At 31.6% G+C, this 57,671-nt stretch carries 47 protein-coding genes (2 of these 47 running past the window's edge); 30 read left to right on the top strand and 17 right to left on the bottom strand.

The features are described from left to right. The 7 genes from HW119_RS04945 to HW119_RS04915 form a co-directional block, all read left to right on the top strand. Positions 1 to 2,562: the 3' portion of a choice-of-anchor L domain-containing protein gene (locus tag HW119_RS04945; protein WP_177761741.1), read on the top strand. It extends 1,932 nt beyond the left edge of the window; 2,562 of the gene's 4,494 nt are visible here — the last part of the coding sequence; its start codon lies beyond the left edge, outside the window; its stop codon occupies positions 2,560 to 2,562. A 59-nt stretch (positions 2,563 to 2,621) separates the two neighbouring features. Next, positions 2,622 to 3,542, top strand: coding sequence for a type IX secretion system membrane protein PorP/SprF (locus HW119_RS04940; RefSeq protein ID WP_177761737.1), 921 nt, complete (start codon positions 2,622 to 2,624; stop codon positions 3,540 to 3,542). Between the two features lie 23 nt (positions 3,543 to 3,565). Next, positions 3,566 to 5,464, top strand: coding sequence for an OmpA family protein (locus HW119_RS04935; protein WP_177761735.1), 1,899 nt, complete (start codon positions 3,566 to 3,568; stop codon positions 5,462 to 5,464). 155 nt (positions 5,465 to 5,619) lie between these two features. Continuing rightward, entirely contained in the window at positions 5,620 to 10,701 is a 5,082-nt protein-coding gene (locus HW119_RS04930) for a fibronectin type III domain-containing protein (RefSeq protein WP_177761739.1), read from the top strand. A gap of 59 nt (positions 10,702 to 10,760) precedes the next feature. Beyond that, positions 10,761 to 11,681 (top strand): type IX secretion system membrane protein PorP/SprF, encoded by a 921-nt coding sequence (locus tag HW119_RS04925; RefSeq protein ID WP_177761737.1) that lies wholly within the window; start codon positions 10,761 to 10,763, stop codon positions 11,679 to 11,681. 23 nt (positions 11,682 to 11,704) lie between these two features. Next, entirely contained in the window at positions 11,705 to 13,603 is a 1,899-nt protein-coding gene (locus HW119_RS04920; protein WP_177761735.1) for an OmpA family protein, read from the top strand. 144 nt (positions 13,604 to 13,747) lie between these two features. Continuing rightward, on the top strand, positions 13,748 to 15,040 hold the full coding sequence (locus HW119_RS04915) for a hypothetical protein (protein WP_177761733.1): 1,293 nt from the start codon (positions 13,748 to 13,750) through the stop codon (positions 15,038 to 15,040). 50 nt (positions 15,041 to 15,090) lie between these two features. Here the strand turns inward: HW119_RS04915 and purD are convergent, their stop codons facing one another. From purD to HW119_RS04860, 11 genes are all read right to left on the bottom strand, one after another. Then, positions 15,091 to 16,365, bottom strand: a complete 1,275-nt coding sequence (gene purD, locus HW119_RS04910; protein ID WP_177761730.1) for a phosphoribosylamine--glycine ligase — start codon at positions 16,363 to 16,365, stop codon at positions 15,091 to 15,093. An 84-nt stretch (positions 16,366 to 16,449) separates the two neighbouring features. After that, positions 16,450 to 17,790 (bottom strand): exopolysaccharide biosynthesis polyprenyl glycosylphosphotransferase, encoded by a 1,341-nt coding sequence (locus HW119_RS04905; protein WP_177761728.1) that lies wholly within the window; start codon positions 17,788 to 17,790, stop codon positions 16,450 to 16,452. After that, on the bottom strand, positions 17,791 to 18,774 hold the full coding sequence (locus tag HW119_RS04900) for a UDP-glucuronic acid decarboxylase family protein (protein ID WP_177761726.1): 984 nt from the start codon (positions 18,772 to 18,774) through the stop codon (positions 17,791 to 17,793). A gap of 55 nt (positions 18,775 to 18,829) precedes the next feature. Beyond that, positions 18,830 to 19,927 carry a glycosyltransferase gene (locus HW119_RS04895; RefSeq protein WP_177761724.1) on the bottom strand — a complete coding sequence of 366 codons (1,098 nt, stop codon included), beginning with the start codon at positions 19,925 to 19,927 and terminating at the stop codon, positions 18,830 to 18,832. Positions 19,928 to 20,015: 88 nt separating this feature from the next. After that, positions 20,016 to 21,305: an O-antigen ligase family protein gene (locus tag HW119_RS04890; RefSeq protein WP_177761722.1), complete on the bottom strand. Its 1,290-nt coding sequence runs from the start codon at positions 21,303 to 21,305 to the stop codon at positions 20,016 to 20,018. Next, positions 21,277 to 22,323, bottom strand: a complete 1,047-nt coding sequence (locus tag HW119_RS04885) for a hypothetical protein (protein ID WP_177761719.1) — start codon at positions 22,321 to 22,323, stop codon at positions 21,277 to 21,279. Before HW119_RS04885 ends, HW119_RS04890 begins: the two co-directional genes overlap by 29 nt. A gap of 26 nt (positions 22,324 to 22,349) precedes the next feature. After that, positions 22,350 to 23,639, bottom strand: coding sequence for a polysaccharide biosynthesis C-terminal domain-containing protein (locus tag HW119_RS04880; RefSeq protein WP_177761717.1), 1,290 nt, complete (start codon positions 23,637 to 23,639; stop codon positions 22,350 to 22,352). Between the two features lie 17 nt (positions 23,640 to 23,656). Then, positions 23,657 to 24,580: a hypothetical protein gene (locus tag HW119_RS04875; protein WP_177761715.1), complete on the bottom strand. Its 924-nt coding sequence runs from the start codon at positions 24,578 to 24,580 to the stop codon at positions 23,657 to 23,659. 4 nt (positions 24,581 to 24,584) lie between these two features. Next, positions 24,585 to 26,273 carry a DUF6909 family protein gene (locus tag HW119_RS04870; protein ID WP_177761713.1) on the bottom strand — a complete coding sequence of 563 codons (1,689 nt, stop codon included), beginning with the start codon at positions 26,271 to 26,273 and terminating at the stop codon, positions 24,585 to 24,587. 17 nt (positions 26,274 to 26,290) lie between these two features. Then, on the bottom strand, positions 26,291 to 27,163 hold the full coding sequence (locus HW119_RS04865; protein ID WP_177761711.1) for a carboxypeptidase-like regulatory domain-containing protein: 873 nt from the start codon (positions 27,161 to 27,163) through the stop codon (positions 26,291 to 26,293). 9 nt (positions 27,164 to 27,172) lie between these two features. Continuing rightward, positions 27,173 to 28,651 carry a GH3 auxin-responsive promoter family protein gene (locus HW119_RS04860; protein ID WP_177761709.1) on the bottom strand — a complete coding sequence of 493 codons (1,479 nt, stop codon included), beginning with the start codon at positions 28,649 to 28,651 and terminating at the stop codon, positions 27,173 to 27,175. A gap of 246 nt (positions 28,652 to 28,897) precedes the next feature. Between HW119_RS04860 and HW119_RS04855 the strand changes: the two genes are divergently transcribed. Both HW119_RS04855 and tatA read left to right on the top strand, forming a co-directional pair. Further along, positions 28,898 to 29,104, top strand: coding sequence for a twin-arginine translocase TatA/TatE family subunit (locus tag HW119_RS04855; protein ID WP_177761707.1), 207 nt, complete (start codon positions 28,898 to 28,900; stop codon positions 29,102 to 29,104). A 12-nt stretch (positions 29,105 to 29,116) separates the two neighbouring features. Continuing rightward, on the top strand, positions 29,117 to 29,308 hold the full coding sequence (tatA, locus tag HW119_RS04850; RefSeq protein WP_177761705.1) for a twin-arginine translocase TatA/TatE family subunit: 192 nt from the start codon (positions 29,117 to 29,119) through the stop codon (positions 29,306 to 29,308). Positions 29,309 to 29,318: 10 nt separating this feature from the next. Here tatA and HW119_RS04845 read toward each other — a convergent pair whose 3' ends face one another. Continuing rightward, entirely contained in the window at positions 29,319 to 30,053 is a 735-nt protein-coding gene (locus HW119_RS04845) for a lysophospholipid acyltransferase family protein (RefSeq protein WP_177761703.1), read from the bottom strand. Positions 30,054 to 30,168: 115 nt separating this feature from the next. Between HW119_RS04845 and trpS the strand changes: the two genes are divergently transcribed. After that, on the top strand, positions 30,169 to 31,137 hold the full coding sequence (trpS, locus tag HW119_RS04840) for a tryptophan--tRNA ligase (RefSeq protein WP_177761701.1): 969 nt from the start codon (positions 30,169 to 30,171) through the stop codon (positions 31,135 to 31,137). 29 nt (positions 31,138 to 31,166) lie between these two features. Here the strand turns inward: trpS and dprA are convergent, their stop codons facing one another. Continuing rightward, positions 31,167 to 32,285, bottom strand: a complete 1,119-nt coding sequence (gene dprA / locus HW119_RS04835; protein WP_177761699.1) for a DNA-processing protein DprA — start codon at positions 32,283 to 32,285, stop codon at positions 31,167 to 31,169. 168 nt (positions 32,286 to 32,453) lie between these two features. Between dprA and HW119_RS04830 the strand changes: the two genes are divergently transcribed. From HW119_RS04830 to HW119_RS04820, 3 genes are all read left to right on the top strand, one after another. Next, positions 32,454 to 33,395 (top strand): SPOR domain-containing protein, encoded by a 942-nt coding sequence (locus HW119_RS04830; RefSeq protein WP_177761697.1) that lies wholly within the window; start codon positions 32,454 to 32,456, stop codon positions 33,393 to 33,395. Positions 33,396 to 33,464: 69 nt separating this feature from the next. Next, positions 33,465 to 33,974 carry an acyl-CoA thioesterase gene (locus tag HW119_RS04825; protein ID WP_177761695.1) on the top strand — a complete coding sequence of 170 codons (510 nt, stop codon included), beginning with the start codon at positions 33,465 to 33,467 and terminating at the stop codon, positions 33,972 to 33,974. 124 nt (positions 33,975 to 34,098) lie between these two features. Continuing rightward, positions 34,099 to 34,890, top strand: a complete 792-nt coding sequence (locus HW119_RS04820) for a S1/P1 nuclease (protein ID WP_177761693.1) — start codon at positions 34,099 to 34,101, stop codon at positions 34,888 to 34,890. A gap of 30 nt (positions 34,891 to 34,920) precedes the next feature. Here the strand turns inward: HW119_RS04820 and HW119_RS04815 are convergent, their stop codons facing one another. The 3 genes from HW119_RS04815 to HW119_RS04805 form a co-directional block, all read right to left on the bottom strand. Next, positions 34,921 to 37,734: a M16 family metallopeptidase gene (locus HW119_RS04815; protein ID WP_177761692.1), complete on the bottom strand. Its 2,814-nt coding sequence runs from the start codon at positions 37,732 to 37,734 to the stop codon at positions 34,921 to 34,923. Between the two features lie 138 nt (positions 37,735 to 37,872). Next, positions 37,873 to 38,295 carry a GNAT family N-acetyltransferase gene (locus HW119_RS04810; protein WP_177761689.1) on the bottom strand — a complete coding sequence of 141 codons (423 nt, stop codon included), beginning with the start codon at positions 38,293 to 38,295 and terminating at the stop codon, positions 37,873 to 37,875. Positions 38,296 to 38,344: 49 nt separating this feature from the next. Beyond that, on the bottom strand, positions 38,345 to 38,578 hold the full coding sequence (locus HW119_RS04805) for a DUF6341 family protein (protein WP_177761687.1): 234 nt from the start codon (positions 38,576 to 38,578) through the stop codon (positions 38,345 to 38,347). A gap of 109 nt (positions 38,579 to 38,687) precedes the next feature. Between HW119_RS04805 and HW119_RS04800 the strand changes: the two genes are divergently transcribed. Further along, a complete protein-coding gene (locus tag HW119_RS04800) occupies positions 38,688 to 39,617 on the top strand; it encodes a DUF6427 family protein (protein ID WP_177761685.1) in 930 nt (309 codons plus the stop codon). Here the strand turns inward: HW119_RS04800 and upp are convergent. Further along, positions 39,612 to 40,253, bottom strand: coding sequence for a uracil phosphoribosyltransferase (gene upp, locus HW119_RS04795; RefSeq protein ID WP_177761683.1), 642 nt, complete (start codon positions 40,251 to 40,253; stop codon positions 39,612 to 39,614). The two genes, HW119_RS04800 and upp, sit on opposite strands and share 6 nt — an antisense overlap. 71 nt (positions 40,254 to 40,324) lie before the next feature. Here upp and HW119_RS04790 point away from each other — a divergent pair, with 71 nt between their 5' ends. The 16 genes from HW119_RS04790 to HW119_RS04715 form a co-directional block, all read left to right on the top strand. Beyond that, positions 40,325 to 40,930 carry a DUF4254 domain-containing protein gene (locus HW119_RS04790; RefSeq protein ID WP_177761681.1) on the top strand — a complete coding sequence of 202 codons (606 nt, stop codon included), beginning with the start codon at positions 40,325 to 40,327 and terminating at the stop codon, positions 40,928 to 40,930. 39 nt (positions 40,931 to 40,969) lie between these two features. Further along, a complete protein-coding gene (locus HW119_RS04785) occupies positions 40,970 to 41,269 on the top strand; it encodes a hypothetical protein (RefSeq protein ID WP_177761679.1) in 300 nt (99 codons plus the stop codon). Beyond that, positions 41,269 to 42,297 (top strand): glycosyltransferase family 9 protein, encoded by a 1,029-nt coding sequence (locus HW119_RS04780; RefSeq protein WP_255498003.1) that lies wholly within the window; start codon positions 41,269 to 41,271, stop codon positions 42,295 to 42,297. The genes HW119_RS04785 and HW119_RS04780 overlap by 1 nt, the downstream gene beginning before the upstream one ends. Before the next feature lie 6 nt (positions 42,298 to 42,303). Beyond that, positions 42,304 to 42,816 carry an adenine phosphoribosyltransferase gene (locus tag HW119_RS04775; protein WP_177761677.1) on the top strand — a complete coding sequence of 171 codons (513 nt, stop codon included), beginning with the start codon at positions 42,304 to 42,306 and terminating at the stop codon, positions 42,814 to 42,816. Positions 42,817 to 42,928: 112 nt separating this feature from the next. After that, positions 42,929 to 43,393, top strand: coding sequence for a DUF4494 domain-containing protein (locus HW119_RS04770; protein ID WP_177761675.1), 465 nt, complete (start codon positions 42,929 to 42,931; stop codon positions 43,391 to 43,393). Positions 43,394 to 43,977: 584 nt separating this feature from the next. After that, a complete protein-coding gene (locus HW119_RS04765) occupies positions 43,978 to 44,661 on the top strand; it encodes a GNAT family N-acetyltransferase (RefSeq protein WP_177761673.1) in 684 nt (227 codons plus the stop codon). 18 nt (positions 44,662 to 44,679) lie between these two features. Then, positions 44,680 to 45,870 carry an argininosuccinate synthase gene (gene argG / locus HW119_RS04760; protein WP_177761671.1) on the top strand — a complete coding sequence of 397 codons (1,191 nt, stop codon included), beginning with the start codon at positions 44,680 to 44,682 and terminating at the stop codon, positions 45,868 to 45,870. Between the two features lie 64 nt (positions 45,871 to 45,934). Then, entirely contained in the window at positions 45,935 to 46,906 is a 972-nt protein-coding gene (gene argC, locus HW119_RS04755; protein ID WP_177761669.1) for an N-acetyl-gamma-glutamyl-phosphate reductase, read from the top strand. A gap of 191 nt (positions 46,907 to 47,097) precedes the next feature. Continuing rightward, on the top strand, positions 47,098 to 48,234 hold the full coding sequence (locus tag HW119_RS04750; RefSeq protein ID WP_177761667.1) for an aspartate aminotransferase family protein: 1,137 nt from the start codon (positions 47,098 to 47,100) through the stop codon (positions 48,232 to 48,234). Between the two features lie 158 nt (positions 48,235 to 48,392). Next, the gene (locus HW119_RS04745) at positions 48,393 to 49,391 is read left to right on the top strand and encodes an acetylornithine carbamoyltransferase (protein WP_177761665.1); all 999 of its coding nucleotides are present in this window, start codon (positions 48,393 to 48,395) and stop codon (positions 49,389 to 49,391) included. Between the two features lie 192 nt (positions 49,392 to 49,583). Further along, positions 49,584 to 50,363: an acetylglutamate kinase gene (gene argB, locus HW119_RS04740; RefSeq protein WP_177761663.1), complete on the top strand. Its 780-nt coding sequence runs from the start codon at positions 49,584 to 49,586 to the stop codon at positions 50,361 to 50,363. Between the two features lie 7 nt (positions 50,364 to 50,370). Then, complete coding sequence (locus tag HW119_RS04735; RefSeq protein WP_177761661.1) at positions 50,371 to 51,429, top strand: M20 family metallo-hydrolase; 1,059 nt, start codon at positions 50,371 to 50,373, stop codon at positions 51,427 to 51,429. Then, positions 51,426 to 52,760, top strand: coding sequence for an argininosuccinate lyase (gene argH, locus HW119_RS04730; protein WP_177761659.1), 1,335 nt, complete (start codon positions 51,426 to 51,428; stop codon positions 52,758 to 52,760). The genes HW119_RS04735 and argH overlap by 4 nt, the downstream gene beginning before the upstream one ends. A 56-nt stretch (positions 52,761 to 52,816) precedes the next feature. Continuing rightward, on the top strand, positions 52,817 to 53,161 hold the full coding sequence (locus HW119_RS04725) for a hypothetical protein (RefSeq protein ID WP_177761657.1): 345 nt from the start codon (positions 52,817 to 52,819) through the stop codon (positions 53,159 to 53,161). A gap of 119 nt (positions 53,162 to 53,280) precedes the next feature. Further along, positions 53,281 to 57,186, top strand: a complete 3,906-nt coding sequence (locus HW119_RS04720; protein WP_177761655.1) for a response regulator — start codon at positions 53,281 to 53,283, stop codon at positions 57,184 to 57,186. A gap of 19 nt (positions 57,187 to 57,205) precedes the next feature. Then, a protein-coding gene (locus HW119_RS04715; protein ID WP_177761653.1) for a response regulator transcription factor crosses the window boundary here: on the top strand, positions 57,206 to 57,671 show its 5' portion. Its footprint extends 191 nt past the window's final position; 466 of the gene's 657 nt are visible here — the first part of the coding sequence; it begins with the start codon at positions 57,206 to 57,208; its stop codon lies beyond the right edge, outside the window.

The following is a 57,671-nucleotide window of genomic DNA, read 5'->3' as shown; positions in this document are numbered from 1 at the left end:
GTAGGAACTGGTGCTATTTCTTGGCATGTTCAATCTAATGGAGTATCTAGAATTTTCATTGATGATGTTGTTGTTGAACCTGTACCATCTTGTCCAGAACCTTATGATGTTGTAAATACTTCATCTACGGCTACAAATATGGTTTTAGATTGGCAACAATTTGGAACTGTGGCTTCATGGGATGTAGTTTTAGTTCCAGCTGGTATACCATTTACTGGAAATACGACTGGATTAACGGTTTTTAATACAACTACAAAACCATTTACAACACCAACATTGCCTTCAGGAACTTTATATGATGTTTATGTTAGATCAAATTGTTCTGGTACCAATCAAAGTACTTGGTCAATTGCGGGGTCAGGTTTTACCAAAGCACCAAATGACGAATGTACAACAGCTGTCCAAGTACCTGTAAATCCAGATACTGATTGTGTGGTTAGTGTAGATGGTAGTTTGATTGGTGCAACAAATTCAAATTTAGGTACTGTATGTTCAGGTACTTCCAATAATGATGTGTGGTTCCAGTTTACAGCGACACAATCAGTACATATTTTAAGCTTAAGTAATATTGTTGGTAATGTAACAACTTTATATACTGTTTTGTATTCGGGACAATGCGGAGGTGGATTAAATCAAATGGAATGTAATACCTTTACCAATGCTAATTCTATTGTTACTTACAATAATTTAATGCCAGGAACAACTTATTATGTTAAGGTTTATTCTTTAACTGTTCCTGCGGTTACTACATACAGTGTTTGTGTTTTATCACCATTACCACCAATTAGAACAAGTAATACACAATATACTGTTCCGCAATTAGTAACAGATATTTTAATCAATAATCCTTGTGCTGAAGTCGATAATATTACTTGGAGTACAGGTTCAAATACAATGGGAATTGGATATTTTGAAAAGAATAACTCTTCTTTTACTTATGATGATGGAATTATACTTTCTTCTGGAAATGTTTTAAATGCTCCAGGTCCAAAATTAGCATTTGCTCAAGCTCAAGGAAATTCAGGTGGAGATGCTAGTTTGAATGCCTTTTTGCAATCTCAAGGATTGACAGGGACTTCTAATAATGCATCTGTGCTAGAGTTTGATTTTAAAGCGATTACAAATCAGATGAGTTTTAATTTCTTATTTGCTTCAGAAGAATATGGAGGTTTTCAATGTCAATTCTCAGATATATTTATATTTTTATTAACTGATTTAGCAACAGGTGTTACTACAAATATTGCTGTCGTACCAAATACCAATATTCCTATTTCTGTTTATACAGTGCGCGATGCGCAATATAATCCGCCAGGTGCACCGACAACTTGTACATCTTCTAATGTTCAATATTTTGATAGATATTTTGAAGGAGGAGATGATGCAGCTTCATTAGGGGCACCGATAAATTTCCATGGACAAACAGTTTCTATGGTTGCACAATCTGTAGTTGTGCCAGGAAATACATATCATATTAAGTTAGCAATTGCTGATTATAACGATGGAAGTCACGATTCTGCTGTATTTATTGAAGGAGGAAGTTTCCAATTTGGGACAATTGATTTAGGTACCGATTTAACAGTTGAAGAAAATAATGCTTTATGTGCTGCTCAAAGTTACGAATTAGATTCAGGTGTAGATTTAGATCAATATACCGTTCAGTGGCTAAAAGATGGTGATCCTATACCAGGAGCAACCAACCCAGTTTTAGTTGTTACAGAGTCTGGTGTTTATACAATTGAAGCTACTTATATAGGTTCAAGTTGCGCGGTTTCAGATAGTATTTTAGTTGAAATTTATCCAATATTTATAGATGATTTTGCAGAGCCAGAATTATTAAAAGTTTGTCATAATGGGAATAAAATAATTGACTTAACAGTTAACGAAGCCGTAATGTTGAATGGAATTCCTGCGTCAGATTTTTCATTTCAGTATTATCCTTCAGTTTCTGACTTAAATGACAATACAAATGTGATTACAAATCCTCAAACATTTAATGCTGATCGAGCTTATCAAATTTATATAAAAGTTAAAAATTTGATATCTGGATGCGAAGAAGTTATGAGTTTTCCTGTTGAATATATTACTGCAGATGAACCAATGTTTATTGAAGATGTTATTGTTTGTACCTCTTATCAATTACCAACTTTACCAGAAGGGCAAAAATATTTTACTGGTCCTAACGGAACTGGTGAAAACTTAAAAGAAAATTCTTATCTTGCTATCGGTGTTCATAAGATATATATATTAAGTCAAAAAGATATTTGTTTTGATGAAACTAGTTTTAATGTTGAGGTTTTAAATTGTTCTATACCAAAAGGTGTTTCACCAAATGGAGACGGTTTAAATGATAGATTTGATTTATCATTCTTTAATATAACAAAGCTGCAAATATTCAATCGTTATGGCGAAGAAGTTTATTCTCACGGTCCAGGCTATACAAATCAATGGCAAGGACAAAATAATAGTGGTAAACTACTGCCGAGCGGAACATATTTCTATACTATTATAACACCATTTGAATCCTTAACAGGTTGGGTTCAATTAGTACAAGAACAAAATTAAGAACTTAACTATTAGCCAACTGAAAGCGTGAGTTTTCAGTTGGTTTAATTATTAACTTTATGAAGAAAATATACATAAGTGCATTATTAGCTTTGTTAGGGCTTTCAGAATTATCAGCACAGCAAGATCCACATTATACACAATATATGTATAATCAAAGTGTGATAAATCCGGCATATGCAGGATCACGCGAAGGATTATCATTAGGACTTTTACACCGTGAACAATGGTCAGGATTAGAAGGTGCTCCAAAGACAACAACTTTCTTTGGAAACGGTCGTGTTGGAAAAAAAGTAGGATTGGGATTATCAGTAATTTCAGATAAAATTGGACCAGTTTCAGAGAACAATGTTTATGCTGATTTCTCATATACCTTAAAGCTACAACCAGGGCATAATTTGGCTTTAGGGTTAAAAGCGGGTATGACGATGCAACAATCCGATTTTTTCAGTGAAATCAACGGACATGTACCCGATGCTAATGACCCTGCGTTTGCAGAAAATACGAGCCAAAGTTTTTTTAACGTTGGAGCAGGAGCCTTTTACTATACAGATAAATACTATGTAGGGTTTAGTGTACCTAATTTTCTTCAAAACACTTATGTAGAAAAAAACAATCGTAAATTCGGAAGTGATGTTATGCATATGTTTTTAACAGGAGGGTATGTATTTGATTTGAATGAAAATTGGAAATTCAAACCATCAACGATGTTAAAGATGGCTGCAGGTGCACCACTATCTGTTGATGTTTCAGCGAATGCCTTGTATGCAAAGAAATTAGAGTTTGGTTTAACCTACCGTTTAGAAGATTCATTTGGAGCGATGATAAATTATGCCGTACTTCCAAATTTACGAATAGGATATTCATATGATTATGTAACCTCAGATTTGAAAACCGCTGCAAGCTCATCTCATGAAATTATATTATTATTTGATATTTATTTCAAAAAACGAGTATCAAGTTCACCACGATATTTCTAAAACCGACAACAAAACTAAATTTAATGAAAAAACTATACATAAGTTTATTATTACTAGGTAGTATCGGTCTTAGTTACGGACAAGATACACCAGAAGAACGTTTACAATTAGCTGACAAATTATTCAATAGATTCGAATTTTCGGACGCTGCTAACCATTATCATAAATTAACCAAAGGAGTAAAGACAGATAATTACATCAATTTGCAATTAGCAGAATGCTACTATAATATGTTTAATACAGTTGAAGCAGCTAAATGGTATGGAAAAGCAATCGAAGCAAATCCAAATTTAGATGCTGAAATTTATTACCGTTATGCTCAGATGCTAAAAGCGAGTGGTCGCTATGAAGCTTCGAATGATGTAATGAAGAAATATGCTGAGTTAAAACCAGATGATCAACGCTCAAAAGATTTCTTATCCGATCCAAATTATATACCACAATTACGTAGCCAAGAAGCTTTGTTTACATACGAAGACAGTGGAATGAATGATTTGAAATATTCAGATTTTGCAGGAATCTTAACCGAAGATAACACGTTTTATTTTACAAGTGCACGTACAGAGAGCAAAAAGAAATATGGCTGGAATGAACAACCTTATTTAGATATTTATTCGGCAAAATATGACCCAGAAGAAGGGAAGTTTAAAGATATCGCTCAAGTAACAGAATTGAATTCAAAATTACACGACGGTCCAGTGAGTATCACGGCAGATGGACAAACCATGTATTTTTCAAGTGAAAGTTTTCGTTCAAGAAAGTTTACGAAAAACGTAGCACAACGTTTAAAAGAAGGAAAAGTAAGCTTGTATCGCGCAAAATTTGATGGAAAGAAATGGAAGGATGTCCAACCTGTATCTTTCAATAGTGCCGAATATATGGTAAGTAATCCAAGTATAAGTGGAGACGGAAAGACATTGTATTTCGCTTCAGATATGCCAGGAGGATTTGGAGGAATGGATATTTGGAAAGTTTCGATAAATGAAGATGGTAGCTACGGAGAACCAGTGAATTTAGGTGAACGAGTAAATACCGAAGGAAGAGAATCTTTTCCATTTATAGATAGCATAAATAACAAACTATATTTTGCATCAGATTCAAGAAAAGGATTTGGAGGATTAGATGTTTATTCGTTAGATTTAGAAACACCAGGTTCAGAAGCTAGAAACTTAGGAGATCCGGTGAATACACCTAAAGATGATTTTGCAATGTCTTTTTATCCAAATAAAGGGATCGGATTTTTATCAACAAATCGTGTTGGACGTGATGATATTTACCGTGTAAAACCAATTTGTTTAACCGAAATAATAACGACCGTAAAAAACTCAAAAACAGGCGAATTATTAAAAGATGCACAAATAACGATATTTGATCACGACAACAATCCAATCGAAACACGATATACCGATAATTACGGAATCGTAAGATATGAAGTAGATTGTAATCGAAGCTATTCATTAAAAGTAACTAAAGCAGATTACGAAGGAAAAGATATAGAATTAGCTAAATGGAAAGGTGGAAAACAACCTGTAGAAGTTAATTTACGTCCGATAGAATTAATAGTTATTGTAGATAAAATTGTATTAGATGATATTTTCTTTGAATTTGATAAATCAAACATCACCCAACAAGGAGCCTTCGAGTTGAATAAATTAGTTCAGATTTTAGAAAGAAATCCAAACATGAAAATCAAAATCGAATCGCATACCGATAGCAAGGGAAGTGATGCATACAATTTGAAATTATCAGAACGTCGCGCAATGTCAACCTTACAATATGTGAAATCACAAGGCATAAGCGGAGATCGATTAGAAGCACAAGGATATGGCGAGAGTCAACCAAAAATAGATTGTGGCGAAAATTGTACGCCAGAAGAAGATGCAACTAACCGCAGATCAGAGTTTATTATCACACAGAAATAGCATAGATTTATATTTAATTTGGAGAAAGCTCAACATGTTTTTTTGTTGGGCTTTTTTTGTTTTTTAAAAAAAAATGAATTTCTGTGTTAAAATAAGATTATTGTTTGTTTAATTATGATATATTTGTAATAGTCTCATAATTTAATATTTTTTCTATGAAAAAAATTACTAGCTTAATATTACTAATGTTCTGTACATTGGTAGGTTATAGCCAAATTATCAGCACTGGTTTTGAAACTGGTGTTCCTGCAGGCTGGATTATTACACATAATGGAGTTGGAGTCAACAGCCCATGGTATGTTAATAATACTGCTGCTTTGGCTAACTCTGGTACATCGAGTTTAATGGTAGCTCCAGAAACTGCGACGGCATCGGCGCCAATACAAGATTGGGTTATAACTTCTGCAACCAACTTAACGGGCATTTTAAATCCTAAATTGTCTTTCTATGGAAAAGCATCTCCTGCTGGACCGACTAGAAATAGTAGATTAGAAGTTAGGGTTTCAACAACAAATACAAATTTAACGAGTTTTACAACTATTGCATCTTTTCAAGATTTTAATAGTGGCGCTACCAATCCGATTAGTTCTGTTGGAGGTGCTTATGGATTTCAAGAGTTAAGTTTGTTACCTTATGCTGGACAGAATATTTACATTGCTTTTGTTATGGTAAATCAAGGACAAGGAAAAACTTGGAATTTAGATGATATTCTTGTATTTGAAGATTGTCCAGATGCTACAAATTTAGGTGTAACCAATTTATCTGAAAATGGAGGGACAGCAACATGGTTAAACCCAGGTGGAGCTACAAATTTTCAAACAGAAGTTGTATTAGCAACAGCAACTCCAACTGGGGTTCCAACTTATACAAATTCAACTACAACTACAACTCAAATAATGACTGGGCTTTTGCCAAACACTACTTATAAGTATTATGTTCGTTCTACTTGTATAAACAATGTTTTTGGTGATTGGATAGGTCCATTTGAATTTGATACAAATCCACTTCCGGCTCCACTTCCTTATGTTGAAAACTTTGAAGCTTTCCATGGTTGGAGATTTACTAATGGAACACAACCAAATAAATGGTTTGTAGGTAGTGCAACACAGAACGGAGGAGCTAAATCTATGTATATTTCTAATAACGATGGAGCAGCAAATATATATACAATAGGTACAAATTCAACAACTCATACTTATAGAGATGTTATAATACCTCCAAATACAAATGAAATATTATTTACTTTCGATTATAGAGGTGAAGGTCAAACAACCTTAGATTTCATGAGTCTTTGGTCTGTGCCTACAACTTTTCTTCCTACTGCTGGAACTCAAATAGTAAATGCAAATGGAGTTCAAATTGGTGGAGTAATGAATTTAACTCCAAACTATACGAACCGTTCTTTCATTGTGAACGTTTCTGCATATGCTGGTACAACTCGTAGATTTGTTTTTGAATGGAGAAATAATAATAGTGCAGGAACTCAACCTCCAGCTTCGGTTGATAATATCAATATTAGTGTAATTCCTTGTACAGCACCTACAAATTTAGTTTTAGGAACTGTTGGGGCGCAATCAGCTCAAATTTCATGGACTGCTCCAGCTTTTCCACCTGCATCTTATGATTACTATGTTTCTCAAAATACAACACCACCTACTGATACAACTACACCAACAGGAACATCTACAACGAATTCTGCTAACGTTACTGGCTTAGCTCCAGGTAGCAGTAATTATATTTGGGTTAGAAGTAACTGTGGAACTAATGGGAAAAGTGTTTGGATTGGATTTGTAGTAGCTCATATAAATCAAGTGCCAGTTCAGTTACCTTATAGTCAAGGTTTTGAAAGTGGAAATCATGGTTTCCAATTTAGTTTAACGAACCAGCCGAATTATTGGATGGTTGGTAATGGAGTTGCTAATGCAGGAAATAATAGTTTGTATATTACAAATAATAATCAAAATAATGAATATACTATAACTCAAACTTCATCTACTTCTGCTTTTAGAGATTTTGCAATCCCTGCAGGAACAACTGAAATAAATTTACAGTTTGATTTTAAAGGTATGGGACAAGGAGTTTTAGATAGAATGCGAGTTTGGCTAGTTCCAACTACTTTTATTCCGACTCCAGGTGTGAATATAACTGCTGTAAATTCAGGTGGTACTCAAATTGGATTAACTAATTATAGCGAAGTTCCAAACTGGGTAACATATAATAATGTTATTAATGTTTCGGCATTTGCGGGAGCAAATAGAAGAATTGTTTTCGAATGGGTAAACAATAACAATACAGGTACACAACCTCCTGCTGCAGTTGATAATATTAATATTAATGTTATTACTTGTGTTGCACCTTCAAATATTGTTACTAATACAGTAAATCAGAATGATGCAACTTTAAGTTGGACAGCACCTACATCGACTAATATAGCTTCTTATGACTATTATTATTCTACCTCAAATGTTTATCCAACTGCTGCAACTGCACCATCTGGAAATACAACTGCTACTTCTGTTTTACTTCAAAATTTAAGTACAGCAACTCAGTATTATTTCTGGGTTAGAAGTAATTGTGGTTCTGGTGATGGAAATAGTTTCTGGGTAGGCCCACAAATATTTACAACAACTCAAATTCCTGCTACATTGCCTTACACTGAAAAATTTGATTCAAATAGTTTTGTGTTCGGATTAAGTAATGGAACTCAAGTTAATAAATGGATGGTTGGAACTTCAGTGTCGTTTTCTCCAACTAAATCTTTATATATTTCTAGTAACGAAAATGATTATAACTATAATATTACATCCGCTTCGGTTGTGCATGCTTATAGAGATTTAGCAATACCTGCAGGAGCTGCAACTTATAATTTAAATTTTGTTTATAAATATTTTGGGCAGGCTAATATTGATTTTATGAAAGTTTGGCTTGTACCTTCAACTTATAATTTAGTTCCAGGTGCTCAAATCATACAAAATCCTACAAACGGAGCTTATCCACTTGGTGCAGTAAATCCTACTGTAAGTTATCAAGCTAAAGATTTTGAGATAGCTATACCTGCTAATTTAACAGGTCAGACTGTGAAATTAGTATTCGAATGGGTAAATAATGATGTGACTGGTAATCAAGGTCCTGCTTCAGTCGATAATATTACATTTAAAGCTTTAACATGTAAAGCACCAACAGATATTGAAGGTGAAGTTTCTTGTGCTGATGCTTCAATAATTAATTTATCGTGGACACCTCGTGGAACGGAAACTATGTGGGAATATCTTGTACTTCCATTAGATGCTCCTACACCTTCTACAGGAAACGTGGTTACAATGCCTGAGGCAACTCATTCTGGTTTAACTCTAGGAACAGATTATACTATTTGGGTTCGTGCGATTTGTGGAGGAGAAAATGGAAATTCAGAATGGGTAAGTAATAATTTTTATGCAGGATCTAGTCCTGTTGCAAGTGCTAATCCTTTCTGTGCTGGACCTGAAGGTATTTTATTTGATAATGTTTACAATGCGCAAAATGTGCCGAATTTAACAAATGGAAATTTCCATTGTTTAGGAACAACTCCAAATCCTGTATGGTATTTTATGCAAGTTGATCAAGCAGGACCTTTAAATTTCCAAATTGTTCAGAATACATTGTTTAATGCTCAAGGTCAACCTGTTGGTACTACTTTAGATGTCGATTATATTGCTTTTGGACCATTTAATAGTTTAGCTCAGGCTTGTGAAGATATTATAATCGCGCCAGGTTCACCTAATCCTAATTCAAAAATTGTAGGATGTAGTTATTCTGCTGCTGCTGTAGAAAATTTTAATATTCCTAACGCTCAGCCAGGTCAAGTATATGCAATTTTGATTACGAACTTTAATGGTGCTCAAGGTAAGATCAAATTTGTTCAAACAAACGCTACGGCTCCTGGCGCTGGTAACACAGATTGTAATTTCCTTTGTGAAGTTAAATTAGGACCAGATAGAGTTATTTGTGGAACTGAAACAACTTTGAATGCTCAAATTTCAACTGTTGGTACAGGAGATATAACTTCTATAAAATGGTATTTAGACGGTGATTTAATGGATCCTACTATATACAATACATTGAGTATAACTGTTAATCAGTCTGGTATTTATACTGTAGATATTGATAAAGATGGATGTACAACAGGAGAACCAATTGTAGATGATATCGAAATTACATTTGTTAGTCCATTCAATGGCGAAATACCAGAATCTTTAACATTATGTGATTTTAATAATGATAATGAAGAATTGTTCGATTTGCAAGAGTTTACAAATCAATTCTTAAATGGACAACAAGGCTATAATGTTACATATCATGATAATTTAATTGATGCTAATGCTGGGTTTGGTGTTTTACCATCACCATATTTAAGCTCTCCAAAAACAATTTTCGTTCGTGTAGCTAATGCCACAGGACCAGTTTGTGCTAGAGTTGAAGAATTAGAATTAATTTTAAAAACTACGATTTATCCTGTTGTTGATTTTGTTTACCCGACTCCTATTTGTGTAAACGGTCAAGATAGCATTAGTCCAGAGTTAGTACCTGGATTCACACTAGGTGGTACGTTTAGTTCTACTCCTGGATTAGTTATTGATTCTGCTACAGGTGAGATTGATTTAGAAGCTAGTAAAGCTGGATTATATGATATTAAATATGATTATCCAGTAAGTTCAGCAAATTGTGGTGATTCAGATTCTCATATTTTCCAAATAAGAGTTTTAGATCGTATAGGTTTCTTAATAGATGGATATTGTAGAAATGAAATATTCACTATTTCAGCAACTGATATATTAGGAACATTGAACTTTAGTACTGCAACATTTAAATGGTCAAATAATGTTATTTCATCAGATAAGTCAATTGCTACAGTAGATAAACCAGGTACTTATTCAGTAACTGTTACTACTGCTGATGGATGTGTTGAGACTGCAGAAATTGTTGTTACAGATATCTATTGTTTGATTCAAAAAGGTATTTCACCAAATGGAGATGGTTTAAATGATACTTTTGTATTGAAAAATTTAGTAGTTCAGAAGCTTCAAATATTCAATCGACATGGAAAAGAAGTTTATTCTCATGGTCCAGGCTATACAAATCAATGGCAAGGACAAAGCAATAATGGAGCTGAATTACCAAGTGGAACCTATTTCTATACTATAGTTACTCCTTATGAAAACTTTACAGGTTGGATTCAGGTTGTTAGAGAACAAAATTAAGAACTTAACTATTAGCCAACTGAAAGCGTTAGTTTTCAGTTGGTTTAATTATTAACTTTATGAAGAAAATATACATAAGTGCATTATTAGCTTTGTTAGGGCTTTCAGAATTATCAGCACAGCAAGATCCACATTATACACAATATATGTATAATCAAAGTGTGATAAATCCGGCATATGCAGGATCACGCGAAGGATTATCATTAGGACTTTTACACCGTGAACAATGGTCAGGATTAGAAGGTGCTCCAAAGACAACAACTTTCTTTGGAAACGGTCGTGTTGGAAAAAAAGTAGGATTGGGATTATCAGTAATTTCAGATAAAATTGGACCAGTTTCAGAGAACAATGTTTATGCTGATTTCTCATATACCTTAAAGCTACAACCAGGGCATAATTTGGCTTTAGGGTTAAAAGCGGGTATGACGATGCAACAATCCGATTTTTTCAGTGAAATCAACGGACATGTACCCGATGCTAATGACCCTGCGTTTGCAGAAAATACGAGCCAAAGTTTTTTTAACGTTGGAGCAGGAGCCTTTTACTATACAGATAAATACTATGTAGGGTTTAGTGTACCTAATTTTCTTCAAAACACTTATGTAGAAAAAAACAATCGTAAATTCGGAAGTGATGTTATGCATATGTTTTTAACAGGAGGGTATGTATTTGATTTGAATGAAAATTGGAAATTCAAACCATCAACGATGTTAAAGATGGCTGCAGGTGCACCACTATCTGTTGATGTTTCAGCGAATGCCTTGTATGCAAAGAAATTAGAGTTTGGTTTAACCTACCGTTTAGAAGATTCATTTGGAGCGATGATAAATTATGCCGTACTTCCAAATTTACGAATAGGATATTCATATGATTATGTAACCTCAGATTTGAAAACCGCTGCAAGCTCATCTCATGAAATTATATTATTATTTGATATTTATTTCAAAAAACGAGTATCAAGTTCACCACGATATTTCTAAAACCGACAACAAAACTAAATTTAATGAAAAAACTATACATAAGTTTATTATTACTAGGTAGTATCGGTCTTAGTTACGGACAAGATACACCAGAAGAACGTTTACAATTAGCTGACAAATTATTCAATAGATTCGAATTTTCGGACGCTGCTAACCATTATCATAAATTAACCAAAGGAGTAAAGACAGATAATTACATCAATTTGCAATTAGCAGAATGCTACTATAATATGTTTAATACAGTTGAAGCAGCTAAATGGTATGGAAAAGCAATCGAAGCAAATCCAAATTTAGATGCTGAAATTTATTACCGTTATGCTCAGATGCTAAAAGCGAGTGGTCGCTATGAAGCTTCGAATGATGTAATGAAGAAATATGCTGAGTTAAAACCAGATGATCAACGCTCAAAAGATTTCTTATCCGATCCAAATTATATACCACAATTACGTAGCCAAGAAGCTTTGTTTACATACGAAGACAGTGGAATGAATGATTTGAAATATTCAGATTTTGCAGGAATCTTAACCGAAGATAACACGTTTTATTTTACAAGTGCACGTACAGAGAGCAAAAAGAAATATGGCTGGAATGAACAACCTTATTTAGATATTTATTCGGCAAAATATGACCCAGAAGAAGGGAAGTTTAAAGATATCGCTCAAGTAACAGAATTGAATTCAAAATTACACGACGGTCCAGTGAGTATCACGGCAGATGGACAAACCATGTATTTTTCAAGTGAAAGTTTTCGTTCAAGAAAGTTTACGAAAAACGTAGCACAACGTTTAAAAGAAGGAAAAGTAAGCTTGTATCGCGCAAAATTTGATGGAAAGAAATGGAAGGATGTCCAACCTGTATCTTTCAATAGTGCCGAATATATGGTAAGTAATCCAAGTATAAGTGGAGACGGAAAGACATTGTATTTCGCTTCAGATATGCCAGGAGGATTTGGAGGAATGGATATTTGGAAAGTTTCGATAAATGAAGATGGTAGCTACGGAGAACCAGTGAATTTAGGTGAACGAGTAAATACCGAAGGAAGAGAATCTTTTCCATTTATAGATAGCATAAATAACAAACTATATTTTGCATCAGATTCAAGAAAAGGATTTGGAGGATTAGATGTTTATTCGTTAGATTTAGAAACACCAGGTTCAGAAGCTAGAAACTTAGGAGATCCGGTGAATACACCTAAAGATGATTTTGCAATGTCTTTTTATCCAAATAAAGGGATCGGATTTTTATCAACAAATCGTGTTGGACGTGATGATATTTACCGTGTAAAACCAATTTGTTTAACCGAAATAATAACGACCGTAAAAAACTCAAAAACAGGCGAATTATTAAAAGATGCACAAATAACGATATTTGATCACGACAACAATCCAATCGAAACACGATATACCGATAATTACGGAATCGTAAGATATGAAGTAGATTGTAATCGAAGCTATTCATTAAAAGTAACTAAAGCAGATTACGAAGGAAAAGATATAGAATTAGCTAAATGGAAAGGTGGAAAACAACCTGTAGAAGTTAATTTACGTCCGATAGAATTAATAGTTATTGTAGATAAAATTGTATTAGATGATATTTTCTTTGAATTTGATAAATCAAACATCACCCAACAAGGAGCCTTCGAGTTGAATAAATTAGTTCAGATTTTAGAAAGAAATCCAAACATGAAAATCAAAATCGAATCGCATACCGATAGCAAGGGAAGTGATGCATACAATTTGAAATTATCAGAACGTCGCGCAATGTCAACCTTACAATATGTGAAATCACAAGGCATAAGCGGAGATCGATTAGAAGCACAAGGATATGGCGAGAGTCAACCAAAAATAGATTGTGGCGAAAATTGTACGCCAGAAGAAGATGCAACTAACCGCAGATCAGAGTTTATTATCACACAGAAATAGCATAGATTTATATTTAATTTGGAGAAAGCTCAACATGTTTTTTTGTTGGGCTTTTTTTTTGTATATTAACAAACTAAGTTTGATTTGTGGCACGATACTTGAAATATAATAGTAAACAATAATAGATTAAAACAATATAAAGATATGAAAGCGTATAGATTAATACTGATGGTTTTTGCTTTGATGCTAGTGAACGTAGTATCTGCGCAAAAGAACACAAATGGAAATGTTGTAGCTAAAAGTCGCGATATTTCTGATAATTTAGATTTGCAAGCTGTTGCTTCTATATTTGGAGATTCTAAAGATTTGGAAGATTTTGAAAAAAAATTAAATGATCCATCAATGCAAATCTCTAATTTAGATTTAAATCAAGATGGATATGTTGATTATTTAAGAGTTCTTGAAGTTGCTGAAGGTGATGTTCGTGTGATAGTAATTCAAGCCGTTTTAGGTCAAGATCAGTTTCAGGATGTTGCTACAATTGAATTAGAAAGACAACGTGCAACAGCGTCTTCTTCTTCACCAAATGTTAATATTCAAATTGTAGGAAACCCTTATATATATGGTCCAAATTATATTTACGAACCATATTATTACAGAACTCCAGTCTTTTTTGATTTCTTTTGGATGCCAACTTATAGACCATATTATTCGCCATGGTATTGGGGATATTACCCAACTTATTATTCATACTGGGCTCCAGTTCCTTATTTTAGATACAATAGAAACTGTTATAATTATATAAACCAAAATAATAGATATGTTTATACCGATTCAAGACGTGTATCTAGAGCGGATAGAATGTATTCTAATGTAAGAGGAAATTCGTTGGAACGTCAAAATCCAGGAAGATCTTTTGAAGGAAGAAATGGAAGTGTAACAAATAGATATGCTTTTGATAAAGAACGTACTGCTACTAGAACTGCTTCTTTTAGTGGTGATAGAGGAACAATGACATCTGATAGATCAAATATTTCTACAGATAGAAATGCTACAACTGTTGGAAGAAATGGAGTGTCAGAAACTTCAAGAAAAGCAACGAATTCAAATAGAGTAGGCTCAAATTCTTCGGCTTCGGAAGTACGTTCAACAGGAACTAGAGTAAGAAGTGATTTTAATGCAACGAGAACAAATGTTAATTCTGGTGAAACTAGAGTGAGTATTCCTGCTGGAACAAACACTAGATCAAGTTCAACTATAAGATCGAATTCAGATTTTAATCAATCGAATAACAATAGAATAGAAAGATCAACTAGATTAAATACTAATAATAATTCAGGTTCGTTTAACAGAAGTTCGAATTCAGGTTCTTTTAATAGAAGTTCAAATTCTGGCTCTTTTAACCGTTCTTCAACTCCAGCACCTTCAAGAAGTATGAGTGCACCTTCTTCATCTAGAAGTGGTGGCGGTTCATCAAGTAGAAGTATTGGAAGATAATTTATAAATTCAATAAAAAAGAGCTTCGGAATTCCGAAGCTCTTTTGCTTTTATTTTAAATCGAAACCGATATCTTTTCTAAAATACATACCGTCAAATTTTACTTTTTCAATACTTGTGTATGATTTTTGCAAAGCTTCTTCAAAGCTATCTGCATATGAAGTAAAAGCTAAAACACGACCTCCGTTTGAAACTACTTGATCATCTTTTAAAGCTGTTCCTGCATGGAAAACAATTGAATCTGTAACTTGATCTAAACCAGAAATAACTTTATTTTTCTCATAATCTTCAGGATAGCCACCAGAAACAACCATAACTGTAGTTGCAGATCTTGAATCAATTTCAAACGAAACCTTATCTAATTTTTGAGCGCCAACTGCTTGAAACAGTTCAACTAAATCAGATTTTAAACGCGGTAAAACAACTTCAGTTTCAGGATCTCCCATTCGAACATTATATTCAATTACAAACGGATCATTTCCTACTTTAATTAAACCGATAAATACAAAACCTTTGTATTCGATATTATCTTTCTGAAGTCCGTTTATTGTAGGAATTACAATGCGCTCTTCAATCTTTTTCATCAATTCTGCGTCCGCAAACGGCACTGGAGAAACTGCTCCCATTCCACCGGTATTTAAACCTTGATCGCCTTCGCCAATACGTTTATAATCTTTTGCTGTTGGAAGTAATTTATACGATTTGCCATCAGTTAAAACAAAACAACTTAATTCAATTCCGTCTAAAAATTCTTCGATAACTACTTTTGAAGAAGCATCTCCGAATTTAGCATCTACCAACATATTACGTAATTCTTGTTTCGCTTCAGTTAAATCGTTTAAAATTAAAACACCTTTTCCGGCAGCTAAACCATCTGCTTTTAAAACGTAAGGTGCTTTTAATGTAGTTAAGAATTCACAACCTGCTTCAACTGTGTCTTTGGTAAAAGATTGGTAACGAGCAGTTGGAATATGATGTTTTACTAAAAATTCTTTTGCAAATTCTTTACTTCCTTCTAATTGAGCACCTAATTTAGATGGTCCGATTACAGGAATTTGTACTAAAGCAGTATCGTTTTTAAAGAAATCGTAGATGCCGTTCACTAAAGGATCTTCTGGACCAACCACAACCATTTCGATGTTGTTAGCTAAAGTAAATTCTTTTACTGCAAAAAAATCGTTTGGATTCATAGCAACATTCGTAGCAATTGAAGCTGTCCCTGCATTTCCAGGCGCAACAAAAAGTTTCGAACATTTATTGCTTTGTAACATTTTCCATGCGAAAGCGTGTTCTCTTCCACCTGAACCTAATAGTAAAATATTCATTGTGTTGTGTTGTTAAATAATTTAGGTCAAAAATACTTTATTATAATCAAAATTAAAAACAAAAAAAGAAGAACCTTGTTCTTCTTAATAAGCTTTCTTATCACCTAAAACGGCGTTTTTAACTGTAAGATAAATAATTTTAATATCGAGTAATAAAGACCAATTTTCAAGATAAAAAATATCATATTTTACACGATTGATAATATCTCTTTCGTTTTCAATTTCACCTCGACAACCATGAGTTTGCGCCATTCCGGTAATTCCAGGCTTTATGTAATGACGCAATCTAAATTTAGTAACCATTTGTTCGTATTGATTAGTCATCGAAATCATATGAGGACGCGGTCCACAAACAGACATATCACCAAGAAAAACGTTTAAAAATTGAGGCATTTCGTCCAAACTAGATTTCCTTAAAAACTTTCCGATTTTTGTAATTCTTGAATCGTTCTTTGTTGCTTGTAAAGTATGCGCCTGATTATTTACATGCATTGAACGGAATTTAAAACAATTGAATTCTTTGTAATACAATCCATTTCTGACTTGATTAAAAAAAATCGGTCCTTTGGATTCTAACTTAATAAGTAAACCAATTAAAGGAACCATCCAAGACAAAACGAAAACAATAACTAATATCGAAACTACTAAATCGAAGGTTCGTTTTACAAGCTTATTCAAAGGTTTTTGAAGCGGAAATCTACGAGAAGGAATAATTGGAATGAATCCATAATAATGTACTTCAGCCGAACTGGAAATCATTTCGGTTTTAGTAGGAATAAATTTTAATGTTTTAAAATTATTATCGGAATAATTGATGTATTTATTTAATTCTGTATTTGTAGCGCCATCTAAAGAAAAATAAATTTCATCAATATAATTTTCTGAACAAAAAGCAATAACATTTTGTACAAGCTCATCTTCTTTAAAATGTTTGATTAATGCATAACCGTAATCTTTTTCTTTATTGAAAAATTTAACTAATTGGTTAGACAGTACATCATTCCCAACAATAATGATTCTTCGTTGATTTCCGTTGTAATATTTTCTAAATAATTTAAGCGCGTTGAAAATAGCGTATTTAACAAAAACAATAATAAAAAAACAAGTCGCTAAGTATTTTATTAATTCAACATTTGAAAAACTTTTAGAAACAAAACCAACATATGCAAAAGAAAATATAGTAAAAAGTGCAATCTGTTTTAAACACTTATCAGCAATTTGAATCAATTTTGTAAATCGATAAACGTCGTAAAACGAGGTTATAATCGAACAAACAATCCAAATAAATGAAGCTGCCAAAAATTCTGAAAATGATAACATATCGCTATCAAAAAACACAAAAGCCAATACGTTTATTACACTAACATCAAAAAGTATGGTTAATGGACGAATATATTTTGAATATCTACCGATATATTTTTTCACTTATTTAATATATTTTGAAAAATCTTTGTGTTCTTCTTTCTTTAATTCTTCTGGAGAAAGTGTTTTAAAATAATTAAAGGTTATTTGCATTCCTTCAGATCTATCCACTTTTGGCTCCCATCCTAAAATTTCTTTAGCTTTTGAAATATCCGGTTGACGTTGTAAAGGATCGTTTATAGGTAACGGATGATAAACAATTTTATTATCAGTTGCTGTTAGTTTTAATATTTCTTGTGCAAATTCATTTATTGTTATTTCATCAGGATTTCCGATGTTGACAGGCAAATGATAATCTGAAAACAACAATCTGTAAATTCCTTCAACTTGATCATCGATAAAACAAAATGAACGTGTTTGATTTCCATTTCCAAAAATGGTTAAATCTTCGCCTCGAAGTGCTTGTCCCATAAATGCAGGAATTACACGACCGTCATTCAAACGCATTCTTGGTCCATAGGTATTAAAAATTCGAACAATACGTGTTTCCAAACCATGAAATGTATGATAAGCCATGGTTAAAGATTCCTGAAAACGTTTTGCTTCATCATAAACACCACGCGGACCAATTGCATTTACGTTTCCGTAATATTCTTCGGTTTGCGGATGAACCAACGGATCACCATAAACTTCGGATGTTGATGCGATTAAAATACGAGCGTTTTTTACACGAGCTAAACCTAAAAGATTGTGCGTTCCAAGAGAGCCAACTTTTAAAGTTTGAATGGGAATTTTTAAATAATCAATGGGACTTGCTGGCGAAGCAAAATGCAATATATAATCTAAATCTCCAGCAATATGAATAAAATTGGTAATGTCGTGATGATGGAATTCAAAGTTTTCTAAATGAAAAAGATGTTGGATATTTTTTAAATCTCCAGTAATCAGATTATCCATTCCGATTACATGAAATTCCTCGGCAATAAATCGGTCACATAAGTGCGAACCCAAGAAACCAGCCGCTCCAGTTATTAATATACGTTTCATCTCTTAAATTTATAATTGTAAAATTAAGGCTTTAAGTTCGTATATAAAAGTTTAATTACGTTTGAAAGAAAAATTCATTTTCACATTTAGAAACATAATCGTTTATTTCATCTGCAAATCTATCTTCAGAAAACAATTGTGCATGTTCGTGAATTTGAATTGGATCCCATTGTTTCATCTCAAAAGATTCGATTGCAGCAAGAAGAGCTTCTTCGGTTTGTTCATCGAAAAACAATCCCGTTTTACCATCCAGAACAGTTTCTAAAATACCTCCTGCTTTAAAAGCAATTACAGGAGTTCCACAGGATTGTGCTTCAATTGGAGCAATCCCAAAGTCTTCAACTCCGATATGTATAAATGCTTTTGCTTTAGAAATATATTTCTGAACGGTCGAAGAATCAACAAAACCAGTAAACTGAATATTTGAAGACGCCATGCTTTTTAAATTTTCTAACTCAGCTCCATCTCCCAAAACAATTAATTTTTTGTCAGAATTTTTAAATGCTTTGACAATTAAATCAAAACGTTTGTAAGCAACTATTCTTCCAACGGCAACATAATAATCGTCTTTATCACACTCAAGAGGAAAATCATTTAAGGCAACTGGCGGATAGATAACCACTGAATTACGTTTATATTTTTCTTTAACCCATTGTTGAACAAACTTAGAATTACTAATTATATAATCTGGTTTTTGCGCTTGTTTAAAATCAACTTTTTGAAGGTGATTAATCAAAGGTTTAACTAAGAATAGAAATTTACCAAAATACAAAGGAGCATCATCCCAAATATATTTGAAATTTCGAGCTTGAAAATAACTAATATGCAACTGTTTATCTTGAGATTTCGAAACTCCTTTAGCTACAGCATGCGATGAAGAAATAATAGTTTGTGCTGTTTTTTCAATTTTGATTTTAGTTATGAAATAATGAAACGTAAAAAAAAACGCACGAAAAAAAATTCCGAAAACTTGTAAAAATGTGGTTTCAATTCTGATTTTTTTACCGTTAGTAATTTTATTCAAATCGTTCGATTTCATAACGTTTGTCAAAGCGTAAATACTACCAAAACCAAATACTTTTTCTAATTTAGCAATTACGCGTTCAGCTCCACCAAACTTATCCAACCAATCAACAACTAAAACTCTTTTCAACAGATTTTCTTTTTAGATTATAAAAATAGCTTCCATTAATTTTTTTAAAAAATCTTTCTAGCTATTATGTAAATTATTTTAAACAATATTAACTCAAATTAATCGAGCTTTTGAGGCTTTTATTTTGAAGGTAATAAACGGTTCCTAGACTTATCCAAATTCCAAAAAAAACAATTCCATCAAAACGTATTAAAAAATCATCAAATAAATTTGAAATGAAAAATATCATCCCGAAACAAAACAGTATCACATTTTTACTTTTCAAACTGATAACAATCGGAAACAACATATAAGTAATTGCCATGACCACACCCAAAAAACCAAACTTGACGAAAAAATCTAAAATTTGATTGTGAACAGGAAATTCATATTTTGTTAAAAAATGTTGATTTGTTTTTTTAAAATAATTGACAACTTCTTTTTTTCCGTCACTAGAACCATAACCAATCCATGGTTTTTCTAGAGCTAATTCGTAAGAAGATTTCCAAATAGAAAGTCGTGTAACAAAAGCATTAAAAACAACAACCTCTGGATTTTCAATTTCATCTAATTTACCAATCTTATCCATGTACGCAAAAGTAACAGACGAATATTTTTCTTTCATATACGGATTTGATTTAAAACTTATAAATAAAATTCCAAAAATGATTGCCACAAAATAAACTGAAAGTTTGACAATTTTCCAAGTCTTTAATCGTTGGGTAAAATATTCAAAAAAGACAATAATTGAACCTATGATTGCAACTGCAAGAGCTATTCGTGTATTTAAAACCAATATTGAAACCAAGCTTATTAACAATAACAATACATTGATTGAAATCAATTTTAAAGATTTTTCACGTAAAAGAAAATAAACATTTGTCACTAACAAAAATGCAACGTGCATATTAATTGCTGGAGCATGATTACCGAAACTTTCAGCAAATTTATATCCCATTTCTGCCATATGAATTCCATGGATATATTTCTGCACCAAATGATGATCTACAATTACAAAACGTAGTAACAAAACTGCTAAAATGACAGAAAACAAATATCGATATTGATTAAGAATCTTGAAAAAAGATAGTTGTTTATAGTTTCCTAAAACAAAAATAGAGAATATCAATAATGATGTATATTTTTCTAATGATTTAAAACCGAGAGCTAAATTAGAATTATTCCCAAAGAAAAGAATTTCAAAAACCAAAGGTAAACTTAGAAAAAGTACATATTTCAAAAGGCTTTTTGGCCAATTTAAATATTTGAAATGCAGTAAATTATAAACTGTAAAAAGAATAATTAAAAGTGTACAAAACGAACGAAAAGCGATTGTACTTGCAATTAAAACAATAAAAGCAGTATTTATTTTATTGTAATTTTCTTTTGAATTCATCATAATAAAATAAGAAATAAATCAACGGCAATAAACCAATTTTGTGACGAACAGCCGAACCTAAATCTGGTTCAAAAATACCTTGAATTACTAAATAACTTAGAAAGAAAAGCATCAGCCAGAATTCTTTTTTTCTTACTTTGTAATCCTTCAGTAAATAACCAAATCTTACAACAATAATCCAAGTTAACAACAATTGCCAAACTATAAACGCAACCACTTGAGGTTTATATATAAATTTCAATGCGTTTATCGGAAAATTTACAGAAATAAAACCATAAACAGTAGCAAAAGCTTCTCCAAAAATATTGGTCGGAGCAATTGGAGAAACAAGCATTGTATCAGCATTTTCTTGATTCATACGTTCTAGATTGATTGTTTCTCTTGTCATTCCAGAAAAAAACTGACCTTTTACTAAACTATATGTAAATGATAAAAGCACAATTACAGCGATTCCTGAAACTATACCTAAAATCCATCGGTTTTTAAAACGTATTCTTGTAATTAAAAATATGCCAATTGATATGATAGGAATAAATGTAAAATAAGGTCTAAAAATAGCTCCAAAAGCAAAAAACATTAAAAAACTAATCAATAGACAAACGCCTAAAGAAAGTACTCTTTGTTGAAAAAGTAAAACTATTATTCCAATAAAAATAAAAGTAAAAAACTCTTTAGATGGTTGACCAATAAAAATAGCCATCATTAAAAAAGAAAGGTAAATAAGGGTGTTTTTTATCGTGAAAATTTGGAACCGTTCCGGAATTCCAATAAGCCGTAGAATAAAATATAAAAATGGTAATTGAATTAACGCAACTACACTAAAAGGTAATTTTCCTAACTTGGTAATATGATAAAACATCATTGAAAGTGGATAACTTCCCCACCATCCTTTTTCGTCATAAGGATCTTTAACAATCAGAATTGCATCTAAATAAAAACGCTCAGGTAAAATAAAAGGTAACACTAAGCTGATAACAACTGAGCCAATTACTAAAATATAAAATTGTAATTTATTCATCTAACGAAAGGTTACTCAATTGAAAACTATATAGTTTTTAAAATTTTAAATTTAACATAAAAATAAGCGCAAATATTCCAAAATACTAAACTAGCAACAAAACTAATAGACGCACCAATCATTCCAAATCTGGGAATCAAAATTAAATTTAGAACTAAGTTTAATAGCGTTGCAATAATTAAAATATTTTTATAAACGTGTTGTTTGTGAGCCATATTCAACAAAGCTGCATTTGAGCCAAAAAAAGATGTTGCCATTTGACCTAAAACAAGAATTATCATTGGATAATAGGCGTTAATATAATCTTTTCCAAAGAAACTTAAAATTTGAATACCAAAAATGATTAACACTAAACCAAAAAAAAGATTGGTATAAATTATTATTTTTTTACTTTTTTTCAGAATTTCATTCAAATTAAAAAAATCCTTATTGGTGTAAAACTCAGCTAATTTTGGCGAAACATTGGTATTTATAGCAACAATTACCATTGTAAGTACCGTTAATAATTTTACAGCTATTGCGTAATAAGCAACATGTTCGTTTGAAAAATATTTTTTCAACAAAAACACATCAATACTCAACATCAGGAAAAAGCAAGTCGCACTTATGGCCATTGGATATGAAACCTTCATGATTTCCTTTGAAGTTATGATACTTCTTTCGATTTTTATTGCGTTGAAGGATTTTAAGACCATAAATGAAGTCAGTAAACTTAAAATTACAAATCCATAAATATAAAAATCTACCAACCAATTTGGGTCACCTACAAAAAGCAATAAAAATGCTCCGACTAAAACAGGAAGATATTTTAAAATATTTCTAAAAATTTCAGCCCAATATATATAATCTAAAGCACGTAAAACTTCGGTATTAAACAAGGTCAAAATAAAAAAAAATAAAATAAAAAAACTTTTTTTGATATTTTGATATGCTATCAAATCATTATTTAGAAAAGAAAGAATCATTTCTTTTGGAATGATCAAATAAACAAGAGTGGATATAAAAACTGTTAAAACAAGTATTCGTAACATCTTAAAGTAAACTTGTTTCAGTCCACTAACATCTCCTGTTGCTTGATATTTACCAGCATAAAATAAAACAGATTGCTCCGTTCCCAACAAAGCAACACTACCAATTACAAGTAAAAAAACACGAACAGATTCATATTCTCCGACTATTGAAGCTGAATAAAAATTTGTAATAAAAACGGTAAATCCAAATAAAATTAAAACTCCAAATCCTCTCAATAAAATAGTAATTAAACTATGTTTAAGAAGAGAATTTGAATTTATTTTTTCAATTAAACCTTTAATCATATTGCAAAATCAAAAGTTTAGTTTTTTAACAGATAGGCTTTCTTTGTATTTTTAAACCATGAAATCATCCAAGACACCATAAAGAATATAAATAAAAACAGAAACGGCATTTTAATAATATATCCAAATAAACTTGCCGCAATGTTATTTTGAATAACTGTTGGGAAAACAGCTACATTTTGCTCAGCTAATTCTGTTTCTAATTTATTTAATTGTTTTAATAACAAAGATTTAGTTTGAGTTAATTCGTTCATTTGGTTATAAGTAGTTATATCTACAGAAGCCGACGATTTATCTTTTGTAATACTTTCAAAAACAGAATTTATATTTTGAATCGATTTTTTAAACTCTTCAATTTTATTTTTATTATTCTGATATTCAATTTTTTGCTTATTTACAAAATACGGATTATTATTAATCATGGATAAGTAATCGTTCACGACATTACCTTTTTCATCTTTACCATTTGTATATATTGTCAACAAATGATATCGATAAAGAAAAATATTACTTGTTCCTTTTTTATAATTTGCAATTTCTAAACCCGCATCACTTAAAAAAGTCAATGCTCTCAAATGATCTTGATTATCTGATATAAGTTGAAAAACATCGTAAACCGGAACAATCGTAACCTTTGTTATTTTAGAATCTTTTGCTTTCTTTTTATTTATAAAATTATATAGATATTCTGCTGAATCAAAATTCACTGCAACAATTGTTTCATGTTTATATTCTTCGGGTAAATTTTGATCCATAAAATATCCTAAAATACCACCTACAACAATTAAGGTAATGATATAAATAATTTTATTTAAACAAAATTGAATAAATCTAAATATTCCAAATCGTATAGATTGAAAGAAATCTTTAATTTTTCTAAATAAATAAACTAAATCAATTTCTTGATTATTTGTGTTTTCGTTTGGTGGTGTGTTGTTCATAATATTATTTAATATTAAAAATCTGTTCTAAAATTTTAATGGTAATTAAATATGTTGGTTTAACTCCGGTTGAACCTAATCCGCCAGATGCCAATGTACTTCCGGTTTCTAAAGGATTATCAGATGCATAATAAGCATAACGAACTTTTACATCTGGATTGATACTTTTACGAATTTTCGATGCCGACTGAATTGCTTTTTGATAATGAGAACCTTCCATTTCAAGACCGATTGCTTTCCAAGTGGAATCATGGAAAAACTGTAACAAATCTTTGTTTTGTAATGATGTTCCCAAAACAGAAATCATCGTTCCTGAGAAAACTGGAATTCCGTTTCCTTCAAACATTTCTGCGGTTAATTCGTTTTCAAAAGCATAATTATCTCCTGTTCCTTCATTCACGTGAGCAAACGGAATCATAATATCTCCTTTCCCTCCAGTTAAAATTCCGGCTTTACCCATTATCGAAACCGATTCAAAGTTCAAATATATATCTTTTTTGAATGGTTTTAACAATTCGTCAATAGTTTCATAAGCTTGCTCCCCAAAAGCATAATCCATTACAATAATTACAGGCTTTTCTGCATCATTTTTTGATAAATCAGCTGTTGGGAACAATGTGTTTTTAAAATCGATTTTAGCTGTATCAAAAATCTGAACATCAATGTTAGTACCCGATGTATCAGGCAAAAACAACATACCTTCTTTGGCAGCGCGGTCAGAAACCAAAGCACGCAAAGATCCGTTACCTGATTTACTTAATTCTTCATAAACCTGAATATCTTCTTTTGCTTTTAATTTGGTTTTTAAAACATTTGTAGCAAAAATAGAATTCATCACACTGTGCATATTCGCACTGATAATATGTAACGGACGCTCCAATAAACCTAAACGCTCTAACTCATTTTTGATATTATCTGCCCAAATTTCTCCATAAATATGGTGACCTAAGCGTTCGCGTAAAATAGGACTAAATGTAATGGTACGTTTTTCGTTTTTAATCGTTTCTTGAATCGCTAATTTTCCTAACCAATAAATTACATGGATAAAACGGTCTGGATTTTCAGTTGTTGCAAATTGCGAATAAATCGACTTAATTTCCGCAAAACTTCGTCCCAAAACATTTGATGCATGTGAAATAGCTAATTCTCTTTCTTCTAATGTTAACGGTTCATTTTTCTGAACAGCTTGTTCTAACTTAATCCAATCACGAGAAATAATTTCTTCTTCGTCTCCTAAAACACGGTCTTTAATTTTGTGCGATTCGATAAAGATGAACGTTAAATGCGTTAAAACATCATAAATATCTGAACGTCCACGTGTAATTTCGATATTCATTTGTTCATCGTCAATTCGGTAACAATTTCTTCTTCTTTTTGGAGGAACAATTGCAGAAAAATGCGATTGCGAATAACCTTCATCTGAAGTTAAATTGATGAAACGACATTCTTCTATACCGATTGGTAATCGTTCAATAACATATAAAAGTCCGTTTAATTCTACTTTTTCTTCTGCGATAGAACCATAAATTTCAGGACGTAATAATAATAAAGCTTCTCTTAAAGTTTCACCAGAAACACCCATTGGTTTATAAAACCCGCGATTAAATAAATGGCGCATGGTAATATACATTCTTTCAACAGCTGCTGAAGATTCTTGTGCTCTGGTTCTTGTAGTGTTTTTAATCTCTTTCATTCTCTTTTCGTTTAATATTAATTAGATAGAATTAAATTTATAGCCGGCTCAATAATAGGCTTTTTTTCATCTAATTCTGTTTTTTTTATAAATTCGTTATTCTTTTTCCATTCTCCAGCTACATATCGATATGCGTTACTTTCTTCAACCTGATTACATACCAAATCTGGAGCATATCTATAATCGGCAATTGCTTCTTCTCCTTTATAAAAGGCAGTTAGCTTTATTCGATTATTTTCGGTCAACAACCATTCAATTCCAACAAAAACACCTGTTTCGGGCATTTTAATTTTATATTCAAGTAAATTGATGGTGTTTTTTCTATTATCTCTTACCGGATGTACAACAAGTGGCTCGATAAGTAAATCTTCGCCTGGCGTACCGTCTAAATTCGCTTTAAAAAATCTCAATTTAAAAGTTGCGTTTGCAACATTACTTCGAATAAAAACTTCAACTTTATTTAAGTAACTGATACTTGTATCTGAACTATCATTCTTAAAATATTTCGCATAAATCCAAGGTAAGTTTCCTGGCGAAAAAAATAAATTTTGTCTTATCGATTTTCCGATGGTAAGCGTTTTTTTATTTTCTGGATTTTCAACAACCTGATTACTTTGCTTTTCCTTTTTTTTAAGTTTAATGATTTGGTCATCTTTTACTGATAGTTTTCTTGTTTCGTAACCCGCTAAACTTAAAACAAGCGTATCTTTTTCGGTAGCCTTTTCAACTAAAAACTTCCCTTCAATATTTGAAGTTGCACCAGCAGATAAATCTTTATTCCAAATATTTACATAAGAAAGCGGTTTATTATTTTCATCAACCACAACTCCATTAATCTGACTAAAAATCAGATTAGGTAAGATTAAAAATAATAAACACCATTTTTTCATAAGCAACTTTTACAATTTATCGGCAATTTTTCTATCGTTTGATAAACGAGGTAATTTATTTTGACCTCCTAATTTACCAATTGATTTCATATAATTTTGAAATCCGTTTACCGGAACTTGCGTAATTTTTAAAGATCGCAAAACATTTCCAACAATCAAATCGTCATAATACACATTTTGATTACGCATGGCATTATCAATTTTTAAAGCAAAAGCATCTAAATCTGATGGTACTTTTTCAAATTCAATAAACCATTCGTGGTAAGGCAAACCTTCTGTCGGATTGATTTGTGGCGCAACCGTAAATTCGTTTACGATAGCATCACTTGCTGATAAAGCTTCTTGCATGGCCGTTTCTACTTCTTTTCCAATCACGTGTTCACCAAAAGCAGAAATGTAATGTTTGATACGACCAGTTACCATAATTCGGTAAGGTTTCAAAGATGTAAACGCAACGGTATCTCCAATATTGTATCCCCAAAGTCCAGCGTTGGTAGAAAGAATTAAAACATAATTCGTATTTAATTCCACTTCGCCAATGGTATAACGTTTTGGATTTTCTGTAAAAAATTCATCAGCTTTAATAAATTCATAAAAAATTCCAGAATTTAAAAGCAACAACATGCCTTTTGCTTTTTGCGAATCTTGATAGGCGAAGAAACCTTCTGACGCTGGAAATAATTCAATCGAATCTACACGTCGTCCAATCATTTGTTCAAATTTCTGACGGTAAGGTTCATAATTTACACCTCCGTAAATAAACAAATTGAAATTCTTAAATAATTCACCAACAGGTTTATTTGATTTTTCAATCAATTTCTCAAAATACATTTGCACCCAAGACGGAATTCCAGAAATCACCGTCATGTTTTGTTTGTATGTTTCTTCGACAACCGCATCAACTTTAGTTTCCCAATCTTCTATACAATTGGTTTCCCAACTTGGCAAACGATTTTTTTGTAAGTATGAAGGAACATAATGCGCTGCAATTCCGGATAAACGACCTAGTTTAATTCCGTTTTTTTCTTCAAGAACTGGACTTCCTTGTAAGAAAATCATTTTACCATCAACAAAATCGGCATTACCTGTTTCATTTATATAATAAAGAATAGCATTTTTAGCACCTTCAATATGAAAAGGCATCGATTCTTTAGTAATCGGAATATATTTTGCACCTGAAGTTGTACCCGAAGTTTTAGCAAAATAAATTGGTTTACCTGGCCAAAGAATATTTTCTTCTCCCTGTACCACACGGTCGACATATTTGCGTAAACCTTCGTAATCATTAATCGGAACATTTTTTACAAAATCAGCATGATTACGAATTGAATTAAAATTATGGTCTTTACCAAAAGCTGTATTTTTAGCATTTAAAATCAAATCTTGAAATATTTTATTTTGTGTTTCAATCGGATTATTCACCCATTTTTGATTTTTTGAAACAATTGCTTTGGCATAAATTTTTGCAAAAAATGATTTAATTGACATAGTAAAGCTTTAATATTTATAAGTCGCGAAAACAAATTCGTTTTTATTATACGCAAAAAAAAGAAAAAGGTTACAAAACCAAACTTTCTTTAACAGATTTAAGTCGTATTTTTTTCTTTTAATTCTATAAAATTACAAATAATCAGACAGCAAATCGTAAGCTTATGTTAAATTTCAAACGCAGATATAATTAATTCATTGTAAAATGTTTTATCTTTGCCATTAAATATTTAATTTCTTTTACTTATGACTTCATTAGTAACTTATTTAGGAGTGGTTAGTCCGTGGCAAATTGTCGTAATTCTTGCTGTTATTTTATTATTATTTGGAGGAAAGAAAATCCCTGAATTAATGAAAGGATTAGGTTCTGGAATTAAAGAATTTAAAGATGCAACCAAAGAAGAAAACGCAAAAAAAGACGATTCTTCAAAAACGGATTCAGAAAATAAATAACAAATATTTCAGATGGGTAGATTAGGTCCAATGGAAATAGTATTAATTGTAGCAGTACTTTTATTATTATTTGGAGGTAAAAAAATTCCTGAATTAATGAAAGGACTTGGTTCTGGAATTAAGGAATTCAAAGACGCTACTAAAGAAGAAAACGCAAGAACTTCTAAAAAAGCGCAAGATACAAATGAAAAAAGCGAACAATAGTTCGCTTTTTTTATTTCAATAAAGGTTCTAAAATAACATTTCGTACTTTTTCTTTCAAAGCTGGTTTATCATCTTGAGTCAAACCTTTTGTAGAAATGAATTCATGTACATAAACCGGAATCAATCCAGGTTTTCCGGCAAAGAATCTAAATGGAAAATGTTTTTTTAAACCCACAAAAGTCATCGGAACTATCGGAATTTGAAACTCAATCGCTAAACGAAAAGCTCCATCTTTAAACGAATCCAACACAACCGATTCATCATCTGGCACTCCACCTTCGGGAAAAATACAAACACTTAAACCTTGATTTAATTTTTCTTGAGCTCTTAAAATCGTTTCATGCCTACTTTTCACACTTGAACGGTCAACCAAAATACATGCTTTCTTATAAAAATATCCAAAAATTGGCATTTTAGCTAATTCTTTTTTTCCAACGAAAACAAAAGGATTTTTCTTAACCATTATCAACATCAACATAATATCCATCATTGAGGTGTGATTTGCCACAAGCATATAACTTTCATTCTGATTGAAATTCTGTGAACTTTTTACAATTTTTCGAAATCCAATTCCGTAAAAAATAACAATTGCCCAAATTCGTGCCAACACAAAAAAGAATTTATACCAACGTTGATTAGAAAGTGAAACAATTAATAATGGTGAAAATAAAAGTATTACAATTAATATTAATAAATAAAACCATGTTTTCCAGAAAAACCAAAACAGGTATTTTATAATTTTCATAGATTGGGTTGATTTTGATTCGACTAAAATAAGAATTAAAAAATAAATATCAATCTGAAAAGCTTCAACTGTAATAAAAAAAGTAAATTTGTATTATTAATTGAAATAATTAAAAATGGCAAAAATTTTAACTGGAGTTCAAAGTACTGGAACGCCACACTTAGGAAATCTTTTGGGTGCTATTTTACCAGCAGTAAAAATGGCAAATTTACCCGAAAATGACTCGTTTCTTTTCATTGCCGATTTACATTCGGCTACACAAATTAAAGACGCGAAAACATTAAAAGAAAATACATTAAGTGTTGCAGCAGCTTGGCTTGCTTGTGGGTTAGACATTAATCATGTGACCTTCTACAAACAATCTGATGTACCACAAACAACTGAACTTTCTTGGTATTTGAGCTGTTTTTTTCCGTTTCAACGTTTAACTTTAGCACATTCATTCAAAGACAAAGCAGACCGTTTAGCTGATGTTAATGCAGGATTATTTACGTATCCAATGTTAATGGCTGCAGATATTTTATTATATGATGCAGAAATTGTTCCTGTTGGAAAAGACCAATTACAACATTTAGAAATCACACGTGATGTTGCATCGAGATTCAACCATCAAATGGGAGAAACTTTTGTTTTACCTGATGCTAAAATCGAAGAAAACGTAATGATTATTCCCGGAACAGACGGTGCTAAAATGAGTAAATCTGCGAACAACTTCATTAACATTTTCTTAGATGACAAAGCTTTAAGAAAACAAGTTATGGGAATTGTTACAGACGCAACTCCTTTAGAAGAACCAAAAAATCCAGATACTTGTAACGTTTTTACGATTTATAAATTAATTGCAACACCTGAACAATTAGAAATTATGCGCACTAATTATTTAGGCGGAAATTACGGATATGGTCATGCAAAACAAGCTTTATTTGAATTGATTTGCGACACTTTTAAAGAAGTAAGAGAAAAATATAATTTTTATATCAACAACACAGAAGAAGTTGAACGCTTATTAAAAATTGGAGCCGACAAAGCCGCAATTGTAGCGAATGCAACTTTAAAGAGAGTTAGAGAAAAAATGGGATATTAAATATTTTAAAGTCGGACTTAGGTTCGACTTTATTTTTTTAAATCGTATAACTTTCCTGGCAATGGAACAATCAAATTTCGAAGTTCTAAATTCAACAAAACAACACTTAATTTATACACAGGAATATCGGTTTGTAAAGCAATAATATCTAAAATTTCAGAACCATTTTCTTTCAGAAATAAAATAATTTTTAATTCATCCGAAGTTAAATCGACTGGTATTTCAAATACTTTTTCTTTTGGTTCATCCTGATTATTTTTATCCCAATTTAAATAATACACCAAATCTTCGACAGAAGTCAACAGATTTGCCTGATTGGTTTTAATTAAATGATTACAACCTGCGCTATATAAATCCGAATTTCTTCCTGGCAAAGCAAAAACATCTCGATTATAGTCATTTGCGAATTTAGCAGTCGAAAGCGAACCTCCTTTAATTGCACTTTCAACAACAATTGTAGCTTTTGACAAACCCGCAACGATTCTATTTCGCTTAATAAAATTTTCTTTTTTAAAAACATCATAAGTTCTAAATTCCGAAATGAAACCACCATTATTTAAAACAAGTTCGTTATATTTTTTATGAATTTTAGGATAAGTCGAATCGAGACTTTTACCACAAACAGCAATTGTTTGTAAATCATTTTCGATTGCAGCTAAATGAGCGTAAATATCAACTCCATAAGCATAACCACTTACAATTATTGGATTATAATTTTTTAAATCTTGAACAAATTCTTTTATAAAACCCATTCCATAAGAAGTTACATTTCGTGTTCCAACAATACTTATTATTTTATTGTTTTTAAAATCAATATTTCCTTTTAAAAACAACAAAAAAGGTGCATCGTAACATTGTTTCAAATCAGATGGATAAAGAGCATCTAAAACCGAAAGTACCTCAATTTTATTTTCTCTTATAAAACGAATTTCATTCTCAATAATTTTAAATTTATTGAACTTATTAATTCTTTCAAAAATAACATTTGGAACGCCATCACAAGTAAAAAACTTCACTGACTTATTTTCAAATAACTCTTTTAAATTCGAGTATTTCGATATGATTTTGCGCGCGTATACATCACCTACACCTTCAGTTTTACTTAGTGCTAAAAGAAAAAACAAATCATCATCCGAAAAAAAATCCATGTACAAACAATTAAAAATCAGTATTTTATTTTAAATATATAAAAAAAATTACGTAAGTTTATTCCAAATTAAACCACTTATTAACAACTATATGGTGTTAATTAAAAATTGTTGATAACATTTGTGAATAATTTTTTATTTCCCATATTGTTTCTATATTTTTGTAGTATGATGATAGAAAAACATATATCGGCTTTATTGTATCGTTACCAATGCGTTATTGTGCCTGGTTTCGGTGCTTTTTTAACTGAAACTTCTTCAGCTCGCTTTAATGAACTTACTGGTACATTTTCTCCTCCAAAGAAAATGATTTCATTTAATTCACAATTAAAGAACAATGATGGATTACTAGGAAATCATGTAGCCTTAGAAGAAAATCTATCTTATGATGAAGCTTTGATTTCAATCAGAGATGGAGTTTTTAATTGGAAGGAAACTTTAGATCAAAACAAAACTTTGTATCTTAAAAACATTGGTGAAATTCAACTTAATGATGAACATAAATTAATTTTTGAACCTATCGGCTCAACTAATTATTTAACTTCATCTTTTGGATTAAGTTCAATTTTAGCAGCAAACGTCGAACGTTCTAAATCAGAGAAAGAACAACCAGTAGTTATTCCAATTCAGAAAGCTAAAAAAGAAACTAATTATTTAAAATATGCTGCTATTTTAGTAGTTGGACTAGGATTATTTAGTTCTTTTATGAATTATCGAAATAACCAAGAATTAGATAACCAGAAATCTAATATAGAAAAACAAGTACAAAAAGAAGTTCAAAATAAAATTCAACAAGCTACTTTCTTCATAGACACACCTAAAGCTTTAAATGACGCTTCTAAAATTGTTGATGAAAAAATAATTAAAGAAGAAGAACAATTACGTTATCATATAGTTGCAGGATCATTTAGAACAGTAGCAAAAGCACAAATTCTTGTTGACCAGCTTAAAGAAAAAGGATTTAGTGAAGCAAAATATTTAGGTAAATCTAAGCATGGGATGCGTCCGGTTATTTACAGTAGCTTTAAAACAAAAGAAGAAGCGCAAAAAGAATTAAATAACATACACCTAAAAGCAAATAAAGACGCTTGGGTTTACATTGAAGAATAATCAGAAAAGAGCTTAATTAAGCTCTTTTTTTATTAAATAGATTCCTATATTTGCACAAAATATAAAAAAATGCAAGCTAAAACCCCTTCGGAATCTGTAACCACAATCACTGACATTGTTTTGCCTGGAGAAACAAATCCTTTAAATAATTTATTTGGAGGCGAACTACTTGCTCGAATGGATCGTGCGGCAAGTATTGCAGCAAGACGTCATTCAAGACGAATTTGCGTTACTGCATCAGTAAACAATGTCGCCTTTAACAAATCAATACCTTTAGGAAGCGTTGTTACTATTGAAGCTAAAGTTTCTAGAACATTCAGAACTTCTTTAGAGATTTTTATTGATGTTTGGATTGAAGATCGTGAATCTGGTGAAAAAATCAAGGCAAATGAAGCAATTTATACTTTTGTTGCTGTTGATGAAACAGGTAGACCTGTTGAAGTAGCACCTATTATTCCAGAGACAGAGGATGAAAAAACACGTTTTGACGCAGCTCTTAGACGTAAACAATTAAGCTTAGTTTTAGCAGGAAAATTAAAGCCTGAAGATGCAACAGAATTAAAAGCTCTTTTTATATAAAACATATTAAATCGGAATTTCATTAACGGATTTCCGATTTTTTATTTTAAAAAAAACTTAAAGTTTCCAAATCTGACACAACTAAAGTTTTAAGTGTTTAATTTTGAACAAAATTAATTCAATAATGAAAACATTTAAAAATCAATTATTAACGATTACTTGCTTATTAGTTGCACAACTAAGTCTTGCTTGGGGAACCAACGGTCATAGAATCATCGCAGAAATTGCAGAGCGCAATTTAACAGATAAAGCAAAAGCAAATATTGAAAAAATCTACGGAAAACAAAAATTAGCTTATTGGGCTAATTGGCCAGATTTCATAAAATCAAATCCTGATTTTGACTACGCTTCATCTTGGCATTATGTAAATATTCCTGGAGATTTAGATTACACATCTTATGTACAAACTATAAACGAAACAAGCGCAGATAATATGTACAAAAGAGGTTTAATTTTAATCGATGAATTAAAGAACGACAAAAACCTTACAGATTTAGAAAAGCAACAAAAATTATCTTTCTTAATTCACATTTTAGGCGATTCTCATCAACCAATGCATGTTGGTAGAGCCGAAGACTTAGGAGGAAATAAAATTACAGTTGAATGGTTTGGAAAACGTACAAATATTCACTCTGTTTGGGATTCAAGTTTAGTTGATTATGAAAAATATAGTTATACCGAATATTGCGATGTTTTAGATATTCATTCTAATGAATACAACAAAAAACTTACCGAAAAGGAATATATCGATTGGATATTTGAAACATATCAACTATCCAATAACATTTACAAAGAAGTTCAAGCAAATGACAATTTAGGATATAAATATCATTATTTAAACAAACAAAATGTAGAAGATCAATTATTAAAAGGTGGTTTACGTTTAGCAAAAGTTCTAAATGAGATTTATGGATAAAAAAAAGAGGCGAAAGCCTCTTTTTAATCATTATTTTTTATCAGATTCAGGTTTTAAAACCGAAATTACTCTGTTTTGTTTTAAGTATTTGTTAGCTACATCTTGAACATCTTTAGCTGTTAAAGCCTTTAAGTTCTTTTCGAATTCCAATGCTTTTTCAGGATTTTCTTTCGAAGTATATGAATCACTTAATACATCAAGCCAGTAATTGTTTTCTTTTAAAGAAATTGTGTAATCTGTCATTTCACCTTCTTTAAATTTATCTAAATCTTTAGCTTCAGGTCCATTTTTTTGAATCTTTTCAACTTCTTTTAAAGTCAGTTCAATTAGTTTATCAGCACTTGCTGGATTAGTTGGATATCCAATACTGAAGCTATAAGAACCATAAGGTAATTTATTTAAACTTCCGCGTGCACTAGCACCATAAACACCACCTTCTTTTTCGCGAAGTTCTTCAATTAATTTTATTGTTAAGATTTCACCTAAAGCTTGCATTGCTAAATTTTCTTTTTCAGAATAGGTAGTTTCACCAGTGAATGAAATTCTAACTGTTGCTTTATCATCGTTTCCTTTGAAAACTTCTTTTTTATGAATTCCCTTAATTGGTCTTGAACCAGTGTCTTTGAATGTTTCTTTTCTATTAGTTGCTGGTAAAGATGCAATGTATTTTTCAGAATAAGCTTTCATTTCATCATCAGTTACATTTCCAACAAAGAAGAATTCGAAATCGCTTGCATCTGCAAATCGATCTTTGTACAATTCATATGCTTTTTTGTAATCTGTTTTATCCCAATCGCTGTCACTTGGTGGGAAAGAAATATAACGTTCGTTATGTCCGTACATGAAATCATTTACTTGCTTAGAAAAATACATTTCAGGTTGAGACATTAAATTTGCATAGTATGATTTGTATTTGTTTTTTTCTGATTCGTATGCTTTTTCATCATAATTTAAATCAGTGAAATAAGCATAAACCGATTGAAATAAAAATTCTAAATCTTTTGGCGTTGAACTTCCGTAGAAACCTTCAGTCATTCCACCAACATATGGGCTAACACGATAAATTTTACCCGAATTGAATTTCGTTAACGCATTTTGATCCATTCCTGCAATACCAGCTTGAGGTACTGCTCCGGTTGCTAAATTGATTGTTTTGTATGTTTTTGTATCTATGGAATTAAAGCCACCGAAACTAACGCCATTAAATAGAATTTCGTCGTTTTTGAAATCAGTTTTTTTGTAAGTAACTTTAGCACCGTTTGAAAGTTCTAAAGTGGTTGTTCCTAATTTCGCGTTTTTTGTGGTTTTTGTGATTTTACCAGGTTTGATTTCATTGCGAATTAAAGACTTTGCAACTACTGCATCTTGATATGGTGTGATTTCAATTTTAGAAACATCTAGCGCTGCTAAAACATCTTTTTCAGTAGTTTTCGAACCATCTTTTCTTTCAGGTCCAGTTAAAATGATTACACGATTTTCGTCTTTGATGTAATTTTGAATTAATTTATTTGTTTCGTTTAATGAAATAGTTGGAAGTAATTCCTTAACTAAATTAAATTCATATTCAATAGAAGGGATTGCTTCGCCTTCTAAGAAATTGGTTTGATATTGACCTAAGTATGCAGATGAATTGTTTTTATATCTGTCGTTGTAAGCTTTTTCATACGATGATAAATATTCACTCTTAGCTCGGTCTAATTCAGATTGTGTAAAACCATATCTTTTAGCTCTTTCATTTTCGATTGCTAATGTTTTGATAGCCTCAAGTTGTTTGTCTTCTGCTGTCATTGCAAAGGATTGGAAGGCATCTTTTCCGCGACCATACATGCCGCCATAATAGCTGTATCCGTAAATAAATGGTGGATTTGCACTATTTGTATATTCCTTTAAACGTGCGTTTATCATCTGTCCAAATAATCCTTCGATTAAATCATTTCTGAAATCACCAACTGTTGTTGAAGGTTTTGAAATACCTTGGTCTTTATAAAGGATTTGTACATTTGCGTTTGTCGCTTCTTTATCGGTGCTTATTGAAACAAAGGTTTCTTTGTGATTTGGGATGTCAAATGATTTACGAGCTGGTGCATTTTTTGGGTTTTTATATGAACCAAAATGACTTTTGATTTTTTGCTCCATCTCATTTACATCAATATCACCAACAACAATAACTGCCATTAAATCCGGACGATACCAATCTTTATAAAATTGACGAATTTCATCGTGTTTAAACGTTTCTAAGTTTTCTTTTGTGCCGATTGGTAAACGTTGTGCGTACATTGAGTTGTAAAGCATTTTTGGTAAATACTCACGCATCATACGTTCATTCGCGCCTAAACGTGTACGATATTCCTCAATAACAACACCACGTTCGTCATCGATATCTTTTCCGTCAAGATTTGCGTTAAAAGCCCAATCTTCAAGAATTTGAAAACCTTTGTCTAATTTTACAGGGTCATCTGCAGGAATTGGTAAGAAATAAACGGTTTCGTCAAAACTAGTGTATGCATTTAAATGTTGACCAAATTTAACACCAATACTTTGAAGGTAATCGATCAATTCATTTTTAGGGAATGTTTTTGTTCCGTTAAAAACCATGTGTTCTAAGAAGTGCGCAAGTCCTACTTGGCTGTCTGTTTCTAAAACAGAACCGGCATTAAGAACTAAGCGTAAATCTACTTTTTTTTCTGGTTTTGGATTATGTCTGATGTAATACGTTAATCCATTGTCTAATTTTCCGATTTTTACATTAGGATCGGTCGGTAATTTTTGATTTAAATCTGCGATTTGTGCAAATAAAGATGCTGGGAGAATTAATAAACCAAGTGTTAGTTTCCTTAAATTCATAAATTAATATTAAAATTGGTTAGTTGTAAAAAATAAAAATATGTATAAATATATGATAATTTTGTTAAATTATTGATAAAATAAAAGCCGACTTCTTCAAAAAGTCAGCTTAATTATTTGTTCTATATTTTTTTGTGTTTATCTCTTTAAAACCATCTCTAAATACGGATTTTTGAATCCAAATTTTTCATAAAGTTTAATTGCCGGATTATCTGCGTCAATTCTCAATAGAATATTTCCTCTGCAAACGTCTAAAACTTCAGTCATAATTAAGGTTCCAATACCCGTTCTTCTTCGATTTAAATCTGTAGCTAAATAAACTAAAATATTTTCTGGAATATAGCTATCCATGTGTGTGTGATTAATCACTGCAGCTCCAACTATTTCATCTTTTTCAAGGCATAAAACCAAATGTCCGCCTTTGTCAACAATGTAATTTAATGCTTTAGTGATTACTTCCTTATCATCGCCAAATTGTTCAAGATGTGTGTAAAGGAAATCTACAATTTCTCTCTTTAATTCAAAAGGAAAATTATACGATTGGTAAGTTTTTATTGTCATTTATAAGTAGTAAAAAAATAAGTCACGACGGAATCGTGACTTAAATGTATTATTTTAAGAAAGAGTGTGCAGTTGTATCTTGCACATCTTCGCCGCTTTGTTGGAAAATTTGTAATTGTTTAATCCAGTAGAAGAAAGCTATTATTGCAATAATGATAAAGATAAACGTGATGATGTTACCTAACCACCAGTTTGCATTTTCTACTTTAGATAACCATAAAAAAGGTACCATTAAAAAATCGGTAAAAAAACTACCTAGTCCTTCAAATAAAGATGTCCACATAATATTGTTATTAAATAATTGCTGAATGAAAAAAGTTAAATAGTAACTTTGCTACAAAAGTAATAATTTTATCAACAAGTTATTTACATAAAGTTTAAAAAATTTACACATGTTAACAAATCTTTTTTCTAAAAGCAGACCTATCAACTATTTTTTAATTATTACAGCTTTGTTATTTGTGTATTTAATTAATTTATTGACTGATTTTTCTTGGTTGACGAATAATTATAGTTTAGTAAGACAAATCGGAGTTTTTGTAACTTTAGGATTGACCGTTTTTGCAGTTCAATTTATCACTTACAAAAACGGATTAGCAAATGGTAATTTTTATACGCTCTTTTTTTACACAGCTTTTTTAATTCTTTTTTCAACAATACTAGATAACGGTAAAGTAATTTTAGCAAATTTTTTTATTCTACTTGCGTTGCGAAGAATTTTTTCAATTCATTCATTAAAAGATGTGAAACAAAAGATATTTGATGCAGCTTTTTGGATTTTGATTGCTTCATTATTTCATTTCTGGAGCATACTTTTTGTAGTTTTACTTTATTTTGCCATTTTAAGATTTGTATCTGAAGATTATAGAAATTGGTTTATACCATTTATCGCTTTGTTTTCAGTGAGTATTTTGTTTTATACGTACACTTTATATACTGATATTTCTTTTGTTAACTATTGGCAAGACCATGCTGTAATTAGTTTTGATTTTAGTTATTTCGAAAATGTATATCAAAATATTGCATTAGCTATTTTTACTTCTATTGCTTGTTTGTTTGCTTTTTCTCAAGTTTTAGAATTGAGAAATTTACCAATAAGTTCACATGCTATTTATAATAAAATCTTGGTTTGTTTTTTAATAGGAGTTGCTATTTATGTTTTATCAGACCATAAAATGAACAGCTTATTAGTTTATACATTTTTTCCACTATCAATTCTTGGAGCAAATTATATAGAACGCTTAGCAAAGAATTGGATGAAAGAATTAACCTTGGTAAGCGTTCTTGGAATTAGTATTTGGATTTTTATTACTCAATTATAATTTTTCGCCGTAAGCCAAATCTCCCGCATCACCCAAACCTGGAATGATGTAATTGTTTTCGTTTAAACCGTCGTCTAAAGTTGCAACCCATAAATGACAGTAATCCGGAAGGTTTTCTTGAAGATATTTAATTCCTTCTGGTGCTGCAATTACCACGCAAATATGAATTTCTTTTGGAGTTTCTTCTGTTAACAATTTGTTGTAAACTGCTACTAACGAATGCCCGGTTGCTAACATTGGGTCAAGTAATAATAAATGTTTTCCTTCAAACGATGGTGCTGCCTGATATTCTACTTTGATTTCTTTGTTTCCATGAATTCGAGATGCAGATACAAATCCGTTTTCAGCATCATCAAAAAAGTTCATAAATCCAGTATGAAGTGCCAATCCAGCTCGTAAAATCGAACATAAAACCACATTGTCTTTTATCGTCGTTGTGTTTTTAATTCCTAATGGAGTTTGAATAGCAACTTCTTGATATGGTAATGTTTTACTTAATTCGTAAGCCATAATTTCACCAATTCGTTCAATGTTTTTACGAAAGCGCATGCTGTCTTTTTGAATATTTACGTCGCGTAGTTGCGCTAAAAAGTGATTTAAGATGCTGTTCTGTTCTGAGATATAATGAATGTTCATGTTTTTTTTTGAATAAAAAATTTGAGATTATAAAGTTATAAAAAGTATATTTGTAAATAAAATTTTTAATCATGTTTGCAGAATTCGCATTTCCTATATTTGAGCAAAGTATTGCTGATTATCACAAATTTGACGATGTTTATCAGCCTATTAATAATCCTTACGAAAAAGGAACAATCGAACATTTATTATACGCAAAAAACTGGGTAGATACGGTTCAATGGCATTATGAAGATATTATTCGTGACCCACAAATTGACCCAATTGCAGCTTTAGATTTAAAACGTAAAATCGATGCTTCTAACCAAGTTCGTACAGATATGGTTGAATATATCGATAGTTATTTCTTAGATAAATATAAAGATGTTGTTGTAAAAGCAGAAGCTAAAATCAACACAGAAAGTCCAGCTTGGGCAATCGACCGTTTGTCTATTTTAGCTTTGAAAATTTACCACATGAACGAAGAAGCAACTCGCGAAACTGCTTCAGATGAACATAGAGCAAAATGTCAAGCGAAATTAGACGTGTTATTAGACCAAAAAAATGACATGTTTGCTTCAATCAGTCAATTAATTGCAGACATCGAAAACGGTGACAAATACATGAAAGTGTACAAACAAATGAAAATGTACAACGACGATGATTTAAACCCTGTTTTATATCAAAACAAAAAATAGTAACTTTGAAAGACTTTCTAAATCGGAAAGTCTTTTTTTATGGAAAAAATTTCAAAAACCATTTCAATTCTCATATTTACCATTTTATTGTTGGTAGTCGGAACCGTAATTTGGTCGTTCTTCGATCCGTATGCGCAAGTATTGCTCTTGCCTTTAGGATTTTTAAGCGTGTATTACTTACTGTTGTTTTCCTTTGTGAAATTACTTAGTGGTAAAACATCAAAACCTTGGAAATATTTAATTTTATTCATGATTATCGTTCCCTTGCTTTCGTTTGCTTACGGATACAATACCTTCATCCGATTTTCAATAACGGTTTTAAATACTTTTACCGAATAATGAAACATATTGTAATCATGCGTTTGTCTGCAATGGGCGATGTTGCGATGACAGTTCCGGTTATTTCGGCTTTGGTTTCTCAATATCCAGAGGTAAAAGTTACTGTGGTTTCTCGTCCGTTTTTTAAACCTTTTTTTAGTCATATTCCAAATGTCGATTTTTTTGCTGTTGATTTAAATAATCGTCATAAAGGATTTTTAGGTTTATACCGATTGTATTCAGATTTAAAAAAGCTTAAGGTCGATTATTTTGCAGATTTTCATAATGTATTGCGTTCTAAAGTAGTTCGAACTTTTTTTGCTTTATCTGGAACTAAAGTTGCTTTTACAGATAAAGGGCGTGATGAGAAAAAAGCTTTAACTCGTGCAGAAAATAAAGTTTTTGCTCCTGTAAAATCTATGGTTAATCGTCATTTAGAAACCTTACAGAAATTAGGGTTTAATGTTTCGTTGCAAAATCCAATTTTTCCAACTAAACCAATGCTGACAGAAGAAATTATTTCTAAGGTTGGAAATAAAAACGATAAATGGATTGGAATTGCACCTTTTGCTCAATACGATACCAAAGTGTATCCAAAAGATTTGATGGAAGAAGTAATTCGAATTTTGGCAGAAAATAAAAAGTATCGTATCTTTTTATTTGGTGGTGGAAAGAAGGAAATTGAGTTGTTAAACCAAATGCAACAACAAATTGATAATGTTGTTGTTTTGGCTGGAAAACTTTCTTTTCAAGAAGAATTAATCGTGATTCAACATTTAGATGTCATGCTTTCTATGGATTCGGGCAATGCACATATTGCTGCTATGTACGGAATTCCGGTGGTTTCACTTTGGGGTCAAACCCATCCGTTTGCTGGTTTTGTGCCTTTTAATCAATCAGAAGAAAATTCGTTAACTGTTGACAGAAATCAATATCCGTTAATTCCAATGTCTATTTACGGAAATAAAATAATTCCGGGCTATGAAAAAGCTATGCGAACCATTTTACCTGAAACGATCGCGAATCAAATAAATAAAATTGTAAAATAATTGATTATGAAAATAGAATCATTCATCAGAGATATTCAAGATTTTCCGAAAGAAGGTATTGGATTTAAAGATATAACTCCGCTTTTAAATGATGTTGAAGCTCGTAAAGAAGCTTTGAAATTGTTGGTTGAAAAATTAAACGGACAAAAAATTGATAAAGTGGTTGGGGTTGAAAGTAGAGGCTTTTTCTTCGGAACGCTTTTAGCTCAAGAATTAAACGCAGGTTTTGTTCCGGTTCGTAAACCACGAAAATTACCGTTCGATACATTTTCGGAATCGTATGAATTAGAATATGGTTCAGATACTTTAGAAATGCATATCGATGCGATAAAACCTGGCGATAAAGTTTTGCTTCATGACGATGTTTTGGCAACCGGTGGAACAGCCGCTGCTGTTTGTAAATTGATTGAACGTGCTGGTGGAGAAATTGTACAATGTAATTTTTTAATGGAATTGGATTTCTTAAACGGAAAAGACAAATTAAAAGGTTACGACGTGCAAGCTTTGCTACATTATTAGTAATTAGATTTTTAGTATGATTGTATTCAAATTGTGAATATCTATTTGTCTTTTTTATCCTGTGATTTTTCTTTAAAATATATCTTTGCGTTACTTAAAAATTAAAGAAATTATGAGCGCAATTTGGTACGAATGCAAAGTTAAATATAGAAAATTAGATGAAAATGGAGTTCAAAAAGTAGTTTCAGAACCGTATTTGGTTGATGCGCTTTCATTTACCGAAGCCGAATCAAGAATCAATACAGAAATGGCTGCTTTTGTAAGTGAAGAATTTAAAATTGTAAACATCAAAGTTGCCAATTTTGCAGAGATTCACCACTTTGAAAATTCTGACCGTTGGTTTAAATCTAAAGTTTCGCTTTTGGCTTATGATGAAGAAAGTGGTAAAGAACGTAAAACAAGTTTTTATTTGCTAATTCAAGCAAACGACGTTAAAGAAGCTTTTGATAATACCATGCAAGTAATGCAAAATACTATGGGTGAATTTACAATTCCTGCAATTGCTGAATCGCCAATCATTGATGTTTTTCATTTTTTTAAAGGTGAAGAAGTTTTAGAAGAAGAATTAGTAAGTTAATGTTTTCTTAAAATTATTTCGTTCAAGACGAATTTAATTTGATTGATTTGATGAACTTGATTTGTTAATTTAATTTTAATAATTAAAAAATAAATATTACAAAGCCGATATTTTTTTAAATGTCGGTTTTTTTTTCGTTCAAAAAAATCATTTTTTTAAAAAATCACTAAATATTAACTTTTGTGAATGCGTGCGTTTGGTTTGAAATTATCTTTTAAAACACTGATTTACAAAATGCTGTAAATCTTAAAAAAACTTTTTTTCTTGTTTTTTAAAAAAAATATTAGATAACTTTGCAAAATTAAAATTTCGTAAAGAAAGAAATGATTTCAATTCACACAAATATCTTATTTGACCAATATAGCATCCAAGCTATGTTGCGACGTTGTGTGAATACTACTTCTACCTTTTCGCCAATAAGGGCCAGGGCTTGATTTTCGGATATATTTCGAAATCTTTTTTAGTATAGAGCTTTTCAGTTCTTGCTTACAATTCAAAAAACAGTTTTATTAATTATATTTAATTGAAACATTACGCCATACGTGTGTTTTGTTTAGATTATTCTGACCATTTATAATTTCCAAATGAATAAACCATCGGATTTTATTATCATACCTGCGAATGAATCGCATATGGGTTTCGCAGAACAAATCTGCGATGAAATGTTTGAATCTGCAAAAGCGCGCGGTACGGGAATTGCTCGTAGAAAACCTGAGTACGTTGCAAACAAAATGAAAGAAGGAAAATCGGTTATCGCACTTCATAAAGATGGTCGTTGGGCTGGTTTTTGTTATATAGAAACTTGGAGTCATGGAAATTACGTGGCTAATTCTGGATTGATTGTAAATCCTGAATTTAGAAAATGTGGTTTAGCTAAATCTATTAAAAACGGAGTTTTTAAGTTATCACGTGAGAAATATCCAGACGCAAAAGTTTTTGGTCTTACAACAGGTTTGGCGGTTATGAAAATCAATTCCGATTTAGGTTACGAACCAGTTCCTTATTCTGAATTAACGCAAGACGAGGAATTCTGGAAAGGATGTACTTCTTGTGTAAACTTCCAAATTTTACAAAGCAAAGAACGTAAAAATTGTTTATGTACCGCAATGCTTTGGGATCCGGTTGAAAAAGAAAAAGAGTTAAAACGCAAAATCGAAGAAAAAACAAAAGCGAAAGAGCGTTTGAAAAATATGCAAAAAAAATCTTCATTACTAAAACGATTGGTTATGAAGCTTAAAGGAAATAAAATCGTTACATTATTTGTATAATCATCAATACGTATTAAAATGAGTAAAAAGAAAGTTGTTTTGGCATTCAGTGGAGGTTTAGATACTTCATTTTGCTGCATCTATTTAGCACAAGATTTAAATTTAGAAGTACATTCTGTGGTTGTTAACACAGGTGGTTTCGATGAAGCAGAATTAAAACAAATCGAAGATAGGGCTTTAAGTTTAGGTGTTGCTTCTCATAATGTGATTGATGAAACAACAAATTATTACAACGATAGTATTAAATACTTAATATTCGGAAACGTTCTTAAAAATGCAACGTATCCTTTATCTGTAAGTGCTGAGCGAGTTTGCCAAGCAACAGCTATTGCAAATTATGCAAAGAAAATCGGTGCTGAATGTGTAGCTCACGGTTCTACAGGAGCAGGAAATGACCAAGTACGTTTTGATATGATTTTCGAAATTTTAGTTCCGAATGTAGAAGTAATCACTCCAATTCGTGATTTAAAATTATCTCGTGAAGCGGAAATTGAATATTTACACAAACATGGAGTTGAAGTAAATGCTGAAAAAGCTAAATATTCTATCAACAAAGGTCTTTGGGGAACTTCGGTAGGAGGTAAAGAAACCTTAACTTCTAATCAATATTTACCTGAAGAATCTTGGCCAACTCCAATTTCTAAAACAGGAACTGAGCAAGTTACAATCGATTTCGTAAAAGGTGAGCCTGTTGCTTTAAATGGTGAAACAATGACTTCTGTTGAGGTGATTCAAAAATTACAAGATTTAGCTCAACCTTACGGTGTTGGTCGTGATATTCATGTTGGTGATACGATTATTGGTATTAAAGGGCGTGTTGGTTTTGAAGCTGCTGGACCAATCATTATTGTAAAAGCGCATCATACATTAGAGAAACATGTGTTAACAAAATGGCAATTATCTTGGAAAGACCAATTAGGCGCTTTCTATGGTAACTTCTTACATGAAGGACAATTCCACGACCCAGTGATGAGAGATATTGAAGCTTTCTTACAATCATCTCAGGAAACGGTAAACGGACGTGTAATTGTTCAATTACAACCAAACTATTTCACAGTTATTGGTATTGAATCTGAAAACGATTTAATGTCGAGCAAATTTGGTACTTACGGTGAAATGAATAACTCTTGGACAGGCGATGACGTAAAAGGATTCTCGAAAATTTTTGGAAACCAAGTTTCAATTTGGCATAAAGTAAACAACAAATAGATTTTATCTACTTTAAGGCAGAAGTTCATTTTTGGCCTCTGCCTTTTTTTGAAAATATAAAGTAATGAGGAAAGTAAAAGTAGGAGTTATTGGAGGTGCAGGTTATACAGGCGGAGAGTTATTACGTATTTTAGTAAATCATCCAAATGCTGAAATTACGTTTGTACATAGTAACAGTAACGCTGGAAATCCGTTATATAAAGTACATACCGATTTAATTGGCGAAACCGATTTATTGTTTACCAATCAAGTTTCACAAGATATAGATGTTTTGTTTTTATGTGTAGGACATGGTGATGCTAAGAAATTCTTAGATGCCAATCCGTTTAATGAAGGCGTTAAAATTATCGATTTAAGTCAAGACCATCGTTTGGTAGCTAATGCAAACGGATTTATTTATGGTTTAGCAGAAATGAATCACGAGCAAATTAAAACAGCTAATTATATTGCAAATCCAGGTTGTTTTGCAACAGCTATTCAATTGGCATTATTGCCTTTAGCGACTGCAAATTTATTGAATGATGATATTCATATCAATGCCATTACAGGTTCTACTGGTGCAGGTCAAGGATTAAGTACTTCTTCACATTTTAGTTGGAGAAACAATAATATCTCGGTTTATAAAGCATTCGAACATCAACATTTAAATGAAATTGGAGAAAGTTTAGTTTCATTGCAACCAAATTTTAAACAAGAGATTGATTTTATTCCACAACGTGGCGATTTCTCAAGAGGGATTTTTGCTTCGGTTTATATGAAATCTGATTTATCTGAAGAAGATGCTGTAAAATTATACCAAGAATATTATCAAGATCATCCGTTTACATTTGTATCTGCAACTAATATCGATTTAAAACAAGTAGTAAATACCAACAAATGTTTGTTGTACGTGAAAAAACACGGAAACAAATTGGCTATTTTCTCTGTAATCGATAATTTATTGAAAGGAGCAAGCGGACAAGCAGTTCAGAATATGAATTTAATGTTCGGTTTAGAAGAAACTGCAGGTTTAAAATTGAAAGCTGTCGTATTCTAATATTTAGATTTTAGTAGTGAGAAACTAGAATTTAGAATCTTTGTCATTCCGACGAAAGGAGGAATCTAATTATAATAAAGATTCTTCACTACGCTATGACTACGTTCTGAATGACAAGAATTAAGATAAAAGTACAAAGTATTAAGAGCTCTTTATGCCATTTGACATTAAGACTTTAAACAGATTAAGGAATGAAATTATTTGATGTATATCCGGTAAATGCCATCGAAATTCAAAAAGGACAAGGGTCTTATGTTTTCGATGCAAACGGAACAAAATATTTAGATTTATATGGTGGTCATGCGGTGATTTCAATCGGTCACACTAATCCACATTATGTAAACAGATTAACAGAACAATTACAAAATTTAGGTTTCTATTCAAACTCAATTGAAATTCCTATCCAAAAACAATTAGCTTCTTTGTTAGGAGAAGTTTCTGGTAAAACAAATTACCAATTGTTTTTATGTAATTCAGGTGCAGAAGCAAATGAAAACGCGTTAAAATTAGCATCGTTCTACAACAATCGTAAAAAAATCGTCGCTTTTAAAAATGCATTTCACGGACGTACTTCATTAGCAGTTGCAGCAACCGATAATCCAAAAATTGTTGCGCCAGTTAACGAAACCGACAATGTAGTTTTTTTACCATTTAATGATGAAACAGCTTTAGAAAAAGCATTTGCCGATTTTGGCAACGAAATTTCTTCTGTAATTATTGAAAGTATCCAAGGAGTTGGTGGAATTCAATTAGCTACAGATTTTTTTTTACAAAAAATCAGAACTTTAACTACGCAGTACAATGCTGTTTTTATTGCAGATGAGGTTCAGTGTGGTTACGGTCGTTCAGGTAAATTCTACGCACAAGATTATTCAGGTGTTGAAGCTGATATTTACACTATGGCAAAAGGAATGGGGAATGGTTTCCCGATTGGTGGAATTTCTATTTCTGAAAAATTTATTCCGTGGCATGGTGAGTTAGGTACAACTTTTGGTGGTAATCATTTAGCATGTGCTGCGGCATTGTCGGTTTTAGAAGTTATCAAAAAAGATAATTTAATGGCAAATGCTTTAGAAGTTGGAAATTACTTAATGAACGAATTAAAGGGTTTCGATAAAATTACTGAAGTTCGTGGTAAAGGTTTAATGATTGGAATTGATTTACCAATGGAATTAAAAGCGGTAAAAGATAATTTATTATTCGAAAATAAAATCTTTACTGGTTATGCAGCTCCAAACGTTATTCGTTTATTACCTGCATTAAACGTATCGAAAGTAGAAGCAGATATCTTCTTAGAAGCTTTAAAAGGACAATTAAATAAGTATTAGTCTTTTGAAAAAGGTTTGAATTGTCATTCCGACGATAGGAGGAATCTAAAACATAAGGATTCTTCACTTTGCTAACGCATCGTTCTGAATGACATTAGACATGAAAACTTTCAACTTTAAGACTTAAATTAATTATAAACAATTTGAAATCAAGATAAATGGAAAAATTCTTTTCGGTTGGTGATGTAGCTAATTTATCACAAATTGTACATGAAGCTTTACAAGAAAAAGCTTCGCCTAACGCAAATGAAGCATTAGGTAAACACAAAATGATGGGCTTAGTTTTTCTAAATCCAAGTTTACGTACGCGTTTAAGTACGCAAAAAGCAGCCATGAATTTAGGAATGAATGTTATGGTAATGAATATGGACAAAGATGGTTGGGCATTAGAAACGCGCGATGGTGTAGTAATGAACGGAACTACGGTTGAGCATATTCGTGAAGCAGCTGCTGTTATGGGTGAATATTGCGATATTTTAGGATTACGTTGTTTCCCAGGCTTAAAAGATGCTGAAGAAGATTATAGCGAAGATTTATTCAATAAATTTTTAAAATTCTGTAATACGCCGGTTGTAAGTTTAGAAAGTGCAACGCGCCATCCATTACAAAGTTTAACTGATTTAATCACGATTATTGAAAACGGTGATTTTACTTTTAATGAAGCTACGCAACAATATATTCCCAACGGTAAAAAGCCTAAAGTTGTCTTAACTTGGGCGCCTCACGTAAAGGCTTTACCACAAGCTGTTCCGAATTCATTTTCTGAATGGATGTGCGAAGCTCAAAAACAAGGTTTAGTTGACTTTGTTATTGCGCAACCAAAAGGATATGAGTTAAATGAAGATTTTACTCCGGGTGCGACTTTGGTTTATAATCAAGAAGAAGCATTTAAAGATGCCGATTTTATTTACGTAAAAAACTGGTCAAGCTATAAAGATTACGGAAAGATTTTACCTTTTGAAGGAGAATGGATGCCAACTTTAGAAAGTTTAAAAATCACTAACGATGCTAAAGTAATGCACTGTTTACCAGTTCGTCGTGATTTAGAATTAGGTTCTGATATTCTTGATTCAGAAAAATCATTAGTAGTTAAAGAAGCTGGAAATCGTGTTTGGGCAGCTCAAGTTGTTATCAAACGCATTTTGGAAAATAAATAATAAGTATTGAGATTTTAGTATTGAGAATTAAGAATTCAATACTTTGTCATTCCGACGATAGGAGGAATCTATAATAAAAAGATTCTTTACTTCGCTATCGCTTCGTTCTGAATAACATTGAGGTAAATTCGACGTTGCTCTCAGTATTAAATAAAGTTGTGGTCAATTGACGATACAACAAAAATCAAAACAATGAAAAAACTAACACTTGTAAAAATCGGTGGAAACATCATTGACAACGAAATAGCTTTAAACGATTTCTTAAACTTGTTTCATCAAATCCCAGGAAAGAAAATTCTTGTTCATGGAGGTGGTAAAATAGCAACGGAATTAAGTAAAAAAATCGGGTTGAATCCAGAAATGGTACAAGGTCGAAGAATTACAGATGCCGAAATGCTTAAAGTGGTAACCATGGTTTATGCAGGATTGACTAATAAAACGATTGTTGCAAAACTTCAAGGTTTAAAAGAAAATGCCATCGGATTAACCGGCGCTGACGGAAATGTAATTGTTGCTAAAAAACGTCCGGTTGTAGAAATTGATTATGGTTATGTTGGCGATATTACCGAAGAAAATGTCAATGCCGATTTCTTGAAAGATTTGTTAGATAAAAATTTCCTACCTGTTTTCTCAGCAATTACGCACGATGGTCAAGGTCAGTTGTTTAATACAAATGCCGACACGGTTGCTTCTACTATTGCGATTGCTTTAGCAGAATTTTACGACGTTCGTTTGATTTTTAGTTTTGAGAGAAAAGGTGTTTTAAAAGATATTAACGACGAAAATTCTGTAATTCGTTCTATTAATGAATTGAATTTTAATACTTTTGTTACAGAAAATATTATTGCAGACGGAATGATTCCAAAAATTACAAACGCCTTACAAGCAGTGAATAAAGGTGTTTCTCAAGTAATTATTAAAAACGCAAACGATTTGTTAGATGAGTTTGCCGGAACCATTGTCTCCAAATAAAAAATAGATGGAAAAGATTATAGAAGGAAGTGTTGGATTGTTGATGGATTTAATCCGAACGCAATCTTTTAGTAAAGAAGAAGATCAAACAGCTCAAATTATCGATACATATTTACAAAATCACGGAGTTAAAACGCATCGTGAATTAAATAATGTTTGGGCTTTCAATAAATATTTCGATTCATCAAAACCAACCATTTTGTTGAATTCTCATCACGATACGGTTCATCCGAATAAAGATTATACACGTGACCCTTTCTTCCCAGAAATTATCGATGGAAAACTTTTTGGTTTAGGAAGTAACGATGCAGGTGGATGTTTGGTTTCGTTAATCGGAACATTCCTACATTATTACGAAAAACAAGATTTAAAATACAATTTTGTTTTAGCAGCTACAGCTGAAGAAGAAATTTCTGGCCTACACGGATTGGAATTTGTTGTTCCGAAATTAGGTGAATTGGAATTTGCCATTGTAGGTGAACCAACACAAATGCATTTGGCTATTGCCGAAAAAGGTTTGATGGTTTTAGAATGTAAAGCACCTGGTAAATCTGGTCATGCGGCTCGTGAAGAAGGTGAAAATGCTATCTACAATGCGATGAAAGATATTGCTTGGTTTCAAACGTATAAGTTTCCAAAGGAATCTGAAATATTCGGACCTATTAAAATGTCGGTTACCATGATTCAAGCAGGAACGCAACATAATGTAGTTCCTTCAAGTTGCGATTTTGTAGTTGACGTTCGTATAACTGATGCTTATACAAACGAAGAAGTTTTAGATATTGTTCACGAAAATACGATAAGCGATATTCATCCACGTTCGACTCGTTTAAAACCATCTTGTATCGATAAGAATCATCCAATTGTTCAAGCAGGAATTGCTTTAGGACGCGAAACTTACGGTTCGCCAACAACAAGTGACCAAGCTTTATTAAGTATTCCGTCTTTAAAATTAGGACCTGGAGATTCGGCTCGTTCGCACACCGCAGATGAGTTTATTTATGTAAAAGAAATTGAGGAAGGAATTCCTTTATATATTAAAATGTTAGACCAAATTGTTTTATGAAGCTTTGGCAAAAAAATACAGAAGTAGATAAAACCGTTGAAAAATTCACAGTTGGTCGCGACCGAGAAATGGATTTTTATTTAGCAAAATTTGATGTGTTGGGTTCTTTAGCTCATACTCGAATGCTTGAATCTATTGGTTTATTGACTTCAGAAGATTTAAAAGAAATTCAAAAAGAATTAAAAAATATATTCCGCGAAATCGAAGCAGGTCAGTTTCAAATTGAAGACCATGCTGAAGACGTACATTCACAAGTTGAATTTATGTTGACGGAGCGCATCGGTGAAGCTGGAAAAAAAATCCACAGCGGACGTTCTCGTAACGACCAAGTTTTGGTAGATTTAAAATTGTTTTTCCGTTCAGAAATCGAGCAGATGGTTCTTCATGTAAAAGAATTGTTTGACACCTTGATTTCGTTAAGCGAAAAACATAAAAACGTTTTACTTCCAGGTTATACGCATTTGCAAGTGGCAATGCCAAGTTCATTCGGATTGTGGTTTGGTGCTTATGCAGAAAGTTTAATTGACGATTTAGAATTGATGTTAGCTGCTTGGAAAATCACAAACAAAAATCCGTTAGGATCTGCTGCAGGTTACGGTTCATCGTTTCCATTAAACAGAACCATGACTACTGATTTGTTAGGTTTTGAGCAATTAAATTACAATGTGGTTTATGCACAAATGGGACGCGGAAAAACCGAACGTATTTTGGCACAAGCGATGAGTAGTATTGCCGCAACTATGGCTAAAATGGCGATGGATATTACGTTATATATGAATCAGAATTTTGCTTTTGTGAAATTCCCAGATCATTTAACAACAGGATCGAGTATTATGCCACATAAAAAGAATCCAGATGTTTTGGAATTGATTCGTTCACGTTGTAATAAAATTCAAGCCTTACCAAATGAAATCGCTTTAATGACCACGAATTTACCTTCGGGTTATTTTAGAGATTTACAGTTGTTGAAAGAGAATTTATTTCCTGCTTTTGAATCATTAAATGATTGTATGCAATTGTTGGTTTTGATGTTAGACCATATTCAGATTAACGAAACGATTTTAAACGATTCAAAATACGATTACTTATTTAGTGTTGAGGTGGTGAATAACGAAGTTTTAAACGGTGTTCCGTTCCGTGAAGCATACAAAAATATTGGTTTAGCTATCGAAGACGGAACATACAAACCTTTAAAAGAAGTTAATCACACGCACGAAGGAAGTATTGGTAATTTAATGAATAAACAAATTTCTGAAGCCTTTGAAAAAGTGATTCAAGATTTTAATTTCAATAAAGTACACCAAGCATTAAATGCTTTGGTTCAAGAATAACAAAAGCTCGGTTTTATGCCGAGCTTTTTTATATTTTTACATTTTAAAAATAAAAAATGACAAAAACAATCGATGCCCGTTTTGTAGGTAAATGGAAAGGCTCTGACGAAGGAAAAATGGTTGCTGGCGAAATTAACTTTTGGATGATGCATCGAAAATCAGACGGAACTTTTGAAATTATTTTTGAAACGCATTACGAAGATGGAACTGTAGAACAATTTTTTGAAACTGGAAATTGGTATGTGATAAATGATGTGTTTTATGAATATCGCGAATCCGATGAGCAAATAGATAGCTATCAATTTGAGTTTTTATCTCCCCAAATTATTCAATTTATTGAAGTAAATTCTGAAACTGAAGATTTATATAGTTTTAAGGATTATAAATTAATAGAAAACTAAAACTTATTTTTTTTACTTAAAAAAAAACTAAAATTTCTTCTAAAATATTTTTTTGTTTTTTAAATTCTAATTGCTAACATATTTATAAAGATACTACATTTGCATCAAATATAAATGCAATGATAAATTTTCCAATGCCCGGAAATGAAAATAAGCGTCTTGAAAAATTAGCTTATTACGGATTACAAAATTTAGCCAAAGAACCTGATTTAGATGTGTTTGCTGAAGCTGCTTGTTTGATCACAGATTGCTCAGCAGCATTGATTGCAATGATGGAATCAAATACACAGACTGTTCAAAGTTGTGTTGGATTTGAGTTAGAAACTGTACCTCGTCAAAGTACAATTTGCCAATACACAATTATGAGTGATGAGGTTTTGGTAATTGAAGATACTTTACTTGATGATCGTTCTCGTTATAATGAAATGATGATTCAGGCGGGTGTTCGTTTTTATGTTGGTGTTCCGTTGTTAGATGAAGAAGGTGTGGCATTAGGAACTATCTGTGCATTTGATTTTCAACCAAAGAAAATTTCGCCTAAACAAATACATTCCATAAAAAAATTAAGCGAATCTATAACAAAGATTCTGATAAGTAAGAAGAAAAATGCTTATGCAGAATATTTTATGGATACGTTTAATTTGACTAATAACATCATTTGTGTTTTAGATAATACTTTTAAGATCAAAGAAACCAATCCAGTTTTTGATAAGCTTTTTAATTTTACTAAAGACAAAACAGCTTCATTTTCATTTATAGATTTGTTTAATAATGTTTTTGATTCCCAAAAAATATCAGAATTAAATTTGCAAGATTTTGAAGATATTCAAGTTATCACAAAATCTACATTAGAAACCAACGAAATTGTTGAGATTGATTGGCATATTAAACTAAATAATTCTAAAACTGAAATTTTATGTTTTGGAAGAAATATCACTGCAGAAAATAAAGAAAAAATCAAATTAGCCAATTCAGAACAAAAATTCAAAAAGTTTTTCGAGAATTCTATTGGCTTGATGAGTCTTCATGATTTAAAAGGAAGTATGATTGCTGTAAATGAACAAGGTAGAAATGCCTTGTTATACGGTGAAGATGAAGTCAGTCAAATGAGTTTATATTCGTTGGTTGATGAATCTGAAAAAGAAGATATTGCCAAGTATTTAAAAGCTATTGCAGAAAATAGAGTTGCCAAAGGTTTGATGCGCTTAAATGCTAAAGATGGTACTAAACTTTATTGGATGTACCATAATATGCTCGAAACCGACGAAAATGGAGAACCTTATGTTGTGAGCACAGCTTTAAATATCACGGAACGAATTCTTTTAGAAAAGAAATACAAACATGTGCAGCAAATTTTAGAACAAACTAATGAAGTTGCTCAAGTTGGAGGATGGGAGTTAAATCTAGAAACAAATCAAATAACATGGTCTAAGAATACAAAAATGATTCATGGTGTTTCTGAAGATTTTGATCCAAATTTAGATTCAGCAATTAAATTCTATACTGATGAAAGTCAGGGATTTATTAATAGTTCAATTTCAAAAGCTATTAACGAAGGTATTTCATATGATCAAGAATTAGAATTAGTTCGTGCTGACGGTACTGTGATTTGGGTTCGAGTAAAAGGAATTCCTGAATTCAAAGGTGGTGTTTGTACGCGTTTATTTGGAATTATTCAAGATATAGATGAGAATAAAAAGATTTATTTAGATCTTGCCAAAAAGGAAGCAATGTTACAGGCTTTTGTTAAAGATGTACCTGCAGCAGTAGCTATGTTTGATACTGATTTGAATTACATTACGGTAAGTAAACAATGGTCCGATGAGTTTAATAAAGATAATCGTAATCTTATTGGAAACCACATGTATGATCTTTCTCGAAATGTTCCTGAAGAGCGAAAACAAATTTATGCAAACGCATTAAAAGGTCATTCTTATATAAATGAGAATCAAGTTTTTTTAGATTTAAAAGAAGAAAATCCACAGCATTATAATTGGGCAGTTAAACCTTGGTATGGATTAGAAGGCGAAATTGGCGGTATTATTTTGTTTACTCAAAATATAACACCTGCTGTAAAAATCAATCAAGAATTAATTGAAGCTAAGAAAATGGCTGATATAGCAAGTAAAGCCAAAACGGAATTCTTAGCAAATATGAGTCACGAAATTAGAACGCCACTTAACGGAGTGATTGGCTTTTCTGATTTATTATTGAAAACGCCTTTGAATGAAATTCAACAACAATATCTGAATTATATTAATGAATCAGGAAATAGCTTATTACATATTATTAATGATATTCTAGATTTCTCAAAAATCGAATCGGGTAAATTAGAATTATTCATCGATAAATTTAAAATATCTGATATTGGTGATCAAGTAATCAATGTTGTTTTATACCAAGCTCAGCGTAAGCAAATTGAATTACTTCTTAATATAGAAAACGATTTACCAAATTTCGTTTGGATGGACGTTGCACGTATCAAACAAGTCTTGATGAATTTACTTGGAAATGCAGTTAAATTCACTGAAAGTGGTGAAATTGAACTTCGAATTCGTAAAATGGCTCAAGCTGACGGAAAAGTTACTTTACGTTTTGCGGTTCGTGATACCGGAATTGGTATTCCAGTCGAAAAACAGCAACGTATTTTTGATGCCTTTACGCAAGAAGATAGTTCGGTAAGTAAACGTTATGGCGGAACTGGTTTAGGATTGACAATTTCCAACAACATTCTGAAATACATGGGAAGTTCATTATCTTTAAAAAGTGAATTAGGACTTGGATCTGTATTCTATTTTGATATTGAAGTTCCTTTTGAAAACTCAACGCTTGATGATGATGATGAAACTATCGATTTACAAAAAGTTTTAGTTGTTGACGATAACGAAAAAAACAGAATCATTTTAAAACAAATGCTTTCGTTCAAAAACGTTCAAGCAGAATTAGCTGCAAACGGTTTAGAAGCAATTCAATTTTTAATGAAAGGCAATGAGTATGATGCCATTTTAATGGATTATCATATGCCAATTTTGTCTGGATTGGAAACCATTGAAAAAATCAAAGAATTATTCAAGAAAAAAAGTAATAAAATTCCGTTGATCATTTTACATACTTCTTCAGAAGAACAAGAAGTAATTGCAAATATCAAAAAAGAAGAACAATCTTATTGTTTGTTAAAACCAATTAAATCAAATGAATTGTATTCGGTTCTTCACAGAGCGAGTACACAATTGAGCAAGATTTCAACAAATAATGAGACTGAAGTTGTAAAAGCACAAATTATTTCTCAGAAGATTAAAGTCCTTTTAGCAGATGACAATCCTGTGAATATGGCTCTTAATTTGAAAATCATGGAATTGCTTGTGCCAAACGCCGAGTTAGTTGAAGTTGAAAATGGTAAATTAGCTCTTGAAGCTTGTCAAAGAGAAAACTTTGATTTAATTTTAATGGATATTCAAATGCCAGTAATGGATGGTATTGAAGCAACAAAAGAAATTCGTAAAATATCAAGTTTTGACAATGTTCCAATTATTGGTGTTACGGCAGGAAATATTTTGATTGAAAAAGAAAAATGTATGAATGCTGGAATTTCAGATATGCTAGCTAAGCCAATCAAACAAAACGATTTATTGAATATGTTGGCTGAATATTTTGAGGTTGAAACCTTATCAGATACTCAGGTAACTGACGATTCAGAAAATATTGATTTATCTGTATTAGAAGCCCAAACCGGTGGTGATGAAAAATTCAAAGCTTATTTTTTAGATTTATTAGTAACAGAACTTAATAGTTCATTGTTGAATTTAAAACATATCGAAGATAATTTCAATAACCAATCTGTAAAAATGTATTTACATAAATTGAAAGGAACAGCCGGAATGTCTGGTTTAGTAGGTTTGTTAAAAACAGTAAACAAGTGGGAAGAAACAGAAGTTAATTCAAGTAATTTCCTTGAAATGAGCAACGAACTTCATAAAAAGATTGTAAACGCACAGCGAATAATTCAACTCGAGCTTAATAATTAATAATATAAATTGAATACAGATGATAAATAAGTTTAATAAATTCAAATTTATCACAGCAGATGATCATGAAATAATTGCAAAATCACTGATTTTTATTATTAAAGATTTATATAAAGATGCAGAGATTTACCAAATAGATAAATTAAGTGAAATTGTTGAAACCTTGAAAAAAGAAAAAATCGATTTATTGATTTTAGATATTTCTTTTCCAGAAGGTGATACATTGACAATTATTCCAAAAATTAAAGCAATTCAACCAGATATTAAGATTTTAATTTTCTCTGGGCATGACGAAAACATGTATGCGATTAGATATTTTCATGCTAATGTAAATGGTTATTTGAGTAAATCAAGCGGTGTAAATGAAATCAAGAATGCGATTACTGATGTCATGAACAACGGAAAGTATTTTAGTAGAAACATCCAAAATCAAATTATGGATAGTTTAATCTTTAAAAAACCATCAAACGCATTACAACAGTTGT

The organism is Flavobacterium sp. I3-2 (assembly GCF_013389595.1).
GTDB lineage: Bacteria > Bacteroidota > Bacteroidia > Flavobacteriales > Flavobacteriaceae > Flavobacterium.
This window is presented reverse-complemented; position numbering and strand designations above follow the sequence as displayed.

Bases quoted from the DNA above. Each gene is read 5' to 3' on its own strand.
- HW119_RS04915 (WP_177761733.1), top strand. From the start codon at position 13,748: ATGAAAGCGTATAGATTAATACTGATGGTTTTTGCTTTGATGCTAGTG.
- argG (WP_177761671.1), top strand. From the start codon at position 44,680: ATGAGTAAAAAGAAAGTTGTTTTGGCATTCAGTGGAGGTTTAGATACT.
- argH (WP_177761659.1), top strand. From the start codon at position 51,426: ATGAAGCTTTGGCAAAAAAATACAGAAGTAGATAAAACCGTTGAAAAA.
- HW119_RS04880 (WP_177761717.1), bottom strand. From the start codon at position 23,639: ATGATTAAAGGTTTAATTGAAAAAATAAATTCAAATTCTCTTCTTAAA.
- HW119_RS04930 (WP_177761739.1), top strand. From the start codon at position 5,620: ATGAAAAAAATTACTAGCTTAATATTACTAATGTTCTGTACATTGGTA.
- HW119_RS04785 (WP_177761679.1), top strand. From the start codon at position 40,970: ATGGAAAAAATTTCAAAAACCATTTCAATTCTCATATTTACCATTTTA.
- HW119_RS04925 (WP_177761737.1), top strand. From the start codon at position 10,761: ATGAAGAAAATATACATAAGTGCATTATTAGCTTTGTTAGGGCTTTCA.
- HW119_RS04845 (WP_177761703.1), bottom strand. From the start codon at position 30,053: ATGAAAATTATAAAATACCTGTTTTGGTTTTTCTGGAAAACATGGTTT.
- HW119_RS04875 (WP_177761715.1), bottom strand. From the start codon at position 24,580: ATGAACAACACACCACCAAACGAAAACACAAATAATCAAGAAATTGAT.
- dprA (WP_177761699.1), bottom strand. From the start codon at position 32,285: ATGGATTTTTTTTCGGATGATGATTTGTTTTTTCTTTTAGCACTAAGT.
- HW119_RS04830 (WP_177761697.1), top strand. From the start codon at position 32,454: ATGATGATAGAAAAACATATATCGGCTTTATTGTATCGTTACCAATGC.
- HW119_RS04745 (WP_177761665.1), top strand. From the start codon at position 48,393: ATGGAAAAATTCTTTTCGGTTGGTGATGTAGCTAATTTATCACAAATT.
- HW119_RS04725 (WP_177761657.1), top strand. From the start codon at position 52,817: ATGACAAAAACAATCGATGCCCGTTTTGTAGGTAAATGGAAAGGCTCT.
- HW119_RS04860 (WP_177761709.1), bottom strand. From the start codon at position 28,651: ATGTCAATTAAATCATTTTTTGCAAAAATTTATGCCAAAGCAATTGTT.
- argC (WP_177761669.1), top strand. From the start codon at position 45,935: ATGAGGAAAGTAAAAGTAGGAGTTATTGGAGGTGCAGGTTATACAGGC.
- HW119_RS04765 (WP_177761673.1), top strand. From the start codon at position 43,978: ATGAATAAACCATCGGATTTTATTATCATACCTGCGAATGAATCGCAT.
- HW119_RS04825 (WP_177761695.1), top strand. From the start codon at position 33,465: ATGCAAGCTAAAACCCCTTCGGAATCTGTAACCACAATCACTGACATT.
- HW119_RS04815 (WP_177761692.1), bottom strand. From the start codon at position 37,734: ATGAATTTAAGGAAACTAACACTTGGTTTATTAATTCTCCCAGCATCT.
- trpS (WP_177761701.1), top strand. From the start codon at position 30,169: ATGGCAAAAATTTTAACTGGAGTTCAAAGTACTGGAACGCCACACTTA.
- HW119_RS04775 (WP_177761677.1), top strand. From the start codon at position 42,304: ATGAAAATAGAATCATTCATCAGAGATATTCAAGATTTTCCGAAAGAA.
- HW119_RS04865 (WP_177761711.1), bottom strand. From the start codon at position 27,163: ATGAAAAAATGGTGTTTATTATTTTTAATCTTACCTAATCTGATTTTT.
- HW119_RS04900 (WP_177761726.1), bottom strand. From the start codon at position 18,774: ATGAAACGTATATTAATAACTGGAGCGGCTGGTTTCTTGGGTTCGCAC.
- HW119_RS04790 (WP_177761681.1), top strand. From the start codon at position 40,325: ATGTTTGCAGAATTCGCATTTCCTATATTTGAGCAAAGTATTGCTGAT.
- tatA (WP_177761705.1), top strand. From the start codon at position 29,117: ATGGGTAGATTAGGTCCAATGGAAATAGTATTAATTGTAGCAGTACTT.
- argB (WP_177761663.1), top strand. From the start codon at position 49,584: ATGAAAAAACTAACACTTGTAAAAATCGGTGGAAACATCATTGACAAC.
- HW119_RS04780 (WP_255498003.1), top strand. From the start codon at position 41,269: ATGAAACATATTGTAATCATGCGTTTGTCTGCAATGGGCGATGTTGCG.
- HW119_RS04890 (WP_177761722.1), bottom strand. From the start codon at position 21,305: ATGATGAATTCAAAAGAAAATTACAATAAAATAAATACTGCTTTTATT.
- HW119_RS04870 (WP_177761713.1), bottom strand. From the start codon at position 26,273: ATGAAAGAGATTAAAAACACTACAAGAACCAGAGCACAAGAATCTTCA.
- HW119_RS04720 (WP_177761655.1), top strand. From the start codon at position 53,281: ATGATAAATTTTCCAATGCCCGGAAATGAAAATAAGCGTCTTGAAAAA.
- HW119_RS04940 (WP_177761737.1), top strand. From the start codon at position 2,622: ATGAAGAAAATATACATAAGTGCATTATTAGCTTTGTTAGGGCTTTCA.
- HW119_RS04885 (WP_177761719.1), bottom strand. From the start codon at position 22,323: ATGAATAAATTACAATTTTATATTTTAGTAATTGGCTCAGTTGTTATC.
- HW119_RS04810 (WP_177761689.1), bottom strand. From the start codon at position 38,295: ATGACAATAAAAACTTACCAATCGTATAATTTTCCTTTTGAATTAAAG.
- HW119_RS04935 (WP_177761735.1), top strand. From the start codon at position 3,566: ATGAAAAAACTATACATAAGTTTATTATTACTAGGTAGTATCGGTCTT.
- upp (WP_177761683.1), bottom strand. From the start codon at position 40,253: ATGAACATTCATTATATCTCAGAACAGAACAGCATCTTAAATCACTTT.
- HW119_RS04800 (WP_177761685.1), top strand. From the start codon at position 38,688: ATGTTAACAAATCTTTTTTCTAAAAGCAGACCTATCAACTATTTTTTA.
- HW119_RS04805 (WP_177761687.1), bottom strand. From the start codon at position 38,578: ATGTGGACATCTTTATTTGAAGGACTAGGTAGTTTTTTTACCGATTTT.
- purD (WP_177761730.1), bottom strand. From the start codon at position 16,365: ATGAATATTTTACTATTAGGTTCAGGTGGAAGAGAACACGCTTTCGCA.
- HW119_RS04770 (WP_177761675.1), top strand. From the start codon at position 42,929: ATGAGCGCAATTTGGTACGAATGCAAAGTTAAATATAGAAAATTAGAT.
- HW119_RS04820 (WP_177761693.1), top strand. From the start codon at position 34,099: ATGAAAACATTTAAAAATCAATTATTAACGATTACTTGCTTATTAGTT.
- HW119_RS04750 (WP_177761667.1), top strand. From the start codon at position 47,098: ATGAAATTATTTGATGTATATCCGGTAAATGCCATCGAAATTCAAAAA.
- HW119_RS04920 (WP_177761735.1), top strand. From the start codon at position 11,705: ATGAAAAAACTATACATAAGTTTATTATTACTAGGTAGTATCGGTCTT.
- HW119_RS04855 (WP_177761707.1), top strand. From the start codon at position 28,898: ATGACTTCATTAGTAACTTATTTAGGAGTGGTTAGTCCGTGGCAAATT.
- HW119_RS04735 (WP_177761661.1), top strand. From the start codon at position 50,371: ATGGAAAAGATTATAGAAGGAAGTGTTGGATTGTTGATGGATTTAATC.